Source organism: Polymorphospora sp. NPDC050346 (genome assembly GCF_040655695.1).
GTDB classification, from domain to species: domain Bacteria; phylum Actinomycetota; class Actinomycetes; order Mycobacteriales; family Micromonosporaceae; genus Polymorphospora; species Polymorphospora lycopeni.
In genome coordinates this window covers 1-57,671 of sequence record NZ_JBFAKM010000034.1, presented here as the reverse complement: position 1 = coordinate 57,671, position 57,671 = coordinate 1, and the positions used below count along the sequence as shown (strand labels likewise).

At 72.3% G+C, this 57,671-nt stretch carries 41 protein-coding genes, 2 tRNA genes and 1 pseudogene (1 of these 44 running past the window's edge); 27 read left to right on the top strand and 17 right to left on the bottom strand.

All coding sequences use genetic code 11. The features are described 5' to 3' along the window. Positions 1-8, bottom strand: a pseudogene (locus AB0I42_RS28265) (peroxidase family protein); its annotated part reaches 855 nt to the left of the window's first position; the annotation flags it as partial. Between the two features lie 62 nt (positions 9-70). On the opposite strand from AB0I42_RS28265, the gene AB0I42_RS28260 reads away from it, so the two are divergent. The 3 genes from AB0I42_RS28260 to AB0I42_RS28250 all read left to right on the top strand — a co-directional run bounded on the left by AB0I42_RS28260 (position 71) and on the right by AB0I42_RS28250 (position 3,933). Continuing rightward, positions 71-607, top strand: coding sequence for an alpha/beta hydrolase (locus tag AB0I42_RS28260; protein WP_357541839.1), 537 nt, complete (start codon positions 71-73; stop codon positions 605-607). A 742-nt stretch (positions 608-1,349) separates the two neighbouring features. Continuing rightward, a complete protein-coding gene (locus AB0I42_RS28255; protein WP_357541887.1) occupies positions 1,350-1,976 on the top strand; it encodes a transposase in 627 nt (208 codons plus the stop codon). Between the two features lie 271 nt (positions 1,977-2,247). Further along, positions 2,248-3,933 carry an IPT/TIG domain-containing protein gene (locus AB0I42_RS28250; RefSeq protein WP_357541837.1) on the top strand — a complete coding sequence of 562 codons (1,686 nt, stop codon included), beginning with the start codon at positions 2,248-2,250 and terminating at the stop codon, positions 3,931-3,933. Positions 3,934-4,259: 326 nt separating this feature from the next. Here AB0I42_RS28250 and AB0I42_RS28245 read toward each other — a convergent pair. Then, positions 4,260-4,343 (bottom strand) — tRNA-Leu (locus tag AB0I42_RS28245). 190 nt (positions 4,344-4,533) lie between these two features. On the opposite strand from AB0I42_RS28245, the gene AB0I42_RS28240 reads away from it, so the two are divergent. From AB0I42_RS28240 to AB0I42_RS28195, 10 genes are all read left to right on the top strand, one after another. Then, positions 4,534-4,938 carry a RidA family protein gene (locus AB0I42_RS28240; RefSeq protein ID WP_357541835.1) on the top strand — a complete coding sequence of 135 codons (405 nt, stop codon included), beginning with the start codon at positions 4,534-4,536 and terminating at the stop codon, positions 4,936-4,938. Positions 4,939-5,172: 234 nt separating this feature from the next. Continuing rightward, entirely contained in the window at positions 5,173-7,263 is a 2,091-nt protein-coding gene (locus AB0I42_RS28235; RefSeq protein ID WP_357541833.1) for a cellulase family glycosylhydrolase, read from the top strand. A 117-nt stretch (positions 7,264-7,380) separates the two neighbouring features. Beyond that, complete coding sequence (locus AB0I42_RS28230; protein ID WP_357541831.1) at positions 7,381-8,592, top strand: tetratricopeptide repeat protein; 1,212 nt, start codon at positions 7,381-7,383, stop codon at positions 8,590-8,592. Positions 8,593-8,762: 170 nt separating this feature from the next. Continuing rightward, a complete protein-coding gene (locus AB0I42_RS28225; RefSeq protein ID WP_357541829.1) occupies positions 8,763-11,432 on the top strand; it encodes a fibronectin type III domain-containing protein in 2,670 nt (889 codons plus the stop codon). Positions 11,433-11,460: 28 nt separating this feature from the next. Beyond that, positions 11,461-12,459 (top strand): MoxR family ATPase, encoded by a 999-nt coding sequence (locus AB0I42_RS28220; RefSeq protein ID WP_357541827.1) that lies wholly within the window; start codon positions 11,461-11,463, stop codon positions 12,457-12,459. 7 nt (positions 12,460-12,466) lie between these two features. After that, positions 12,467-13,756 (top strand): DUF58 domain-containing protein, encoded by a 1,290-nt coding sequence (locus AB0I42_RS28215; RefSeq protein WP_357541825.1) that lies wholly within the window; start codon positions 12,467-12,469, stop codon positions 13,754-13,756. Beyond that, complete coding sequence (locus AB0I42_RS28210; RefSeq protein ID WP_357541823.1) at positions 13,750-16,182, top strand: transglutaminaseTgpA domain-containing protein; 2,433 nt, start codon at positions 13,750-13,752, stop codon at positions 16,180-16,182. Before AB0I42_RS28215 ends, AB0I42_RS28210 begins: the two co-directional genes overlap by 7 nt. Positions 16,183-16,336: 154 nt before the next feature. After that, positions 16,337-17,140 (top strand): CPBP family intramembrane glutamic endopeptidase, encoded by an 804-nt coding sequence (locus AB0I42_RS28205; protein ID WP_357541821.1) that lies wholly within the window; start codon positions 16,337-16,339, stop codon positions 17,138-17,140. A 27-nt stretch (positions 17,141-17,167) separates the two neighbouring features. Continuing rightward, positions 17,168-18,052, top strand: coding sequence for a DUF2268 domain-containing putative Zn-dependent protease (locus AB0I42_RS28200; RefSeq protein ID WP_357541819.1), 885 nt, complete (start codon positions 17,168-17,170; stop codon positions 18,050-18,052). 75 nt (positions 18,053-18,127) lie between these two features. Then, entirely contained in the window at positions 18,128-18,253 is a 126-nt protein-coding gene (locus tag AB0I42_RS28195; protein WP_357541817.1) for a hypothetical protein, read from the top strand. 83 nt (positions 18,254-18,336) lie between these two features. Here the strand turns inward: AB0I42_RS28195 and AB0I42_RS28190 are convergent, their stop codons facing one another. Together AB0I42_RS28190 and AB0I42_RS28185 are read right to left on the bottom strand one after the other, a co-directional pair. Next, complete coding sequence (locus tag AB0I42_RS28190) at positions 18,337-18,861, bottom strand: aminoglycoside nucleotidyltransferase (RefSeq protein WP_357541815.1); 525 nt, start codon at positions 18,859-18,861, stop codon at positions 18,337-18,339. Positions 18,862-18,872: 11 nt separating this feature from the next. After that, entirely contained in the window at positions 18,873-19,781 is a 909-nt protein-coding gene (locus AB0I42_RS28185; RefSeq protein ID WP_357541813.1) for an aminoglycoside phosphotransferase family protein, read from the bottom strand. 3 nt (positions 19,782-19,784) lie between these two features. On the opposite strand from AB0I42_RS28185, the gene AB0I42_RS28180 reads away from it, so the two are divergent. From AB0I42_RS28180 to AB0I42_RS28165, 4 genes are all read left to right on the top strand, one after another. Further along, the gene (locus tag AB0I42_RS28180; RefSeq protein WP_357541811.1) at positions 19,785-21,161 is read left to right on the top strand and encodes a GNAT family N-acetyltransferase; all 1,377 of its coding nucleotides are present in this window, start codon (positions 19,785-19,787) and stop codon (positions 21,159-21,161) included. Next, the gene (locus tag AB0I42_RS28175) at positions 21,161-22,033 is read left to right on the top strand and encodes a sugar phosphate isomerase/epimerase family protein (RefSeq protein ID WP_357541809.1); all 873 of its coding nucleotides are present in this window, start codon (positions 21,161-21,163) and stop codon (positions 22,031-22,033) included. The genes AB0I42_RS28180 and AB0I42_RS28175 overlap by 1 nt, the downstream gene beginning before the upstream one ends. 36 nt (positions 22,034-22,069) lie before the next feature. Continuing rightward, the gene (locus tag AB0I42_RS28170) at positions 22,070-22,741 is read left to right on the top strand and encodes a DUF3159 domain-containing protein (protein WP_357541807.1); all 672 of its coding nucleotides are present in this window, start codon (positions 22,070-22,072) and stop codon (positions 22,739-22,741) included. A gap of 201 nt (positions 22,742-22,942) precedes the next feature. Further along, complete coding sequence (locus AB0I42_RS28165) at positions 22,943-24,595, top strand: hypothetical protein (RefSeq protein WP_357541805.1); 1,653 nt, start codon at positions 22,943-22,945, stop codon at positions 24,593-24,595. Between the two features lie 496 nt (positions 24,596-25,091). Here AB0I42_RS28165 and uppS read toward each other — a convergent pair whose 3' ends face one another. Beyond that, on the bottom strand, positions 25,092-25,865 hold the full coding sequence (gene uppS, locus AB0I42_RS28160) for a polyprenyl diphosphate synthase (protein WP_357541803.1): 774 nt from the start codon (positions 25,863-25,865) through the stop codon (positions 25,092-25,094). A 111-nt stretch (positions 25,866-25,976) separates the two neighbouring features. On the opposite strand from uppS, the gene AB0I42_RS28155 reads away from it, so the two are divergent. Continuing rightward, positions 25,977-27,011 carry a methyltransferase domain-containing protein gene (locus AB0I42_RS28155; RefSeq protein WP_357541801.1) on the top strand — a complete coding sequence of 345 codons (1,035 nt, stop codon included), beginning with the start codon at positions 25,977-25,979 and terminating at the stop codon, positions 27,009-27,011. A gap of 107 nt (positions 27,012-27,118) precedes the next feature. On the opposite strand, the gene AB0I42_RS28150 is transcribed toward AB0I42_RS28155, so the two are convergent. Further along, entirely contained in the window at positions 27,119-30,034 is a 2,916-nt protein-coding gene (locus AB0I42_RS28150) for a glycoside hydrolase family 48 protein (RefSeq protein ID WP_357541799.1), read from the bottom strand. 670 nt (positions 30,035-30,704) lie between these two features. On the opposite strand from AB0I42_RS28150, the gene AB0I42_RS28145 reads away from it, so the two are divergent. Then, the gene (locus tag AB0I42_RS28145) at positions 30,705-32,090 is read left to right on the top strand and encodes a GH1 family beta-glucosidase (RefSeq protein ID WP_357541797.1); all 1,386 of its coding nucleotides are present in this window, start codon (positions 30,705-30,707) and stop codon (positions 32,088-32,090) included. Positions 32,091-32,219: 129 nt separating this feature from the next. Here AB0I42_RS28145 and AB0I42_RS28140 read toward each other — a convergent pair whose 3' ends face one another. The 3 genes from AB0I42_RS28140 to AB0I42_RS28130 form a co-directional block, all read right to left on the bottom strand. After that, complete coding sequence (locus AB0I42_RS28140; RefSeq protein WP_357541885.1) at positions 32,220-32,633, bottom strand: roadblock/LC7 domain-containing protein; 414 nt, start codon at positions 32,631-32,633, stop codon at positions 32,220-32,222. 5 nt (positions 32,634-32,638) lie between these two features. Further along, positions 32,639-35,434, bottom strand: a complete 2,796-nt coding sequence (locus AB0I42_RS28135) for a nitrate- and nitrite sensing domain-containing protein (RefSeq protein ID WP_357541795.1) — start codon at positions 35,432-35,434, stop codon at positions 32,639-32,641. A 98-nt stretch (positions 35,435-35,532) separates the two neighbouring features. Then, positions 35,533-36,945 (bottom strand): FGGY family carbohydrate kinase, encoded by a 1,413-nt coding sequence (locus AB0I42_RS28130; protein WP_357541793.1) that lies wholly within the window; start codon positions 36,943-36,945, stop codon positions 35,533-35,535. A 278-nt stretch (positions 36,946-37,223) separates the two neighbouring features. Between AB0I42_RS28130 and AB0I42_RS28125 the strand changes: the two genes are divergently transcribed. Beyond that, on the top strand, positions 37,224-39,143 hold the full coding sequence (locus AB0I42_RS28125) for an anthranilate synthase family protein (protein WP_357541791.1): 1,920 nt from the start codon (positions 37,224-37,226) through the stop codon (positions 39,141-39,143). A gap of 245 nt (positions 39,144-39,388) precedes the next feature. Here AB0I42_RS28125 and wrbA read toward each other — a convergent pair whose 3' ends face one another. From wrbA to AB0I42_RS28100, 5 genes are all read right to left on the bottom strand, one after another. Beyond that, complete coding sequence (gene wrbA, locus AB0I42_RS28120) at positions 39,389-40,003, bottom strand: NAD(P)H:quinone oxidoreductase (RefSeq protein WP_357541789.1); 615 nt, start codon at positions 40,001-40,003, stop codon at positions 39,389-39,391. A 149-nt stretch (positions 40,004-40,152) separates the two neighbouring features. Continuing rightward, on the bottom strand, positions 40,153-41,364 hold the full coding sequence (gene ugpC / locus AB0I42_RS28115) for a sn-glycerol-3-phosphate ABC transporter ATP-binding protein UgpC (RefSeq protein WP_357541786.1): 1,212 nt from the start codon (positions 41,362-41,364) through the stop codon (positions 40,153-40,155). Positions 41,365-41,370: 6 nt separating this feature from the next. After that, positions 41,371-42,210, bottom strand: coding sequence for a carbohydrate ABC transporter permease (locus AB0I42_RS28110; RefSeq protein WP_357541784.1), 840 nt, complete (start codon positions 42,208-42,210; stop codon positions 41,371-41,373). Then, complete coding sequence (locus tag AB0I42_RS28105) at positions 42,210-43,166, bottom strand: sugar ABC transporter permease (protein WP_357541782.1); 957 nt, start codon at positions 43,164-43,166, stop codon at positions 42,210-42,212. The genes AB0I42_RS28110 and AB0I42_RS28105 overlap by 1 nt, the downstream gene beginning before the upstream one ends. Then, positions 43,163-44,401, bottom strand: coding sequence for an ABC transporter substrate-binding protein (locus AB0I42_RS28100; protein ID WP_357541883.1), 1,239 nt, complete (start codon positions 44,399-44,401; stop codon positions 43,163-43,165). Before AB0I42_RS28100 ends, AB0I42_RS28105 begins: the two co-directional genes overlap by 4 nt. Before the next feature lie 312 nt (positions 44,402-44,713). Here AB0I42_RS28100 and AB0I42_RS28095 point away from each other — a divergent pair, with 312 nt between their 5' ends. The 3 genes from AB0I42_RS28095 to AB0I42_RS28085 all read left to right on the top strand — a co-directional run bounded on the left by AB0I42_RS28095 (position 44,714) and on the right by AB0I42_RS28085 (position 48,315). Then, positions 44,714-45,292 (top strand): DsbA family protein, encoded by a 579-nt coding sequence (locus AB0I42_RS28095; protein WP_357541780.1) that lies wholly within the window; start codon positions 44,714-44,716, stop codon positions 45,290-45,292. 182 nt (positions 45,293-45,474) lie between these two features. Further along, positions 45,475-47,484 (top strand): EAL domain-containing protein, encoded by a 2,010-nt coding sequence (locus tag AB0I42_RS28090; RefSeq protein ID WP_357541778.1) that lies wholly within the window; start codon positions 45,475-45,477, stop codon positions 47,482-47,484. 123 nt (positions 47,485-47,607) lie between these two features. Continuing rightward, positions 47,608-48,315, top strand: coding sequence for a VOC family protein (locus AB0I42_RS28085; RefSeq protein ID WP_357541776.1), 708 nt, complete (start codon positions 47,608-47,610; stop codon positions 48,313-48,315). Here the strand turns inward: AB0I42_RS28085 and AB0I42_RS28080 are convergent. After that, positions 48,290-49,264, bottom strand: a complete 975-nt coding sequence (locus AB0I42_RS28080) for an FAD-dependent oxidoreductase (RefSeq protein WP_357541774.1) — start codon at positions 49,262-49,264, stop codon at positions 48,290-48,292. The two genes, AB0I42_RS28085 and AB0I42_RS28080, sit on opposite strands and share 26 nt — an antisense overlap. Before the next feature lie 82 nt (positions 49,265-49,346). On the opposite strand from AB0I42_RS28080, the gene AB0I42_RS28075 reads away from it, so the two are divergent. Further along, positions 49,347-50,228, top strand: a complete 882-nt coding sequence (locus AB0I42_RS28075) for a LysR family transcriptional regulator (RefSeq protein ID WP_357541773.1) — start codon at positions 49,347-49,349, stop codon at positions 50,226-50,228. Here the strand turns inward: AB0I42_RS28075 and AB0I42_RS28070 are convergent. Together AB0I42_RS28070 and AB0I42_RS28065 are read right to left on the bottom strand one after the other, a co-directional pair. Beyond that, on the bottom strand, positions 50,218-50,724 hold the full coding sequence (locus AB0I42_RS28070; protein WP_357541771.1) for a DinB family protein: 507 nt from the start codon (positions 50,722-50,724) through the stop codon (positions 50,218-50,220). The genes AB0I42_RS28075 and AB0I42_RS28070 overlap by 11 nt on opposite strands. Next, the gene (locus AB0I42_RS28065) at positions 50,721-53,552 is read right to left on the bottom strand and encodes a glucosidase (protein ID WP_357541881.1); all 2,832 of its coding nucleotides are present in this window, start codon (positions 53,550-53,552) and stop codon (positions 50,721-50,723) included. Before AB0I42_RS28065 ends, AB0I42_RS28070 begins: the two co-directional genes overlap by 4 nt. Positions 53,553-53,615: 63 nt before the next feature. Between AB0I42_RS28065 and AB0I42_RS28060 the strand changes: the two genes are divergently transcribed. The 3 genes from AB0I42_RS28060 (at position 53,616) to AB0I42_RS28050 (ending at position 57,056) form a co-directional block, all read left to right on the top strand. After that, positions 53,616-55,550 carry an amylo-alpha-1,6-glucosidase gene (locus tag AB0I42_RS28060; protein WP_357541768.1) on the top strand — a complete coding sequence of 645 codons (1,935 nt, stop codon included), beginning with the start codon at positions 53,616-53,618 and terminating at the stop codon, positions 55,548-55,550. A gap of 147 nt (positions 55,551-55,697) precedes the next feature. Next, positions 55,698-57,014, top strand: a complete 1,317-nt coding sequence (locus tag AB0I42_RS28055) for a glycosyltransferase family 4 protein (RefSeq protein WP_357541766.1) — start codon at positions 55,698-55,700, stop codon at positions 57,012-57,014. Continuing rightward, positions 56,977-57,056 (top strand) — tRNA-Arg (locus tag AB0I42_RS28050). Before AB0I42_RS28055 ends, AB0I42_RS28050 begins: the two co-directional genes overlap by 38 nt. Positions 57,057-57,671: the final 615 nt, after the last annotated feature.

Sequence of the window (57,671 nt, the reverse complement as noted above, 5' to 3'; positions counted from 1 at the left end):
AGGGCGGCGTGCGTCGGTACGCCGTGACACATGGTTTGATCGGGACGTCGACCGATCCAGAGGGGGCCCGGTGGAGCGCAGAGCAATCATCTTCCACGGGACCGGCGCGAATCCGGGCGTATGCTGGTACCCCTGGCTGGCAGGGCGGCTCGCGGCCCGGGGATACGACGTCGAGGTGCCGCATCACCCGGGTATCAACGTCGAGCCGATCGCTACGTTCCTGCCGAAGGTGCTGAACGGGCACCGTTTCACCGAGGACACGGTTCTCGTGGGTCATTCCGGCGGCGCGGCTCTCCTGCTCGCGCTTCTGGAGCATGTGGACGTAACCGTCGCCCAGGCAATCCTGGTCGCCGGCTACTGCACCCGACCCAACACGGAGGAGGAGCCGGTCCTCCAGCAGGACTACGACTGGGCTGCGATCCGATCGCACGTCCGGGACATCTACTTCATCAACTCTCGCAAGGATCCGTACGGCTGCGATGACCGACAGGGACGCGCCATGTTCGAGCGGCTCGGCGGCACCCAGATCGTGCGCGACGACGGACACTTCGGCGACTACAACCAGCCGTACCCTCGGTTCGAACTGCTCGACCGGCTTATCCGCTGACGCCAGCAAGCCACCGGACCTTGATCGGTTACACGGAACTCGGCAGATCCGCACGTCGAGGGATCGGCTGGGCTCACCCCCGCCCGCGTCCGCCGAGGCTTCCGGAACATCCGCGCCAAAAGCGCTCTACCAACCAGTGCACCCAACCCGCACGACCGGGCCCTGGACGCCCGCCGGGCACCCCGAACCGCCGACACGCACTCCACCACAACGTCGGGAAAAGCCGGGGCCCGAACTCGACCGGATCGCCGTCGAGTTGCGCACGACCTGGGGCGGTCTCGACGGGTTGGCCGCCGGGGAACCCCGGGCCGACCTCCGAGCCGTCTTCTCCTGGTCGTACCAGGCGTTGGGTCCGGGCGCGGCGCGGCTGTTCCGGCTCCTCGGATTACATCCGGGGCCGGACATCTCGGTCCCGGCCACGGCGGGACTGGCCGGCGTCGCGGTGCCGCAGGTCCGACCGGCCCTGGAAGAAGCTCGTCCGGGCGAATCTGGTCGCCGGGCCGGCACCCGGTCGGTACGCGCTGCACGACCTGCTCCGTGTCTTCGCCGCCGAACTTGCCGAGTCCCACGACAGCCCGTCGGAGCAATACGCGACACGGCTGCGGATGTTCGACCACTACCTGCGGCACGCCGTGCTGGCCAGTACCTGGTTCGACGGGTTCCGGGAACCCATGCCGCTGCCGCTGTCACCGCACGAGGCCGAGGCCGGGGTGCCGGAGATTGACACCGACGAGTCGGCAGCCTGGCTCAGTGCCGAGCGGCCGGTGTTGCGCAGGATGATCGCGTTGGCCGCCGAGTCCGGGGCCTACCGGCTGACGACCGGGCGGTCCTGGCCGCGATCGTCTACCTGGTCCAAGCCGGCTGCTCCTGGCCCAAACTCCCCGCGGTGCTGTTCGGCGTCAGCCGGTCGACCGTGCACCGTCGCTTCACCGCATGGACCAAAGACGGGCTGTGGATACGGCTGCACCAGCAGTTCCTGCACCGTCTCGGCATCGTCAGCGAGATCCACTGGTCCCGGGCGGTCATGGACTCGATCAGCGTCCAGGCGCCAAAAGGGGCGACGAAACAGGACGGCGCTGACCCGAACCGCCTCGGGTACTACCAGGCCGCCCCGCGTACGCGCGGCCCGGCCTCCAGTGGAGACAAGCACTCGCGTAGAACGGGTGCATCCCGCGCAAGATTGCGCGGTTTCCCCGTTCGCCAGTGCCCGAACCTGCGCAGCGGACATCGACGGCGGCTGGGCGCGTTTCGCTATCCGTCTGTTCGGACTCACTTCACGTCAAGGTCTCCAGGCAGCACCGGGTTCCGGCCACCCGCACCAGGGCTGGGCAGGGCAACCGGGGCTGGTGGCGCCGGATCGGCGTGGTGAGGACCGGCAAGCCCCTGGGAATCCAACGCCTCGAAACGTGACACAACGGCGGCCGACGCTCACTGATTGATGCAAGTGGATGTGCGGAGCGTGTTGGGGGTGCCAGAATGCACCCGGAGGGCCCTCCACGTCGATGTAGGAGTTTCTGCCTGCCCACCGCGTCCGACGCGTCAGGGATCCGCCGGACCGGTACGGCCGTGCCGGCGCGGATACGAGGGGGCGTCCGGCCCCCGCCACACCGGAGGCGGAACCGTCAAGAAGGGGAAACGCGATGGAATCGCTCACCCGTTCAGCCTCCGACCGTTCCCGGTGGCGGCAGCGGCTGACCGCTCTCGCCGCGGCCAGCACACTGGTCGCGGCCGGCCTGGTGACCTTGGCGGCTGCTCCGGCCGCCGCCGTCCCGCCCGGCGCGACGACGGCGTATGTGACCAACTTCGCCGGTAGCGCCGTCTCTGTAGTCGACACCACCACCGGCACCGTGACGGCCTCCGTCCCTGCCGGCGGCTTCGTCCAGGACGTGGCGGTCAACGCGGCGGGCACCACCGTGTACGCCACTACCGCCCTCTCGAACGCCGTCGCGGTCATCGACACCGCCACCGCGACGGTCACCGCGACAATCCCGCTCAGCGGCATCCCCACCGGCATCACGCTGAACGCCGCCGGAACTGCCGCCTACGTCGCCAACCAGTCCGGCCACAACGTCACATTCATCGACACCACCACCAACACGGTGACCGCCACCGTCCCGGTGGCCGGCAACCTCCAGGCCATCGCCCTGAACCCGGCAGGGACCACCGCCTACGTCACCGCGTTCAACCCCCACGCCCTCACCGTGGTCGACATCGCCACCGCCACCGTCACCGCCACCGTGCCGATGCCCAGCGCCCCGTTCGGCGTGGTCACCGACCCCGCGGGCAGCGCGGTCTACGTAGCGACCGGAGGCGGCGGAACCATAGCCAAGATCGACAGCGCCACCAACACGGTCACCGCCTCCATCACCGTGCCAACCAGCATCAGCCTGGCGATCACCCCCAACGGCGCCACGCTGTACGCGACCTCCGCCGTCGCGGGCGGCGTGTCCGTCATCGACACCGCCACCGGCACCGTCACCACGTTCGTCGGCTCCCTCGGCAGCCCCTCCGACGTCCAGGTCAACTCCACGGGAACCACCGCCTACGTCGTCAACCAGGTCAACCCGAGCGGTTCCGCGCCCGGCATCATCTACGCCATCGACACCGCCACCAACGCCGTCACCACCGCCGCAACCGGCGTGACCGGCGCCCGCAATCTCACCCTGCACACCATCCCCGCCCCCGCCGTCACGGCCGTGGCCCCCACCAGCGGCCCGACAAGCGGCGGGACCGTGGTCACGATCACCGGCACGGACCTGACCGGCGCCACCGCGGTCACCTTCGGCGGCACCCCCGCGACCGCCGTGTCCTGCACCGCGACAACCTGCACCGCCACCGCCCCCGCCCACGCCGCAGGAACCGTGGACGTCCAGGTCACCACCCCCGGCGGCACCAGCGCCACCAGCAGCGCGGCCCAGTACACCTACGTCATCCCACCCGCCGACATCGACGTAAACCTCACCGCACGGCCACACCTCGGCATCCTGCTTCCCTACCTCACCTACACCCTCACCGCCCACAACAACGGCCCCGGCACGGTCACTTCCGCCACCCTCACCGCCACCCTGCCGACCGGCGCTACCGCCACCAACCTGTCCGCCGGATGCACCACCACAACGAACACGGTGACCTGCGCCTACGGACCCATCGCCAACGGCGCCAGCACCGACAAGACATTCCGCGTCCCGCTGAGCCTCTTCTCCCTGGGCAACGTCACGGTCACCGCCGTACGCACCACGTCCACCCCCGCTGACCCCAACCCCGGCAACGACAGCGCGAGCGCGACCTGCACCGTCATCTCCACCATCCTGGTCACCTGCCCCTAACCAGGTCGCCGGAAGTTATGTCCGCAACTCGCCCGAGTTGACGTGGCTCCACATAGGAGGACCCCGTCGGGGTTTTGATCGAGTTACCACACAAGATCAGCCCCGACGAGGTCCCCGCCAGTACGCGCCCTACGCACGTGTACGTCGACCTGTCCGACGAGCAGTACCACCACCTCGTCGAGACCCTGCACGCTGCGCGACGCCCACAGCGAGGACAAAAGCACCGTCTACCGCGAGCTACGGCTCGCCCTCACCTATAACCCCGGGCAAAACAAGATCAGCGTCGAGGCTACGCCTGACGCTGATTACTGTGGGATAACTGTACGTGTCCGAGGGGGGACTTGAACCCCCACGCCCTATACGGGCACTAGCACCTCAAGCTAGCGCGTCTGCCATTCCGCCACCCGGACTTACACGTTCCACCCTACCGGAGATCGACCAGACGATCTCTCGTCCGGCTTCGGCCTCCTTCAGGGGCACGGGGCATTACTGTACACGGGCCGTACGGGCATCGCACAACGCCCCGCCCACCACCCGCCGCATCAGGGCTGAGCAGCAAATTCGAGGGCGACGGCGACCGCCGGCCGGCAGACTGCCCGGATGACGATCACCCGAATCAACCCCGAAGCCCTGCACGCCACTCCCGGCTACCACCACGTGACGGTCGTGGAGGCGGGCCGTACCGCGTACCTCGCCGGGCAGTGCCCGCTCGGCCCGGACGGCACGCTGGTCGGGGCCGGCGACGTCGACGCGCAGGTCGACCAGGTGGTGTCGAACGCTCTGGCGGCACTGGCCGCGGTCGGGGCCGGCCCGGACCGGGTCGTCCGCACCGTGATCTACGTGGTCAGCGACGACGGCGCGGTGCTGGCCGGGGTGTGGCGGCGGTTGCTGGCGTCGCCGCTGGCGCCGGCGTTCACCACGGCGAGCACGCTGGTCGGGGTGGCCCAGCTCGGGTTCCCCGGTCAACTGGTGGAGCTGGACGTGACGGCGTCGCTGCCCGGCTGACGGCGCCGGGGCACCCCGGGGTGGACATGGCCGCGCAGGGCGAGCACGACCTGCGCGGCCACCTCTATGTTCGCACCTCACCGGACCTGCCCATATAGAGTTCAAGCGATTGACAAAGTTTAGATTCCATACTTATTCTCCTGGTCAGTCCGGGCGCCCTCCGCGGTCAGCACGGCGCCCCGCCGTAACCCGTCCCCCCGAAACGGCACGCACTTTCCCCTGGCGAGGAGCACCATGACCGGTTTGCGCAGCACGACAAGACGGACCCGATGGCGGAACGGCCTGCTCGCGAGCGGCCTGTCGGTCCTGCTGGTGGCCCTCGGCCTGACGTTCGCCGTCAGCGCCCAGGCCGCCGCCGGCTGCCGCGTCGTCTACACCGCCCCGAACCAGTGGCCGGGCGGCTTCACCGCCAACGTCGCCATCACCAACCTCGGCGACCCGCTCAACGGCTGGAGCCTGACCTGGACGTTCCCGTCCGGGCAGCAGGTCACCCAGGCCTGGAACGCCAACGTCACCTCGTCGGGCGCCAACGTCACCGCCACCAACGTCAGCTACAACGGCGCCCTGGCCACCAACGTGACCGTGTCGTTCGGCTTCAACGGCTCCTCGACCGGCGCCAACACCGCCCCGTCGTCGTTCGCGCTCAACGGCGTCACCTGCACCGGCAGCGTCGGCCCCACCACCCCACCGACCACCCAGCCGCCGACCTCGCCGCCGCCGACCGGCAACCCGACCGACCCGGCCGCCGCCGTCGCCGCGATGCAGCCCGGCTGGAACCTCGGCAACTCGTTCGACGCCACCGGCGACGGCGAAACCTCCTGGGGCAACCCGCGGGTGACCGCGCAACTGCTCGACAACATCAAGGCCCAGGGCTTCAAGAGCATCCGGATCCCGGTCACCTGGGGCCAGCACCACGGGGCGGCGCCCAACTACACGATCAACTCGACCTACCTCAACCGGGTGAAGGAGGTCGTGGACTGGGCCCTCGCCGACGACTTCTACGTGATGATCAACATCCATCACGACTCGTGGCAGTGGATCGCGAACATGCCCAGCAACCGCACCACGGTGCTGGCCCGCTACAACGCGATCTGGACCCAGGTGGCGAGCACCTTCCGCAACTCCTCACCGAAGCTCGTCTTCGAGAGCGTCAACGAACCCCAGTTCACCGGCAGCTCCGGTGACGCCCAGAACGCCACCCTGTTGCACGAGCTGAACACGTCGTTCCACCGGATCGTGCGGCAGTCCGGCGGCAACAACGCCTCCCGCCTGCTGGTCCTGCCGACCCTGCACACCTCGTCCGACCAGCCCCGGATCGACGAACTCGTCGCCACGTTCGACGCCCTCGACGACCCCAACCTGATCGCGACCTACCACTTCTACGGCTACTGGCCGTTCAGCGTGAACGTCGCCGGCGGCACCCGCTTCGACGCCACCGTGCAGAAGGACCTGACCGACGCCTTCGACCGCATCCACACCGCGTTCACCGCCCGCGGCATCCCGGTCATCCTCGGCGAGTACGGCCTGCTCGGCTTCGACCGGCACACCGGCACCATCCAGCAGGGCGAGAAGCTGAAGTTCTTCGAGTTCCTCGGCCACTACGCCCGGGCCAGGCAGATCACCACGATGTGGTGGGACAACGGCCAGCACTTCAACCGCAACACCCACCAGTGGAACGACGCCGAACTGTTCGCCCAGATCAAGTCGAGCTGGACAACCCGGTCCGGCACCGCCTCCAGCGACCAGGTCTTCAGCGCCCGCGCCAGCGCCGTCACCGCCAAGTCCCTCACCCTGAACCTCAACGGCACGTCGTTCGTCGGGCTGCGGCACGGCAGCACCGACCTGGTACGCGGCACCGACTACACCGTCAGCGGCGACCAGCTGACGCTGACCGCCGCCGCCCTGACCCGACTGAGCGGCAACCGGGCGTACGGAACCAACGCGGTGCTGTCGGCCCGCTTCTCCCAGGGCGTCCCGTGGCGGATCAACCTCGTCACCTACGACCGGCCGGTGCTCCAGAACGCCACCGGGACGACCGGCGCGTTCACGATCCCGACCACGTTCCGCGGCGACCAGCTGGCCACCATGGAGGCGACGTACGCCGACGGCAGCAACGCCGGCCCGCACAACTGGACGCCGTTCAAGGAGTTCGACCACACCTTCGCGCCGAACTACACCGCGAACAACATCGTGCTCAAGCCGGAGTTCTTCGCCGAGGTCAACGACAACTCCCGGGTCACCCTGCGGTTCCACTTCTGGAGCGGCGAGATCGTCACCTACTACGTCACCAGGTCCGGAGGCAACGTCACCGGCACCACCAACTGACCACCGCGGCGGCCCCGTTCACCGGACGACCCGGGAACGGGGCCGCCGCCTGTCCACCCGCCGGATGCGGGGACCCCCGTTGACACCACGGCCGGGTGACGGGGGAGCATGACGGGCGTGTCATCGCCCTCGCCCTTCGACGCCGTCCGGCGTGACGTGCAGGCGTTCCGCGCCGCCGGCGACCTGGACTCGGCGCGCGGGCTGCTGGCCGAGGCCCTGGTCGCGGCCCGGCCGGCGTACGGCGAGGACCACCCCGAGATCCTCGGTCTGGCCCACCAGCTCGGCCGCCTGCACCGCGAGGCCGGTGACCCGGCCGGCGCCCGGCGGGTGCTCGAGGAGGCCATCGCCGCCGGCGAGCGCCGCCACGGCCACACCGACGCGCTGATGCTCGGCCTGTCGTTCGACCTCGGCACGGTCGCCGAGGAACTCGGCAACCGGCACGAGGCCAGCCGCAACTTCGGCCGGGTCGCCCGGTTCGGGCCGGCCACGCTGGGCGCCGACCACTGGGCGGTGAGCGCCGCCCGCGCTTACCTGGGCGACGACGCACCGCCACCACAGGGCGAGCCGCCGGCCACGCCGGCCGCACCCACTCCGGCGCCCCCGGCGCACCCACCGGCACCCACGCCACCCCCACCACCGGCACCCACGCCACCCAATCTCCCGCCCCAAGCCGCGGCACGCCCCGCCGGTCGTGCGCAGGTGCCACCGGCCGCCCCGACCCGGCCCGCGACGCCCCCCGGACAGCCCGGCACGCCACCACCGGTGCCGGCCGTACCACCCGGGGTCGAGTCGCTGGACACCCCGTACCCGGACCCGACGGCGGGCCGGCTGCCGCCGCCGTACCCGCCGCTCGAACCGCAACCGGCGACCCCGGCGCCGGCCGCACGGCCGGCGGGCGGCCGCGGCCGGGCACCGGTCGTCGTCGCGGCGGCCGCCGCGGTCGTCGCCGCGGTGTCCGCGACCGTGACCGCCGTCATGGTGCTGCGCGACGACCCGACGCCTCCCCCGCCGCCGACCGCACCGACCGCGGGGCCGGTCGTCGACGGCGAACCACCGACCGGGGTACGGGTCCGCGACGACGGCACCGCCATCACCGTGACCTGGGAGGACCCGAGCCCCGGTACGGTCCCGTTCATCGTCGCCGGCGGCCGGGCCGGACAGCAGCTACGTGCCATGGCCACCATCAACCCCGGCGAGACCAGCCACACCGTCAACGGGCTCAACCCACGCCTGAACTACTGCTTCACGGTGCTCGCGGTCTATTCGACCGAGCGGTACGCCACCTCCGGTCAGGTGTGCACCGACCGGTCCGGCTCCACGCCGGACTGACCCGACCCGCACACCGGCGGTTGTCCACAGCCACGTGCGGGTGGTTGTCCACAGCCTGGCAAAGCGGCATTCCGTCTCCGCCGGAGCACCCCATAGGATGACCCCCGGTCCGGGGAGGAACACACACTGCAAAGTGCGGAGACATCGACCGCACACGGGGAGGCAGGAACGTGGTCACCACAGCCAGCGGCGACACCGGGAGCACGACGGCGCCGCCGCCCGACGGCCGGAAACGGTTCAGCCGGCTCCTCCCCCGCTGGTCCCGCCCCCGGGGCGGCCTCGTCACCGTCGGCACCGTCCTGGCCCTCGTCGCCGCGATGGGCCTGACGGTGCTCGGTCTCGGCTCCGCCGACAACGCGGTGGCCAGCTACGACGCCAGTTCCTGGCTGTGGAGCGTCGCCCGCGGCGAGGCCGCCCGGGTCAACGGCGTCACCGGCCGGGTCGACACCCGCGTCGCGGTGCCGCAGACCCGCAGCCACCCGATGCAGGTCGTCCAGACCGACCGGTTCCTGCTGCTGCGTGACCTCGACACCGGCCAGGTCAGCTCCCTCGACCTGGCCACCCTGCAGATCACCGCGACGACGCCGACGACCGCCGGATTCGGCGTCAGCGTCGCCCTGCACGGCGACGCCGCGTTCGTCGTCGACGCCGTCCAGGGCCTGGTCCGGCAACTCGACCCGCGCACCCTGGTCCCCATCGGCGAACCCGTCCGCTACCCGCCGGGCATCACCGGCGGGGCGTTCGACGGCGACGGCCGGCTGTGGATCGCCATACCCAGCGAGGGCACCGTCTCCGCGGTGACCGCGGCGCCGCTGCCGTCGGCCGCGCCGACCGCGGCGAGCGCCGCCGGCGAAGGGGTCAGCCCCAAGCAGGTCCGCACCGTCGCGGTCGCCGAACCCAGCCACGACCTGACCATCTCCACCCTCGACGACGGGGTCGCCGTCCTCAACCGGACGGCGAACACGCTGACCACCGTGCGCGGCGAGGACCAGAAGGTCGTCACCCTGACCACCGGCGGACCGGGTGCGCTGCCCACCCACACCAGCGGCGACCGGGTGCCGGTCACCGTCGCCGAGGAACGGCAGATCTACGTCGTGGACGACAGCGGCGTACGCCAGTTCGCGGTCCCCGGCAGCGGTATGCGGCTGCGGCCGGCGGTGTCGTTCGCCGACCGGTTCTACTGCGCCGACGAGGACACCGGCACCGTCTACTCCTTCGACCTCGCCGGCCAACTCGTCGACCGGATCGAGGTCAAGGGGGCCGGCGGCCCGCTCGAACTGGAGGTGCGCGAGGGCCGGCTGTTCATCAACGCACCGAACTCCTCGACCGCCCGGGTCGTGGACGACAAGCACGAGGTGCGGGTCGTCGACAAGTACGCCAACGACATCCTGGGCGGCGACCCGCCACCGGACCCGCCGGCCCCTCCGCCGCCGCCGAAGCCGGTGGTCGACAAGCCGAGCGCGCCGCGCACCGTCACCGCGACGGCCGGCGACGCCCGCGCCCGGATCACCTGGCGGGCGGCGGCCGCCAACGGCTCCACCATCACCCGCTACGTCGTCGAGGGCGACGGCCGCACCTTCGAGGTCGGCGCCAACCAGCGCTCGTTCGAGGTCACCGGGCTGACCAACGGCGAGACATACCGGTTCTCGGTCCACGCCGTCAACGCCAAGGGTCCCGGCCCGGCCCGCACCAGCAACCCGGTCGTGCCGACCTCCGAGGTGCCGGTCGCGCCGACGGAGGTCACCGCCGAGGAACGCGCCGACGGGACCGTGCTGGTGCGCTGGCCGGCGTCGGACGGCCAGGGCCACCGGATCGCCCGCTACACCGTGACCGCCGTGTCCGCCGGCGCGACCGCGCCCGCCGGCGACTCCCGCAACACCGAACTCGTCATCCCGGCCGGCGAACTCGAATACGGCACCCAGTACGCGTTCACCGTCTCGGCCGTCAGCGCCAACGGTGCCGCCTCGGCGGCATCGCCGGTCAGCAACACCGTGGTGCCGTACACGGCGCCGGGGCGGCCGGGGGCGCTGGCCGCCTCCACCGTCGCCGACCGGCCCGGAACCGTGCAGGTCGTCTGGGCGGCCCCGGCCGCCAACGGCCGCCCGATCAGCCATTACGTCGTCGAGGCCGGCGGCCGGCGCACCGAGGTCACCGACACCCGGGCCCGCGTCGAGGGGCTCGGCGACGGCCAGAACGTCACGGTCCGGGTCCGGGCGGTCAACGCCGCCGGCGAGGGCCCCGAGGCCACCGACACCGCCCGCACCGTCGCGCCGCCGCGGGTCACCGTCACCGGCAGCTCGGCGACCGCGACCAGCGTGACCGTCACGTTCACCACCGACGCCGGTGGCGGCCAGGCGACCTGCTCGCTGGCGATCGCCGGGGCGACCACCGCGACCGGCGGCTGCACGTCGCTGACCGTACGCGGGGTGCGGCCGGGGACGACCCACCGGTTCACCGTCACCGCCGAGAACGCCGCCGGCGAGGGCACCGCCACCGGCAGCCGGGCCACCGAGATCCTGTACGGGACGGCGACCTGCCGCAACGGCGACTCCGGCGAGGAAGCGACCTACTGCGACCGCGACCATGCCGGCCGCAACGGCAACGAGGTCTTCGAGGTGCCGAGGCAGGACAACGACCGGCAGGCCGGCTGGGCCCGGCCCGGCACCCGGCTCGCCACCTACTGCAAGGTGCGCGGCGAGGAGGTCTACGCCTACATCTACAACGACAACAAGCGCAGCACCTGGTGGATCCAGGTCGACTACCAGGGCCGCAACTACATCCCCTGGGTCTGGATCAACCTCGACGGCGGCGACGACGTCAACGTCCTCCCCAACTGCTGAACCGCCCGCAACCATTAGGAGCACCACCGTGCCGCCCACCCCGCAGCCGCTCGCACCGCACGAGGTGCAGGGCTTCGCCGCCCTCGCCACCCGGCTCGCCGGCAACGTCGGCTCGGTGGTGCTCGGCAAGCCCGACGTCGTACGGCTGGCGCTGACCGCGCTGTTCGCCCAGGGGCACGTGCTGCTGGAGGACGTACCCGGGGTCGGCAAGACCACCCTGGCCCGCGCGGTCGCCGCCAGCGTGCACGGGCAGTGGCGGCGGATCCAGTTCACCCCCGACCTGCTGCCGTCCGACGTCACCGGCGTCACGATCTTCAACCAGGGCACCCGGGGCTTCGAGTTCCACCCCGGCCCGGTCTTCGCCAACATCGTCATCGCCGACGAGATCAACCGGGCGTCGCCGAAGACCCAGTCGGCGCTGCTGGAGGTGATGGAGGAACGGACCGTCACCGTCGACGGCGTACGACACCCGGTACCGCGCCCGTTCCTGGTCGTCGCGACCCAGAACCCGGTCGAGATGGACGGCACCTACCGGCTGCCGGAGGCCCAGCTCGACCGGTTCCTGGTCAAGCTGTCCGTCGGCTACCCCGATGAGGCCGTCGAGATCGAGGTCCTGCGCGGTGCCACGACCCGCTCCCCCGAGGCGCTGGAACCGGTCACCGACACGACCGCCGTCGGCGAGATGATCCGGATGGCGCAGCGGGTCCACATCGCCGACCCGCTCTACGCCTACGCCGTACGGCTGGCCGCCGCGACCCGTGACCACCCGCGCGTACGGGTCGGGGTCAGCCCCCGAGGCGTCATCGCGCTGACCCGCGCCGCGTGCGCGTACGCGCTCGTCGACGGGCGCGGCTACGTGCTGCCCGAAGACCTCAAGGCGCTGCTCGGCCCGGTCTTCGCCCATCGCATCCTGCTGTCGGCCGACGCCCAACTCCACGGCGGCACCGCCACCGAGATCCTCGACGACGTGGTCCGGTCGGTACCGGTACCCCTGCCGGCCGGGCAACTCGCCGCCAGCGGCGCCTGACCCGCCGATGAGGTTGACGTCGCGGGGGGTGGCGCTGCTGTGCGCCGCCGCCGTCCTGCTGGCCGCCGGCTTCCGGTTCGGATACCCCGAACTGGCCCTGCTCGGCACCTGCGCCGCCGTCGCCGTGGTGTGCGCGCTCGGCTACGCCGCCGGACGCCCCCGGCTCGGGGTCACCCGGGTCGCCGAACCGGACCGCGTCGCCCGCGGCGAGCCGGCGACGATGACGCTCACCGTCCGCAACGCCGGCCGGCTGCGGCGGGCCAGCCTGGTCGCCGAGGACCGGTGCGGAAACCAGCCGGTCGCCGTGCCGCTGCTGCGGCTACGTCCCGGCCACGACACCACGGTCAGCTATCCGGTGCCGACGCACCGCCGCGGCGTGGTCCCGGTCGGTCCGCTGCGGGTCACCGGCCGGGACGTGCTCGGCCTGGTCCGGTTCTCCCGCCGGCACGGCCCGGTCACCGACGTCTGGGTGCACCCGCGCGTCCACCCGCTGTCGGCGGTCCCGGCCGGTGTCGCCCGCAGTCTCGACGGCCAGATCGACCGGGTACCGCACGGCTCGATCACCTTCGACTCGCTGCGCGAGTACGTCGTCGGCGACGAGCTGCGCCGTGTGCACTGGCGCACCAGCGCCCGCGTCGGTGAGCTGATGGTCCGCGAACACGTCGACACCAGCCTGCCGACGATCGTCGTCCTGCTCGACAACCGGGCGGTCGCCCATCCGGTCGCCGACGGGTTCGCCGCCACGTTCGAGTCGGCGTGCGAGGCGGCCGCGTCCGTCGTCGCCGCCGCGACCCGGGAGGGCCTCACCGTCAGCCTGCTGCTGGTCGTCCCGGACAGCGGGCAGGGCGGTTATCTCGACCGGCTCACCGAAGCCGACCTGCGCCACGGCAACGCGGGCAACGGCGCCGCACGCGGCGGCGGCACGCGCGGCGGCCGCTCACCCGGCGGCGGCTCACGCGGCGGCCGGAGCGGCGACGACCTGCTGCGTACCGCGACCGACCGGCTGCGGCAGCAGCGGCTCGGCGACACCCTGGTCTTCCTGACCGGGCCGGGCGGCCGTGCCGACCTGGGCCGGCTCGGCGCGCTGCACGGGGCGTACCCCTCGGTGGTCGTCGCCGTCTTCGACCCGGTCGGGCAGCCGGCCCCCGCCGGCGACGTCGAGCCGGCCGGCCCGGCCGGACCGGGTGGCCGCCCGACCGGCGGCGGCACCGGCGGCGGCCCCGCCGGTGTGGTCGTCATCGACGCCGCGGACGGCGCCCGGTTCGCCGCCGCCTGGAACGGGGTGGACCGATGGTGAGGTGGTCCCGTGACCTGCCGGTCGCCGTCACCCTGATCGCGATGATCGGCTTCGCCGGCGAGGCCCTCGGCCGTATCTACGCCGGCCCCCTGTTGGCCCAGCTGATCTGGGGCGCCGCCGCCGGCTCGGTCGCGGTCGGTGTCGCCGCCCGGCGGCTGCCGTCCTGGCTCGTCGCCCCGCTGTCGGTGGCGGCGATGACCGGCTACACCCTGCTCGCCCTTCGCCTGGCCGCCGGCCGCGCCGACCTGCCCGACCCGCTCGGCGTCCTCGTCGCCGACGCGGTCCGCAACGGGATACCGCGCCTGCTCACCTCGATGATCCCGGTCGAGGCGATCCCCGACACGGTCATCGTGCCGCTGGTCGCGGCGTGGCTGACCGGGCTGGCCGGCACCGAGGTAGCGCTACGGGCGGCCCGGCCCCTGCTCGGCTACCTGGCGCCGACGCTGCTCTACGCCGGCGCCGTCTACGTCGTCGGCCCGAACGCCGACCAGGCCCGCTGGCTCACCCTGGCCTTCGCCGCCGCCGCCGTCGTCGGGCTGACGGTCACCGGGCGCCCGACCGTCTCCGCCCCCGGCCGGACCGGGCCACCCGCCGCCTCGGCTCCGGACGGCCCGGCACAGCCCGTCGCGGCCACCGACGACACCCCGACGCGCACCCGGGCCGCGACCAGGGCCCGGGCCGTCGCCGGCAGCGCGGCCGGTGCCGCCGTCGTCGTCGCGCTCGCCGCCGCGGTCGCACCGGTCGTCGCCACCCGGGTCGGCGGCACCCCGGTCGACCCACGCCGCTACGTACAACCGCCACAGGTCGACAGCCTCGACGAGAATCCCCTGATCCGGATCTCCGGCTGGGCACTCGAACCAGAACAACTGCTGTTCGACGTGACCACCCTCGACGACGGCGGCGCCGGACCGGCCACGGACGGCGCCGCGGCCGACCCCGACCAGCCGGCCCCCGACGAGGGCACCGACGACGCCGGGGCTGGGGCGCCGACCCGGATCCGGCTCGCCGTACTGTCCGACTACGACGGTGTCACCTGGCGCGTCGGCGCCACCTACCGCAACGCCGGCCGCATCCTGCCACCACCGACCCCCAACCCGGACACGACCGTCGACACCGTCCGCCAGGAGATCACCGTCGCCGACCTGACCGGCCGGCTGCTGCCCGCCGTACCGACCCCGCGGCAGGTCGACGGCGCCCGCATCGCCTACGACCAGGACACCGGCACCCTGATCCACCCGGACGGCCTCACCCCCGGCCTGCGGTACACCGTCACCTCGGCCCGGGAACGCCCCGACGCCAACCTGCTGTCGACCGCCGACGTACCGGCCGGGCCGGCCGTGGCCCGCGTGCTACGGGTCGGCGACGGCACACCCGACCGGATGCGGCGCCTCGCCGACCAGCTCGCGACCGACAACGGCGCCCCCTACGACCGGGCGCTGGCCATCGAGGAGTTCCTCTCCACCCACTACCGGCTCGACGCCGACGCCCCCAGCGGCCACGCCTACCCCAACCTGGAGTTCTTCCTCTTCGGTCCACGCAACGCCGGCGGGCAGCGCGGCACCTCCGAGCAGTTCGCGGCGTCGTTCGCCGTACTGGGCCGGCTGACCGGCCTGCCCACCCGGGTCGTCGTCGGGTTCCGCAGCGCCACCGGCACCGGTCCGGTCCGCGGCGGCGACGCCTACGCCTGGCCCGAGGTCTACTTCACCGGGCCGGGCTGGGTCGCCTTCGACCCGCTCCCCCGCCCCGACACCCAGCCCCGCCCGGTCGAGCAGGACTTCCGGCCCCCGCCGCAGGAGCCGACCCCGCCGCCGACCGAGGAACCGGAACCGACCGACACACCCGGCGCCGAACCGAGCACCGAGGCGGCGGCCGACCGGCCCCGGCCGGGCGGCCTGTCCGGCCCGCTGCTCGCGTCCGGCGGCGCCGGCCTGCTCGTCGTGCTGGCGGCCGGGCTGGCGGCACTGGTCGTCCTGCTGCGCCGGGCCCAGCGGCAACGCCGGCTCGCCGACGGCCCGCCCCCGCAACGGATCGCCGGCGCCTGGCGGGAGGTGACCGACGCGTTGCGCCTCGCCGGCCGGCCCGCCCCGCCGCACCTGGCCGCCACCGAGGTCGCGGCCCATGCCGCCGCGGCGGCCACCCCGCCGCCCGTACCGGGCCCGCCCGTACCCGACCCGCCGGACACGGCCGCGGACCCGGTTGCGGCACCGGCCGCCGCGGGGAGGATACGGCCCCCGCTGCCGCCGCTGGACGACCTCGCGAACCTGGTGAACCGGGCCGCGTTCGCACCCGAGGCGGCCAGCGACGACGACGCCCGCCAGGCCGCCGACCGGGCGACCGCGTACGCGGACACGCTCCGCGCGCGACAGTCCTGGTGGCGGCGACTGCGGTGGTCGCTGCACCCCGGCCCGCTGCGCTGGCGCCGGTAGGCCACGTCCGCCGTACGGGCGTCACGGACCGCGTCCACCCTGCGGACCAGCCGTTGAGCTGGAAGGGTGGGCGTGACGTCATCGACAGTGCGGCCGCGCGACAGGCGGGCGGATGGCCGACGGCTCACCGGTCCGTCGACGACAGGAGACCGCCATGGCTCGCGCCGCCGCCACGCCACCTCCGCCTGAACGCTTCGGACGACGCATCGAGCGCCCCGACGGCCTCGACTTCCCGTTCTACAACGGCCTGCCCACCCTGATCCCCGGCCGGCGCTGGGCCGCGGTGGTCGCCGCGGTCGTCGTCGGCTTCGCCGCGCTCGTCCTGACCGGCCCGCTGTTTCCCGGCCCGATCCTGGGCTTCGTCCCGGCGATCCTGTTCGTCGCGATCCCCCTGGCCGCGTACGTCTGGGCGGCGGGCGGGCACTGGAAGGCGATCTTCCACCGGGTGACCGGCCGCGACATCGGCGCCATGTTCGGCTTCGCCGCCCTGAACGTGGTCGTCACCGTCGTCGTCGGCGGGCTCGTGGCGATCTTCTCCAAGACGTCGGCCAACCCGCTGTCCAACGAACTCGAGCACGCGTCGGCCTTCGAACTGGCGATGTTCTACCCGCGCACCGCCGTCCAGCTCTTCGGCGAGGAACTGCTGACCATCCTGCCGTTCCTGGCGCTGCTGTATCTGTTCGTCCAGCGCGGCGGCATGTCCCGCCGGCGGGCGGTCGTCCTGTCCTGGGTGATCACCGCCGTGTTCTTCGGCCTGCTGCACCTGCCGACGTACGACTGGAATCTCGCCCAGAGCATCCTGGTCATCGGCACCGCCCGGATCATCCTGACCCTGGCCTACATCCGTACGAAGAACATCTGGGTCTCCACCGGAGCCCACATCATCAACGACTGGTTCCTGTTCACGCTCCCCCTGGTCCTGGGCGCGGCGGCGGGGCTAGAAGCGACTGGACCCTGACGCGACGTGAGGCTCTAGCGTGGCGGCATGACGATCACGGTTCTGGACACGGCCACCGCAATCGACGCCGTGCTGCGTGCCGAGGAGGCCCACCGGCCGGAGATTCTGCGTGCCGCGCTCGCGCCGGTGAAGGGCATGTTCCGGTACTTCCCGGGCGAGGTCGACCTGGTGGCGATGCACGCGATGGGTTCCGGGTTCCCGCTCGATCGACGCCTGGACGAGACACGGGACGCCCTTGCCCGGTTGCGGGCCGCCGACGCGTGGGGCCGGATCGAGCGGGCGCTGGCCGATGCCGTCGATGTCCAGTCCGGCGCCACCCCAGGTATCTGCCTGCCGGACATCACCTTCCTGCTCATGCTCGGGAACCCGGACGACGAGTACTTCATGGGAGCGGCCCGCGGGCTCGTCGGAAGCGGCTCCGCGACGGGTTACATCTCGCTGACCCTCCGGCCGACCGACGAGAACCTGAGCCGGTTGGAGGCATCGGCGGTTCACGAACTGAACCACAACCTGCGGTACGCGCCGGGCGGCGTCGTCTGGGACCCGACATCGGTCGTGGTCGGTGAGCACATCGTTTCGGAAGGACTCGCGGACGCGTTCGCACGCCAGCTTCACGGCACGGCCGGGTACACGCCGATCGGTGTCCCGCACCTTGCCGATGACGCCGTGTTCGACAAGGTGGTCTCGGGGCTGGATGTCGGCGGAATGCAGAACTTCACCGCGTGGGTGCACGGCGACGAGGCCGCGAGACGGTTCGGTGCCGAGCCGGTCGGTGTCCCGACGGGAGCCGGGTACGCGGTCGGGAACCGTCTCGTCGACGCCTACCTCGCCGCGACGGGTAAGAGCGCGGCGGAAGCGCTGCACACGCCCAGCGCCGAGATCATCGACGTCGCGCTCGGCCCGCGCCGGTGAGGCGGGGCACCCGTGCCGACGAAGGATTGCTACCCTTCCCGACAACGAATTCACACTGCTCGATCAGAGGCCGCCATGCGTCTGCGTAGCATGGTCATACCTTTCGTCGTCCTCCTGGCCGCCGCCGGGGTGCTCGCCGTCTTCGGCCCGGATCAGGCCCGGGAGGCATCGCACCTGGCGGGATACATCTGGTCCAACTAGCCACGAACCGGCCCGGTCGACACCAGGCGGCCCGGCCGGCGACCTCGACCGGACGTCACCGGCGGGTCGCGGCACCACGGGAACTACCGGAACGCCTCCGGCAGATCGAGTCCGAACCGCGTGCACAGCAACGGCACGTCGTGCCGATCCACCTCCCGCGGCGGATAACCCGTGTGCCAGCGCACCGCCCACTCGGCGGCCTCACACCGCACCGGTACACCCGCGATCAGCCCCCGGCCGGCGAGGGCCGCGGCAGGGAACAGCACACCGTCGGCCACGGAGCCGTAGTGCAGCGCCCCGTCCGCAAGCGGTTCGTAGAGGTGCAGGTCGACCCGCAGCCGACCACCGTCGTGCAGGACGAAGTTCCACGGCCGGTCGCCCGGCCACGGGAAGATCCGATCGAGACCGGCCCCGGCGAAGGCGACGAAGAGTCGCTCGAGGTGGGCGGCCGGCAACCAGACGTCGAGGTCGGAGTGCTCCCGGGTCTGCTCTCCCAGCAGCGCGTCCACGCCCCAACCACCACCGACGCACACCTCGACCCCGTGGTCCGCGAGGCGGCCCAGCAACACGACGACGTCCGCCGCGTCCATGAGATGCCGGCCGGTCATGCCGGTCCGCGCTAGCCGAGGCGGTCGTGGTCGGCGAGGACCTCGTCGATCACCCGCTCGTTGGCGGCGGCCCGTTCCGGGTCGGTGTCGAGCGACATGGCCATGACCAGCAACGCCTTCCACAGTGCCCAGCCACGGGCCCGCGCCCAGGTGCCGTCGTCCAGGTCGACCGCCGCCCGGAACGCGTCGCGGCTGGCGCCGGAGAACAACGTCCAGGCGATCACCAGATCGCAGGCCGGATCGCCGATCCCCGAGGTGCCGAAGTCGATCACCGCCGCCAGGTCGCCGTCCACGACCAGCAGGTTGCCCACGGCGATGTCGCCGTGGAACCACACCGGCGTGCCGTCGAACCGGCTCGCCAGGGCGGCCTCCCAGACGGCGGCGGCCCGGGCGGTGTCGACGTGCCCGGCCAGCGCGGTGAGGAAGCGTCGGGTGTCCTCGTCGTAATGGGCCGGCGAGGCTCCCCGCCAGAAACTGTGCTCGCCGCCGACCGGGCCGCCCGTGGTGTCACAGTCGTGCAGGGCCCGGACGAACCCGGCGACCGAGGCCGCGAACCGCGGCATGTCGTCGACCCGGGCCCGGTCGGCCGTCTCCCCCGGCAGCCAGCCACGCACCGACCACGGAAACGGGTAGCCCTCGCCCGGCTCGCCCGTCGCCAGCACCGGTGGCACGGCGACCGGCAGCGCGGGCGCCAGCCGGGGCAGCCACTCGTCCTCTTTGGCCACCGCGGGCACGTAGCCGGCAGCGGTCGGCAGCCGTACGGTCATGTCGTCGCCGAGCCGGTAGGTCCGGTTGTCCCAGCCGTCGACCTCCACCGGTGCGACCGGCAGGTCGCTCCACTGTGGGAACTGCGCGGCGATCAGGCGCCGGACGAGTGCGGCGTCGATTCCGGCGCGGCCGTCCGGACCAGGTTGACCCATTCCGTGATCCTCACCCGGCGACCGCGTCCCGGCCAACGCGTTTTCCGCCGCCGGCGGGCGTACGCCCGCCCCGGCCCGACCGTACGCCCCGGCCTGGCCGTACGCACCACCCCGGCGGCCCGCCCCGCCGACGGCGATCCGGGCCGGGTAGCCTCGCGGCGTGACTGTGCCGATCATGACCGGCCCGGCCTGATGCACATCCGCCGGGTAGACGCCGAGGAACGGCTGACCACCGCCTTTCCCTTGGCCGCGTATGCCTTCGAGTCCTCGCCGCCCGCCGCCGACCGGCTCGACCGGGCCCGCCGGTACGCGCCGTACAACGAGGACAGCGTCAACCTGATCGCCGAGGTCGACGGGCGTACGGTCGCCGCGGTCGCCGGCATCCCGATGCGGCAGAACGTGCGTGGGGTCGTACACCGCATGGCCGGGGTGGCGGCGGTCGTCACCGATCCGCTGGCCCGCCGGCAGGGTCACGCCCGCACCCTGCTGACCCGGCTGCTCGGCGACATGCGCGACGACGGGCACACGGTCAGCGCCCTGTATCCGTTCCGGCCGTCCTTCTACGAACGTTTCGGCTACGCCGGGATGCCGCGCGCCCGGCGGGCGACGTTCGCGCCGGCCGACCTGGCCGGGCTGCAGCGCGCCGACCTGCCCGGCGACGTCGACTGGGGCCCGGTCGCCGACCGCTACGACGACTTCCGCGACCTGACGCTGCGGCTGCTCGGCCAGCGGCACGGGTTCGCGGTGTTTCCGGAGCGGCGCGGGCACGTGCTGCGCGACCTGGAACCGCGCTGGCTGGCCACCGCCCGCGTCGACGGCGAGGTCGTCGGGGCACTGACGTACCGGATCGAGGGCTACGGCGGTGAACTGGTCGGCGACGACCTGCTGGTGACCGGGCCGCTGGGCCGGGCCCTGCTGCTGCGGTTCCTGGCCCGGCACGCCGACCAGGTGTCGCGGGCCAGCGTGCTCGTCGGCGCCGACGACGTACCCGAACTGTGGGTGACCGACCTCGCGGCCCGCACCGAGGCGGACGTCAGCTTCCCGCGCCGGGGCGGGCCGATGGCCCGCGTGCTGTCGCTGGAGGCGCTCGCCGGGGCGGCCGCCGGACCGGGCCGGGTCGCGGTCGAGGTCGTCGACGACCCGTTCGTCGCCGGCCGGTACGTGCTCGACGGCGGCTCGGGGCAACTCGAGGTGACCCGCGGCGACGGGCCCGTCCCGGCGGCGACGCTGACCGTCGCCGGCCTGTCCGGACTGTTCTACGGCGTCCTCGACCCGGTCGAGGCCCGGCTGCGCGGCCTGGGCACCGTGCCCGACGACGCGGCCGCGCAGCTACGGCTGCTGTTCCCCCGCCAGATCCCCTACCTCTTCGCGGACTTCTGATGACTGTGCACCCGATCGGCGTCAACACCTGGGTGTGGGTGTCGCCGTTGACCGACGACGCGCTCACCCGGCTGGTGCCACGGATCAGCGACTGGGGGTTCGACGTCGTCGAGTTGCCGATAATGTCGACCAGCGACTGGGATCCGGCGTACGCCGCCGACCTGCTCGCCGCCCACGGGCTGGGCGCGACCATCTGTGCCGGGCTGCTGCCCGACCACGACCTGCTGACCGACGACGCCGAGGTGCTGGGGCGTACCGGTGACTTCGTCCGTGGCTGCGTGCGGGCGGCGGCGACGGTCGGCGCCGCCGTGGTCGCCGGGCCGCTGTACTCCCCGGCGGGCCGACGGTGGCCGCTGTCCGCCGACGGCCGCCGCGACGCGCTGGCCCGGCTGGTCGCGCGGCTGCGACCGCTGGCCGGCTACGCCGCCGAGCACGGGGTGACGCTCGGCCTCGAACCGCTCAACCGGTTCGACAGCAGTCTGCTGAACACCGTCGAGCAGACCCTGGAGGTCGTCGACGGCGTCGACGGGTTGGGCATCGCCCTGGACACCTTCCACGTCAACATCGAGGAACGCGACGTCGCCGCCGCGTTCCGGGCCGCCGGCGACCGCCTGGTCCACGTCCAGGTCTGCGCCAACGACCGGGGTACGCCCGGCGCCGACCATTTCGACTGGCCGGCGATCCTCGGCGCGCTGCAGGACGTCGGGTACGCCGGTCCGCTGTGCATCGAGTCGTTCACGGCGGCGGGCCTGGAGGTGCCGATGTCGGTGTGGCGGCCGCTGGCGGCGAGCCGGGACGCGGTGGCGGTCGACGGGTTGTCGTTCCTGCGGGCACTGATGACCAAGGACACCTCGACCGCGGCAGTACCCTAGGTTAGGCTCGCCTAACGCAATGCCGTGGGAGGTGTGATGACGGCGCCGGGAGCGGACGACCGCGAATCCCTCGCCGACCTGCTCGGCGGTCGCCGGGGCGCGATCGACGCCACCCTGCCGCCGGTCGCGTTCGGTGTCGGCTGGCTGCTGACCGGCCAGTCGATCATCGGCGGTGTCGTCGCCGCGCTGGTCGTCGCACTGGTGGTGGCCGGCTGGCGACTGCGCCGGGGCGACCGGCCCCGCTCGGTGCTCGTCGGCCTGCTCGCCGTCTGCGTCGCCGCGCTGATCGCCCTGCGCACCGGCCGGGCCACCGATTTCTTCCTGCTGCAACTGGTGTCCAACGCGGCCAGCGCCCTCGCCTGGATCGTCAGCATCGTGGTGCGCTGGCCGCTGCTCGGTGTCGTGGTCGGCACCGTCCTCGGTCAGCGGACCCGGTGGCGGCGCGATCCGGCCCTGCTGCGGGCGTACAGCCGGGGCAGTTGGGTGTGGGTCGGCCAGTACGTGATCCGGCTGCTCGTCTTCCTGCCGCTCTACTTCGCCGACCAGGTCGTCGCGCTGACCGCCGCCCGGGCGGCGCTGACCTGGCCGCTGGTCGCCGCCTGCCTGGCGGTCAGCTGGTGGGTGATCCGCCGCTCGCTGCCGGCCGACCACCCGGGCCTGCGGCATCCGCTCGAACCAGGCAAGACAACCGCCAATTCATCGCAATAGCGGAAATACAATTCCGTACCGGCTTTTAGCCGGATAACGGGATATGCCCAGCCAGCGGAGCCGGTCCTGTCGAAGGACCTTCGGCGGCCGGCCGGACGCGTATGGTAAATGCTTCCCAATACGGCGAAAGATCGATTGCAGAGGATCTGTCGCGCTGCAACGGGAAACATGAAATAGGTCTCCGCCGCTAGGATCTGCAACATGGCGACTAGCCACACGGCCTCCGTCGACCTTGCACCGCCGGAGCCCCCGAGCCACCGCCGCGGCGGCCAGCCCTCGCTCGCCGACCGGGTCGCCTGGCTGCTGCGCAGCAACCGCCTGCTCGACCCCCACCAGCGGTGGACCCGCGCCAAGACGTTCGCCGCCGCCTTCCACGGCGGCTCGTGGTCGAGCCACACCACCGAGAGCCGCATCTCCCGCTGGGAAACCGCCGCCGTACGCCCCACCCACCGGGCCGTGGCGCGCTACGAGGAACTGCTCGACCTGCCGGCCGGCACCCTGACCGCCGTCATCGACACCCTGCACCGCTACGCCACCCCGCCCGGGCACGGGGCGCCGGCGCTGGCCCGGCACCTGCCCGCCGCCGACGAGGCCGCCGGCCGCATCGACGACCTGCTCGACCGGGCCCTGTCCACGGCGATCATGACCGGCCAGCAGTGGGACGAACTGTCCGCGCTGGTCTCGGCCGCACCCAACCTGATCATCAGCCCGCGCAGCGCCCGCGCCGCGCTCACCGAGCGGCTGCTCACCGAGATGATCGTCGCCCACGGCCTGTCGTGGCAGCAGCGCTTCGAGGCGTTCAACCGCCTCATCGCCCACCCCTCGTGCCAGCGGGCGGCCGTCGCGGCCTGCGCCGGACTCGGCGCCGACCGGGAGAACCAGGTCTTCATCGAGACGATCGGTGCCCTCGACGGCAGCGCGCACCCCGACGCCAGCCGGCACGTGCTCGCCCAACTCCACCAGCCCACCAACGACCGGGCGTTCCTCGGCGCCCTGCTGGCCTGCGTACGCAAGATCCGCTTCGGGCACTTCACCGCCGACCAGCTCACCGACCTGACCGCGCTGATCGTCGAACTCGTCCGCGAACCCGCGCACCGCGCCGAGGCCCAGCCGCTGGCCGCCGCGCTGCTGCGGCACGCCCCGCAGCTGCACCGGCCCGGGATGCAGGCCGCGCTGCGCCGCGCCGCGACCGCCGACCGCACCGTCGGCGAGGCGGTCGCCACCGGCCAGCTCGCCGCGCCGCAGACCGCCCGCGTCGTGGTGACCCGCGTCGTCAACACGACCACCGCCACCCTGCCGCACGACCCGGCCAACGACATGTTCCCCACCCTGGTCCGGGAACTGCTGTTCCACCCGCTGTCCGACATCCGCCTCTACACCGCGATGCTGATCGCCGCGACCCCCTACCGGGAGCCGCCGGCCCGGGCGCTGGCCGACGAACTCGCCGGCATCCGCGCACCCGAACGCCTGGAACTCAACGGCTGCATCATCGCGGCGCTGCGTGCCCTCGGTGGCGCCGAGCAGCGTCCGCTGGTCGAACGGATCACCGTCGGCAGCGGGATTCCCGGGCCGCTGGTCGTCCTGGCCACCCACGCGATCGGGCACCTCGGCGGGCACAGCGACGACCGCTACTGGGCCGCCGCGGTCGACCACCACAACCGCCTGTGGCGACGGCACCGCGACCCGCTGCACGAGTCGGCGCTGCGCGGCCTGGTCTACGGACTCGGCATCGCCCGCCGGCAGGCCCTGCTCAGCCGGCTGCGGGACGACCCCGCCGCACCGCAGCCGGCCCGCGGCGCCGCCGCCTGGTGGCTCCGGCTACCGCAACACGTGACGGCCAGCGCCGTCCACTAGACCTCGATCCGTCTCCTCTGGGGGGATTGAGACGGATCGCCGACCATGCCGTTACGGCAGACGGCATGGTCACCGGAGGCGGGTGGGTGCCCGCTCTACGCACCGGACGGGCACCCATCCGCCCCACAACCGGCGGGCGCACAAAAAGGACCGGCCAATCAACCACGGGGGGAGTTGATCGGCCGGTCAGCCGGAGTCTAGCGCTCCGGCACTGATCGTGCTGCCCGCACGACGCGCCAATGTCCACAGTGTTCCACATCGGACTCCCCGACTTGCGAAATCGTCAGATCTGTTGCAGGACTGATGATCACCAATATCGGGCGGCGTACGCCGGCTCGGGTATCCGCACCGGCGCCGACCATCGGGGTCCGCAGGAAGCCGGCACGCCGCGGCGTGCCCGGGCAGGATCGGCAGGTGAGCGTGAGTCAGCGCCCCGACGGACACTGGCGGGCGGCAAGGCCACCGACCTATACGACGCGACCGCCCGCGGCGGGTCCTAGGCGCCATAGCGACGCAGCCGGCCGGCGTAGCTGCGTAACGCGCGGAGAAAGTCGACCTCCCGGAACGCCGGCCAGTACGGCTCGCAGAAGTAGAGCTCGGAGTAGGCGCTCTGCCAGAGCAGGAAGTTGGACATCCGCTGCTCGCCGCTGGTGCGGATGACCAGATCCGGCTCTGGCTGGCCGGCGGTGTACAGGTGCCGCGTGATGTCGTCCGCCGTCAAGCCGGCGGCTATGTCCTCGACGGAATGTCCCGCGCCAGCTCTCTCGTACAGCAGCTCACGGATGGCGTCGACCACCTCCTGGCGTCCGCCGTAACCGACAGCCAACGTCACGTGCGCCCCTGTGCGGTCCCGGGTCGCCGCCACGGCCTGCGTGAGCGCGTGGGCGGTTCTCGCGGGAAGGATGTCGAGCGCGCCGGCGACGTGTACCCGCCACTCCGCCGCCGGCCGGGTGAGGTGGGTGGCCACCACCCGCTCGATGGTGTGCATCAGGAAGGCAACCTCGGCGGCGTCGCGTCGTCGGAGGTTTTCCGTCGAGCAGACAAAAACGGTGACGTGCCTGATCGCGAGGGTGTCGCACCAGGCAAGCAGGTCCTCGACGTGCTCGGCGCCGTACTGGTGGCCGACGCTCGGGTTGCTCATACCCTTCCGGCGGGCCCAGCGACGATTGCCGTCCATGACCAGACCGACGTGTTCCGGTAGCCGTCCGGCCGCGACCTGTCGACGCAGCCGGCGGACGTACAGGGTGTGGAGGGGATCGGAGATTCGCATCTGCGGGGAGCCCTTCGAGTTCTAGCCCAGACGAACGGCACGGCGCGTAGTACGCGCCGCGTACTACGCGCCGCGTACTATACTGCTCGTCGGCAACCTCGGAGGAGAGCCATGCGAACCCAGGACGCTCAGGTGCTCGTGCTTCGCGCGCTCGCGGACGGGCCACTGCACGGCTACGCCATCAACGCCGTCATCGAGAAACTCACCGGAAACCGGCTCGGCGCCGGAAGCCTCTACGGCGCACTCACCCGGCTCGAGACAAAACAACTCGTCGAACACGTCGCCGGCTCCGGCCGGCAGCGCCCGGTCCGGCTGACGGCCACGGGCCGCGAGATGCTCGATCGGGAACTACGGTCGATGGCCCGGATGAGTGGCAGCATCTTCGAAACCGCGGTACCGGGTCCGGTCGGCTACCTCGACCGGGTCGCCGCCACCGACGCCGCCCGGGCGTACAAAAAGGTCATGGCCGACGCCCTCGCCGCCCGACCCGGACAGACGGTGCTGGACGTGGGCTGCGGTCCCGGCACCGACCTGCGCGCGGTCGCCGAGGCGGTGTCCCCCACCGGGACGGTGATCGGTCTCGACGCCGATCCGGAAATGATCGAAACGGCCCGGGAACGCACCGCCGACCTGCCCCGGGTCAAGGTTCGGCAGGGCGACGTCCACGCCCTCGACCTCGACGACGACACCGTCGACGGCGCCCGGACTGACCGTGTACTGCAGAACGTCACCGATCCGGTGAAGGCACTGGCCGAGTTGCTGCGGGTGCTCCGTCCGGGTGGAAGGCTCGTGACGGGCGAGCCGGACTGGGACTCGCTGGCGATCGACTACCCCGACCTGGAGGTGTCACGCTCCTACACCCGCCACCTCACCGACCGGATCGTCCGCAACGGCGTGATCGGCAGACAACTCGCCCGGCTCGCCACCGCGACCGGGTTCGTGGTCTCACAGGTGGTTCCGGTCACCACCGTCTTCCGGGACGTCGAATCGGCCGACCAGATCCTCGGTCTCCAGCGCAACACCGAACGCGCGGTCGCGGCCGGCTACCTGACCACGCGGGACGCGCAGCGGTGGCTCGCCCACCTGGCCGACGAACCCTTCCTCGCCGCGGTCACGCTCTACGTGGTCGTTGCGGAGGCGACCTGACGGTCGTACCCGGCGAAAGACGCCCGCCCCGGGTACGTACCCGGGGCGGGCGGTGTGCCGGTGCGGTGCGGGCCGGATGATCCCACCCGGCCCGCACCGCCGGTGGTTCAGCCGTTCGGGAACAGATGCCCGAAGTCGGCGTAGGCCATGGCGATGTCCGCCTGGGCCCAGAACCGGTGGTAGTTGAAGACCGGGGCCGGTCCGCCGTCCAGGTAGGCCTGAACCTTCGGCCAGTCCGGGTCGTCCTTGTAGAACGAGCGGATGTCGAGGAAGCTCTTGCCCGGCGCGATGACGTCACCGTTGGGCATGGTGCCCGTCCAGCCCTGCGGGATGTAGAGCCCCTGGCCGGTCGACGGGTTGTAGACGTCGTCGAAGCGGTTGAAGTGCTCCTGCCGCTCGGGCACCGAGACACCCTGCGCGTCGGCGTTGGCGTTCAGGCCGTCGAGCAGGCCCTTGGCCGTGTTCTTCGCGCCGACGTGGCCGGACTTGGCCGCGTACCACATCAGGGTGCGGGCGTACGCGGCGGTGACGCCGACGTCCTTGCTGTGCGAGACGACCTCGACGTGCAGGTTGCTGTTCGGCTGCGGGTTGACCGGGTTCCAGACCGCGGGGGCGCCGGTCCACTCCATCGTCGCCGGAATGGCGTAGTCGCCGCCGGTGCCGATCGTGGTCTCCGACAGGGCCCACGGCACCCACTTGTCCAGCACCGTCTTGGCCCGCGCGTTGCCGGTCAGGTAGTACAGCTCGGCGACCCGCTGCAGCGACCAGACCTGCATGCCGAACCAGTTGTTGCTCGGCGGGTCGTGGTAGACCGGCTTGGGGTCGTAGAACATGCCGTAGAAGGTCGGGGTGCCCGCCGGCGGCTGGCTGTAGCTGCCCTGCCAGCTGTTGGTGGCACCGCCGGCGATGCCGCCCTCGGCGGACTGGAGCCACTGGTACAGCTCCATCTGCCGCTCCAGGCTCTTCGTCCAGTCGGCGTTGGCGGTCCCCGACCTCGGCCGCAGCTCCGGCATGGCGGTCAGCGCGTACGCGGCCATCGGGTTCTGGTAGCCCATGTGGTTGTGGCTGGAACCGATCCGCCACGACCAGGCGGCGTTCGGGTCGGTGGCGCCACCCCACGCGTAGTACCAGGACATCAGGTAGTGCGCCGAGTCGCGGCCGGTGCCGGCCGGGCACTGGGTCGCCCCGACACAGTTGCCGATCCGCTTGAAGTACTTGTCGAACATCGCGTACCGCAGGTAGTCGCCCATCTTGGCGGCCTTGGCCACGGTCTCGGCGATCTCGCCCTGGCGGTTCTGCTGCTTCGCCCAGGTCTGGGCCCAGTACGCGGCCTGGATGGCGCGCGCGTCGGCGTCCGGGGCGTTGGTGTACTTCCACTGCCGCGCCGGCGGGTTGCTCTCCCGGGTGAACAGGTCGAGGTAGCCGCGCGGCCCACCGTGGGCGAAGGTGTCGCAGGACGGCTGCGGCACCGTCTCCCACACCGACTCCTGCGGCCCGCGCTGGAAGGTGTTGATGTACGCCGGGCGGGTGGTGCCGTCGCCGCAGCGGCCGAAGCCGTACACGTTGTCGACGTCGAGCAGCCAGTGCATGCCGTAGATGCTGCCGGTGCCGTACGTGGTCTGCAGTTCGGACCGCAGCGGGTCCTGGCCGACGGACACGTTCGGCTGCAGCTGGGACGGGTACTGGCTGGGCAGGTCGTACTCGGCGGCGTACTGCGGGGTGCCGGCGACGCCGGCGGTCGGCTGGTCGGCGTTCGACGGGATGATGTACTTCTCCGTCACCGTCCAGGCGTTGTTGAACGGCGCCCAGTTCTGGGTGACCCGGCCGTACTGCGCCTCCAGCCAGATCCAGAAGCTGAACGCCTCGGACGTGGTCTCGTGGCCGTGGTCCGGCGCCTCGACGATGATCGTCTCGATCGAGTGGTACGGCACGCCCTCGGGGCTGAAGTAGCCCGAGTTCTTGATCTTGCCGTACTGCTCCAGGAACCGCTGGATGTAGACGTTGTTGCCGCCGGGGGTGTCGTTGTCGATCTCGGTGGCGACGATCGCCAGCGGCGCGAGGCCGGTGGCCGACGCGGTGATGGTCGCGGTGCCGCTGACCGTGTCGGCGTCCTCGGCGGCGGCCACGGTCACGTTGACCCCGTTGTTCCAGTTGCTCGGGGTGAGGGTGACCGAGGTCGGCGAGACGGTGATGTCCTGGTCACCGGTACGCGTCAGCGTCACCACCCGGTTGCTCGTCGGCGCCGCCGACAGCTTCAGGTTCACCGTGGAGGTGCCGCCCTCGTTGACGCTCACCGACGACGGGGTCGCGATCAGCACCGGACCGGAGCTGGGGGTGACGGTGAACGCCCGCTCCGCGGTCGCGGTCGCGGTCGCGTTGTCGTACGCCTTGGCCTGCACGGTGTAGCTGCCGGCCGGCAGGTCCTCCATCGTGTAGCCGTACGGGGCGGTGGTGTCGGTGTTGACCAGCAGGCCGTTGCGGTAGAACTCGACCTTGCTGATGGTGCCGTCGGGGTCGCTGGCGGTGGCGGTCAGCGGCACGTCGGCGGGGGCGACGAACGGGCCGGCCGGCACACTGAGCGAGACCGTCGGCGCCTGGTTGGGTACGGACCCGTTGCAGACGGTGCCGTTGAGGGTGAACGACGTCGGCTTCGGGTTGTTGCCGGTGTGGGTGCCGTTGAAGCCGAAGTCGACCGTGCCACCGGTGGGGATGCTGGCGTTCCAGGCCGCATTGACCGCGGTCACCTGGCTGCCGGTCTGGGTGACGGTGGACGACCAGCTCTGGGTCACCCGCTGGCCGGAGTTGGGGAACGTCCAGCCGAGGGTCCAGCCGTTGTTGATCGGGTCGCCGAGGTTCTTGATGGTGACGTTGGCGGTGAATCCGCTGTTCCAGTCGTTGGTCGCGTAGACCACGTCGCAGGAGGTGGCGGCGTGGGCGGCGCCCACCGGCAGGGTCACCCCGGCCGCCACGAGCACGCCGGCGGCGACCATCGCCACCCGACGGCGTCTTGCGGTGACTTTCATGAATGTCTCCTCGCGGAACCGGGCCGGGGCGCGACGGCCACCGGCCGGGCGCCTCCGGCACGACGGTCGTCGCGCGGGACGGAAGGCGCGGGGGAACGTTGCGAGCGACCCGGCCCGGACCGGGGGTTGACCGGCGGTCCCGGTCGGTGGGGCGGCCGTTCGGAAGCCCGATGCCCTCGGCGGCCCACGGTCGCGCGTGGTGGCTCACCCACCCGCGACAGTTCGAGAGTGTTCCATGGGAGCGCTCCCGAATCAACCGCAGGAAGGGGCTTTCCGGACTTTGTTTCGATTCCATTTTGGGGCTTTCACAAAGCCGTAACGCGGACTACAGTCCTGAACCATCGCCGATGGGAGCGCTTCCATCGATGAACATGCAAGTCGTGTCGTGTGCCCTCGTACATGACCCGACCCCTGCGCACGCAAGGGCCGACGGCGGGCCAGCCCGGACTCCGCCGCCGGCCGCCCCACGAAACATCGGAAGGGAGGTGGGATCACCAGCCACTCGCGTGGCCCGGCTCCCGCGCGGCACGCACGACTTGGACGCCAACCCGCTCGTGCGTGTGTGTAACCGATGGTGGGGGCGGGGATTGCCCTCCCCGCCCCCACGCTAACCCCCGATTGTTACGACGAGCATCGGGGATCCCCGAAGACTCCAGAGGAGACCCGAAACATGTCCGTTCCCAGCCGGCGGCAGCCGCTGCACCACGCCACGCCGCCCGCGGACGCCGAAGCACCGCTCGGCCTGCGCTTCCCCGACGACTTCGTCTGGGGGGCCGCCACGTCGGCCTACCAGATCGAAGGCGCCACCAAGGAGGACGGCCGCGGCGAGTCGGTCTGGGACACCTTCAGCCACACCCCCGGCCGAATCAAGGGCGGGGACACCGGCGACGTGGCCGCCGACCACTACCACCGGTACGCCGACGACCTCGACCTGATGCGCGACCTCGGCCTGCACAGCTACCGCTTCTCCATCGCCTGGCCCCGCGTCCAGGCCGACGGCGCCGGCGCCCCCAACCAGCGCGGCCTGGACTTCTACCGCCGCCTGGTCGCCGGGCTCCACGACCGCGGCATCGCCCCGATGGCGACCCTCTTCCACTGGGACCTGCCGCAGGCGCTCCAGGACGCCGGCGGCTGGGAGTCCCGCGACACCGCCCTCCGCTTCGCCGAGTACGCCGACGCCGTCTTCGCCGCCCTCGGCGACGACGTACCGGTCTGGCTGACCATCAACGAGCCGAAGACCGTGGTGCAGAACGGCTACCTCGAAGGCCACCACGCACCCGGCCGGCAGGACCCCGACGCCGCCCACCTCGTCGCCCACCACCTGCAGCTCGCGCACGGCCTGGCCGTACAGGCACTACGCGCCCGCGGCGGCCCGGGCCGCATCGGCCCCGCGTTCAACCTGCACCCCTGCTATCCCGCCGACGCCAGCGCGGCCGCCGCCGCGGCCACCACCCTGTACGACGGCTACGAGAACCGGTTCTACCTCGACTCGGTCTTCACCGGCCGCTACCCCGCCGACGTCCTCGACGACCTCGGCCCGGACAGCCGGCTGGTCAGGGGCATCCGCGACGGCGACCTCGACATCATCTCCACCCCGGTCGACCTGCTCGCCGTGCAGTACTACACGCCGATCTACGTCACCGCCGACGGCGGCACCGTGACCAGGTGGCCAACCTCGCAGGCGGACTGGCAGCAGATCTACCCCGACGGCCTGTACGACATCCTCACCCGGGTCACCCGCGACTACGGCCCGATGCCGATCTCCATCACCGAGAACGGGCTGCCCACCCCCGACCCGCTCGGCGCCGACGACACCGTCGACGACGCCGGCCGCGTCGCCTTCCTGCGCGACCACATCGCCGCCGCCCACCGGGCGATCGCCGACGGCGTGCCGCTGAAGAGCTTCCACGTCTGGTCCCTGATGGACAACTTCGAGTGGGCCGAGGGCTACGACCAACGCTGGGGACTCATCCACGTCGACTACCCGACCCAGCGCCGGATCCTCAAGCGCAGCGCCCACTGGTACCGCCGGGTCATCGCCGACAACGCGGTGTAGGTAATCGCGCGGAGCCTCCGGACGGCCGCTCCGTGACACCTGGACAGCCAGCTAGCCCGGCCTGGTCAACCGGGCTAGCTGGCTTTTATCCAGCCTGCTGCGACTCAGCGCGGTAGCGCCGGCCGCAATTCAGCGTGGGAGCGCCTGCTGCAGTTCCGCGCGCAGCGCCGGGGTGAGCTTCTCGCCGGCCTGCTTGGCCAGCCGGGCCATCTCGTAGCCGATCACCCCGACGTCGGCGTCACCGGACGCGAGCGTCGCCAGGATCGAACCGTCCCGGATGTTCATCACCAGGAAGTAGCCCCGCCCCATCTCCACGACGGTCTGCTTGACGATGTCGCCGTCGAACATCTGCGCCGCGCCCGTGGTGATGCTCATCAACCCCGAGGTCACCGCGGCGAGCTTGTCGGCGTGGTCGCGGGGCAGGTGGTCGGAGACCGCCACCAGCAGCCCGTCGGAGGAGACCACCACCGCGTGCAGGACCCCGGGTACCTTCTCGGCGAACCCGCTGACCAGCCAACTCAGGTCGCGTGCATCTTGGCTCAGCGTGTTCACTGGCCCTCCTCGTCCTTAGTGATCAACTTTGACATTTCGGTGGTCTCCTCCGCCTCGGCCCGCCGTACGCCGCCGTAGAACCGGGAGAGCGTCGAGCCGGCCGCGTCCGGGTCCGGGTCGGTGTACGGCCGCGGCGCGGCGGGCGCGGGCGACTCGGTCTCCGAGGGCAGGTGCGCCATCGGCACCCGTACCGGCAGCCCGTTGGCGTTGCGGACCACGGTCGGCCGGAACGGTTCCGGTGCCGGCCGCTGGTCGGCCCCGGCCACCGGTGCGGCAGCCGCGTCGCCAGGTCCCGGGCCGGCCGGGCCGGCGGGCCGCAGCGGGGCCTGTCCCACCGCCCGGGCCACCCCGACCGCGCCACCGGAGCGTGCGGCCGGGGCCGGTACGGCCGACCGGCCGGCCGCCGGCCCGGCGGGCTGACCGGCGCCGGGCCGACCGGCGGCGGACCGAACGGCAGCGGGCTGACCGGTGCCGGGCTGGCCGGCACCGGACCGGGCGGCGGCCGCCGTACCCGGCCGGGCCTGCCGCGACCACCAGGTGCTGCCCTCCGGCGCGTCTGGCGCCCCGCTGGCATCGGCCAGCACATCCTCGGACCGGGTCGGTACCGCCCGCCGCGAGCGCGGCAGCGTCTTGCGGCGCCCCGCCGGCGCCGGCGCCGGCGGGGCGCCCCGATCGTTGCCGGGTCCGGCCGCGCGCAGCGCCGGCAATCCCGCCGTGGCCCCGATCGCGTACGGCCGCAACCCGCCGACCCCCCGCCCGGGATCGTTGGCCGCGTCCCGCGCCGTCGGCGCCGGCGACAGCACCGAACCGGGCAGCCAGATCGTCGCCACCACGCCCCGCTCGGCGGCCCGCAACTGCACCCGCACCCCCTGCCGGGCGGCCAGGTGGCTGACCACGAACAACCCCATCCGCTCCGACGCGGCGAGGTCGGCAGCCGGCGGCGCGGCGAGCAGCTTGTTGGCGTCGGCGACACCGGTCGGGCTCATCCCCAGGCCCTCGTCGACGATCTCGATCAGGGCCGTCTCCGGGCCGTATCCGGTGCCGGTCACCCGCACCACCGTGTCCGGCGGCGAGAACGCGGTGGCGTTCTCCAGCAACTCGGACAGCAGGTGCACCAGGTCGGCGACCGCGTGCCCGACGACGTGCAGGTCGTCGGCGACGTCATGCCGCACCCGCGGATACTGCTCGATCTCGGCCACGGCGGCGAGCACGACGGCCGACAACGCCACCGGGCGGTTCCACCGGCGGGTCGACTCGGTGCCGGCGAGCACCAGCAGGCTCTCGTCGTTACGCCGCATCCGGGCCGCGAGGTGGTCGAGCTTGAACAGGTTCTCGAGCTGGTCCGGGTCGCTCTCCTCGCGCTCCAACTCGTCGAGCAGTTCGAGCTGCCGCTCGACCAGGACCTGGCTGCGCCGGGCCAGGTTGACGAACATCGCGTTGAACGTACGCCGCATCGTGGCCTGGTCGACCGCGACGGTGACCGCGCTGCGGTGCACCGCCACGAACGCCTCGGCGACGTCACCGATCTCGTCCATCGACCGAACCGTCGCCGGCGGCACCTCGATCTCCGGAATGCCGGCGTTGACCTCCCGCAGCTGGCGCAGCGTCTCCGGCAGGTCGAGCTGCGCCACCTGCAACGCCTGCGCCCGCAGCATCCGCAGCGACCGGGCGATCGAGCGGCCGATGACGACCGAGGTCAGCAACGCCACCAGCAGCACCGCGAGCACCCCGGCGGCGACCATCACCGTACGGCGCACCTGCGCGGCGCTGCGCGAGTCGGCCTGCTGCACGGCGTCGTCGAGCACGGTCGTCTCGATCTCACGTAACAGGTCGTGCCGGTCCTGGCTCGCCGACCACCAGCTCGCCGGCGGGATCACCCGCGGCCCGGCGCCCGCCGACGGCAGCGAGGTCTCCTCCAACTGCCCGGCGTGGACGAACCGCGGATCACGGGTCGCCTCCTCGTAGCGTGCCAGCTGCTCGGTGGTCGCCACGACCCGGAACTCCGCCATCGCGGTCAACTGCTGCACCCGCAGGTCGCTGAGGGTCACCAGCTCCTCGGCGCCGTAGCCGTCGAGGCGGCCGGCGCTGTAGAGCCGGGCCCGGATCCGCGACCCGACCTCCTTGACCCGCGCCAACTGCACGTAGCGCAGCACCGCGTCGGTAAGTTCCGGTCGTTCGACGCCGGGCGACGGCTCGGCCAGCAACGCCAGCAGGGAGTCGATGGTTCGGGTGTAGTTGCCCTCGATGGTCGGGGCGGTCACGATGCCGCCGACGGCCGCCGACCGCAGGGCCGGCAACTGGTCGAGCAGCCCGACCGTCCGGGTGTAGGAGACCCGCCAGGCGGCGTCGCCGCGCGACATCGGGTCACCGGCGGCCCGGAACGCGCCGACCGCCGCGTCCACCCGCTCGTGGAACGGGGCCAGGGCCACTCGGGCCTGGGTCGGGTCGTACCGGCCGTCGGAGCTGGTCGCCGGGGCCACCTGTTCGCCGAAGGTACGGTCGCGCTCCTGTTGCAGTTCGTGGATCAGGGCGGTCGTCTCCCGCCCGACCCGGACCTGCTCGGCGAACTCGTTCAGCACGGTCGCCTGGCTGACCAGGGAACCGGTCTGCACGCTGGCGAGCACGATGAACGCGACCGAGGGGACGATCAGCACCGCGCCGAGCTTGGTACGCATCCGCCAGTCGCGCAGCCGCAGCCGGGACCGGCGACGGTGCGGCAGAACCCGTTCGTCGAAGAGGCTTCGTCGTTGGTGCGGGGCCGTGACGTCCGACGGCCCGTTGGTGACGCCCACCAACGCCTCCCTACTGTCCCCGGCGCCGGGCCGGCCGAGGGGCGGCCTCCATCCAACCAGGCCAGCCAAAGCTGTCAACGACGCGACATCCGGGTCGTTCACGAAGGATAATGTGGCCGATCACGTCCTGCCGACACCGCCGAGCCGCCCTCATCCGTCCGGCCGATGCCGCTATGCGCGTCGATGTCGCCGAACCGGCCCAGCGCCAGGATCCCCGCCCCGGTGCCACCCACCTCCGGGTTGGTGACGTGCCGCACCGGGCGGGGGGCCAGCGCCGCCGCGAACGCCCGCCGCCACCAGGCGGAGGCCGCCACGGCACCGCCGCCGAGCACCACCTCCACCCGTCGGTCCACCGTGGACTCCAGGTCGACGAGGTCGTCCGCGACCTGCCGGCACAACGCGTCCATCAGGCCGGCCAGGATGTCCACCGCGGTGCTGCCAAACCCCAGCCCACCCAGCGCCCCGGAGCCGGCCCCGGCCATTCCCGGCGGCCGGTCACCACCGAACCGCATGTCGGCCGGTATCGACCGGCCCGGCGTCACCCGCTCCAGCGCCTCGTCCAGGGCCGGCCCCGCCGGCAGCCGCAGCTCACGCTCGGCCCAGTCGAACAGGTTGCCGCCCGACGAGTACGCGGTGCCGGTGATGATCCGCTCGTGGTCGACCCGGTAACGCCACAGGGTCGCCGGCAGCGGCGGCAACTCCGCCCCGGCCGGCGCCGGCTGCATCAGCCGTACGGCGGCCGAGGTGCCCACCGTCACCGCCGCCCGGTTCTCGTCGACGCAGCCCGAGCCGATGTTGGACGCCGCGCCGTCGCCGATCGGCGCCTTCCATCGCGCCGCCGCCAGGGCCGGCCAGCGGGCGGCGTACGCCGGTCGCAGCCGGCCGCGCCACCCGGTCGGGGCCAGGTCCGGCAGTTCGCCCGGCCGTACCCCGGCCAGCTCGCACGCCTCGAAGTCCCAGGTCATGGCCCGCAGGTCGAGCAGCCCGGTGCCCGACGCCTGCGACACCGACATCGGCGCCCCGTCGAGCAGCACCCCGAAGACGTATTCGACCAGGCCGACGAACCGGGCCGGCGGCGCCGACGTGTGCCGGCGCAGCCACGGCACCCGTACGGTCCAGTAGAAGCGGTGCCACCAGGCGCCGGTACGCGCGTGGAACGCCGCCTCGTCGGCCGGGCCGGTCACCGACCCCGGCGGGGTCGCCCGGGTGTCCAGCCAGGTCAGCACCGGCCCGAGCGGGTCACCGGCGGCGTCCAGCGGCACGATCGAGTGCCACTGGGCGGCGGTCGCCACCAGCTCGATCCCGTCGAGGTGGCCGGCGGCGTGCAACTCGTCGAGGCACTCCACCAGGCAGGCGAGGTAGCCGGCGCCGTCCAGGGTGCCGGCACCGGTGCGGTCGATCGACACCCGCACCTTGCGACGGGCCAGCGCGCCGGGCAACTGCACCGCGTCGGCGTCCAGCACCATGCCACGCACCGACGAGGTGCCCATGTCGAGGGCGAGAACCTTCATCGCCGGTCACGGTACCCGGCCGGGCACGGCCGTACCCGCCAGCTTCGCGCGGACCGCTTCCGCCGGGGTCGTACGACGCATAGGGTTACCGCATGCCCGCGCACGCCAGTTCCTGGCAGCCCGCCGATCCGGCGGGCAAGTTCTGGCAGCCCGCCGACCCGGCGGCCCGCACCCGCGCGTAGTTCATCCACGCGGCCGCCCCACCGAGGCGGCCGCCGGCAACCCTTCCCCCAGCGGACGCCTCGCCCGGGACGGCCCCCGGCCAGCCGAGGAACGACATGCCGCTGCTGCACCAACTGCTCGCCACCATCGCCGGTGGCGCCGACCCCGGACCGTTCGCCCTGATCCGCCGCGAGGGCCGCGACGAACTGGAGATCTTCACCGGGCCGGCGCACGCCGTCGACCGGCTCGCCGACATCCCGCTGCCGGCCGGCGCACCCGGGCCGCGCACCCTGGCCCTCGTGCCGTACCGGCAGATCGCCGAGCGCGGGTTCGCCTGCGTCGACGACGGCACCCCGCTCACCTGCCTGACCGTCACCGGGTACGCCACCAGTCCGCTGGAGGCGGCACTGGCCGCGCTGCCCGACACGCCGGTGCGCACCGGGCCGGGCGGCTTCGACGTCGACGACGAGACGTACGCGCGCACCGTCGACCGGGTGCTGCGCGACGAGATCGGCCGTGGCGAGGGCGCCAACTTCGTCGTCCACCGCGCCTTCCACGCCGACCTGCTCGACCCGCCGCTGACCGCCGCCCTGGCCGCGTTGCGCCGGCTGCTGACCGGCGAACGCGGCGCGTACTGGACGTTCCTGGTGCACACCGGCGACCGCACCCTGGTCGGCGCCACCCCGGAACGGCACGTCAGCGTCGAGGACGGGCTGGCGATGATGAACCCGATCAGCGGCACCTTCCGGCATCCGGACGGGCCGGCCGACCACGCCGCGCTGCTGCGTTTCCTCGCCGACCCCAAGGAGATCGACGAGCTGTACATGGTTCTCGACGAGGAGTTGAAGATGATGGCGACCGTCGCCGAGCACGGCGGGCAGGTCGTCGGGCCGTACCTGAAGGAGATGTCGCACCTCACCCACACCGAATACCTGCTGGCCGGACGGGGCTCGCTCGACGTACGCGAGGTGCTGCGCGAGACGATGTTCGCCCCGACGGTCACCGGCAGCCCGATGGAGAACGCGTGCCGGGTCATCGCCCGGCACGAGCGGCGCGGTCGCGGCTACTACGCCGGGGTGCTGGCCCTGCTCGGCCACGACGACGCCGGCCGGCAGACGCTGGACGCGCCGATCCTGATCCGTACCGCCGAGATCTCCCCCACCGGGCGGCTGAGGGTGCCGGTCGGCGCCACCCTGGTCCGGCACTCGACGGCGGCCGGCGAGGTCGCCGAGACGTACGCGAAGGCGGCCGGGGTGCTGGCGGCGCTCGGCCTGCGGCCCGCCGCGGCCGGGCCCGCCGCCGGCACCGGCACCGCCCGCCTGGCCGACCACCCCGAGGTACGCGCCGCGCTCGCCGCCCGCAACGACCGGCTGGCCCGGTTCTGGCTGGAGCAACGCGACGGTATGTCGGTGGTGCCCGCGCTGGCCGGCCGGCGGGTGCTCGTCGTCGACGCCGAGGACACGTTCACCGGCATGCTGTCCCACCAGTTGCGGGCCCTCGGGATGTCCGTCGAGGTACGGCCGTGGCGGCAGGCCGTCGGCACCGACCCGGCGGAGGGCTTCGACCTGGTGGTGGCCGGGCCGGGTCCCGGCGACCCGACGGACGCCGCCGACCCGAAGATGGCCGCGATGCGGCAGCTGGTCGCCGGCCTGCTGGACCGGCGCCGGCCGCTGCTCGCCGTCTGCCTCGGCCACCAGGTGCTGTGCGGGCTGCTCGGGCTGCGCCTGCACCGCCGCGACGCCCCCTACCAGGGCCTGCAGCGTCGGGTCGAACTCTTCGGTGCCACCCGTACCGTCGGCTTCTACTCGACGTTCACCGCCGTGGCCGACTCGGATGCCCTCGCCTCGGCGTACGGGCCGGTCGACGTCGCCCGCGACCCGGCCGACGGCTGCGTGCACGCCGTACGTGGTCCGGCCTTCGCCGGGGTGCAGTTCCATCCCGAGTCGGTGCTCAGCCCGGACGGCCTGCCGGTCCTCACCGACCTGGTCGGCCACCTGCTCGCCCCTGCCGGGGCGCTGCCGCCGGCAACGGTCTGATCACGGAGGAATACTCCGTCGCATGACGGGTAGCGGAACATCAGGCCGGTGGTCCGGGTGGGTACGAGAGCCCCCGCCCGGGCCACCGGTTCCGCCCACCACCCAAGACCCGCGTGATCAGGGAGTAAGTCGCGCGGGTCGCCGGCGAGGCGCCGGCCCCCGCCCCTGATCACGAGGATCTTGGAGTCGCCGTCAGGCACGGCCTCGCCTGAGCGTCCGTCAGGCGAGGCCGCGCTTGAGCGGCGTCAGGCGAGGCCGCGCTTGAACGCCGTGGCGACCTCGACCGCCCGTCGCGCGGTCAGCGCCGTGGCGCCCAGCGCCTGCTCGTCCGGCGGGACCTCGCCGTTGTTGCTGGTGTGCGAGCCGCCGTACGGGTTGCCGGAGACGAACTGGCTCGGTTCGACGTAGCCGGGGGTGACCACGATCCCGCCCCAGTGGTAGATCACCGTGAACAGTGACAACAGGGTGGCCTCCTGCCCGCCGTGCGCGGTCGCGGTCGAGCAGAAGCCGGCGAAGACCTTGTTCACCAACGCGCCGCGCGACCACAGCGGACCGCTGCCGTCGATGAACTGCTTGAGCTGGGCCGCCATCACCCCGTACCGGGTCGGGGTGCCGAAGATGACCACGTCGGCCCACTCCAGGTCGTCGAGTTCGGCGACGTCGACGTCCTGGGTCTCCAGGTGGTGGGCGTGCCACCCGGCGTTGGACCGGATCGCCTCCTCGGGTGCCAGCTCGCGCACCTTGCGCAGCCGGGCCTCGGCACCGGCCTTCTCGGCCGCGGCGACCGCCGCCCGGGCCATCTGGAACGTGGTCCCCGTGGCGCTGTAGTAGATAACCGCGACCTTGACCTGGCCGTCCATCCCGAAACCACTCCCTCAACCGTCCGGCACCGTGTCTGGTGTCGCTACCCGTCCGGTCGGCAACCAAACCCCCGGCACGTACACGTAAGCCCCGGCACGTACACGTACGGGGCCACCGCGGGATCCCGCGGTGGCCCCGTACGAACCGCTCAGGCGGCGGTCACCCCGCCGGACCGGCCCTCGTGCAGCGTCAGGTTGCGCCCGTCGGACGGGTCGAACAGGTGGATCTTCTCCAGGTTGAGCCAGATCCGCCGGTTCTCGCCCTCGCGTACGTCGGACTCGGCCGACAGCCGGGTCACCAGGTTGGAGCCGCCGCCCCCGGGCAGGTCCGAGGCGCCGATGTCGGCGGCCAGCTCCTCCAGTTCGGCGGAACTGGCCCGCTCGCCCTCGACCGAGAGGTAGACGTACTTGTCGGACCCCATCGACTCGACGAGGTCGACCGGTGCCTCGAACTCCATCCCCCGGTCCCGGTGCGCGGCGTCGACCAGGGCCGCGTCCTCGAAGTGCTCGGGCCGGATGCCGACGATCAGTTCCCGGCCGGCGTCGCCGCCCTCGAGCTGGCGGCGTACCCGGTCGCCGATCGGCAGGTCGCCGAGCGAGGTCCGCAGCTTGCCGTCCTCGGCGGTCGCGATGAGGAAGTTCATCGACGGCGAGCCGATGAACCCGGCGACGAACAGGTTGGCCGGGTGGTCGTAGAGGTTCTGCGGTTCACCGACCTGCTGCACCGCGCCGGCCCGCATGATCACCACACGGTCGCCGAGCGTCATCGCCTCGGTCTGGTCGTGGGTGACGTACACCGTCGTGGTGCCGAGCCGCTTCTGCAGCCGGGACACCACGGTCCGCATCTGCACCCGCAGTTTCGCGTCGAGGTTGGACAGCGGCTCGTCCATCAGGAACGCCTTCGGGCTGCGGACGATCGCCCGCCCCATCGCCACCCGCTGGCGCTGGCCGCCGGAGAGGTTCGCCGGCTTGCGGTCGAGCAGCGCGGTCAGCTCCAGCACCTTGGCCGCCTCGGTGACCTTCTCGTCGATGGTCGCCTTGTCGAGCTTGGCCAGCTTGAGCGGGAACGCCATGTTCTCCCGCACGGTCATGTTCGGGTACAGCGCGTACGACTGGAACACCATCGCGATGTCCCGGTCGCGGGGCGCCTTGTCGTTGACCCGCTCACCACCGATGCGCAGTTCCCCGGAGCTGATGTCCTCCAGCCCGGCGATCATGTTCAGGGTGGTCGACTTGCCGCACCCGGACGGGCCGACCAGGATGACGAACTCGCCGTCGGCGATCGTCAGGTCGACGTCGCGGACCGCGACCGTCCCGTCCGGATACTTCTTGCTCACCTGGTCCAGCACGATGTCAGCCACGAAAACTCACCCCTTGACCGCGCCGGACGTCAGGCCCGAGACGATGCGACGCTGGAAGAACAGCACGAACAGAATGATCGGTACGGTGATCACCACGGCGGCCGCGGAGATCGCCCCGGTCGGGTCCTCGAACTGCGACTCGCCGGTGAAGAACGACAGCGCGACCGGGACCGTACGGGACCGCTCGGTCGAGGTCAGCGAGATCGCGAACAGGAAGTCGTTCCAGCAGAAGATGAAGACCAGGATCGCGGTGGTGAACACGCCCGGCGCGGCCAGCGGCGCGATCACCCGCCGGAACGCCTGCCCCTGGGTGGCGCCGTCCATCTTCGCCGCCTTCTCCAGGTCCCACGGGATCTGCTTGAAGAACGCCGACAGCGTGTAGATCGCCAGCGGCAGCGCGAACGTGATGTACGGCAGGATCAGGCCCGGCCAGGTGTCGAACAGCCCGAGCCGGCGCTCGATGTCGAACAGCGGCGACACCAGCGACACCTGCGGGAACATCGCGATCAGCAGCGACACCCCGACCAGCAGCCCCTTGCCGGGGAAGTCCAGCCGGGCGATGGCGTACGCGGCCAGCATGCCGAGCACCACCGCGATCACCGTCGAGATCATCGCGATGCCGATCGAGTTGATCAGCGCCCGGATGAACTGGTCGGTCTGGAAGATCGTGCGGTAGTTCTCCAGCGTCCATTCCCGCGGGATGAAGTTGCCGTCGGTCAGGGTGCCCGGCGTCTTGAACGACAGCGACGCGATCCACAGCACCGGCGTCAGCGCGAAGACCACGACGACCGCGTCCAGCAGGCCCCACCGCCACTTCTTGGCCGGGGTGGTGTCCAGCGCGGCCATCAGCGCCTCCCCTCGTCGGAGCTGCCCGGGGCAGCGGTGCCGAACAGCTTCACGAAGATGAAGGCGATGACCGCCACGGTCAGGAAGATCAACACCGACATCGTCGACCCGATGCCGAGGTTGAGCCCCTTCATCAGGTTGTTGTAGGCGAGCATCGACACCGACGAGGTCTGGTTGGCCCCGGCGGTCAGCACGTAGATGTTGTCGAAGACCCGGAACGCGTCCAGGGTCCGGAAGAGCAGCGCGACCAGGATCGCCGGCTTCATCACCGGCAGCATCACCTTGGTGAACCGCTGCCACCCGCTGGCCCCGTCCATCGACGCCGCCTTGAGCAGGTCTTCGGGGACCAGCGCCAGCCCGGCCATCAGCAGCAGGGCCATGAACGGCGTGGTCTTCCAGATCTCGGCCAGCATGATGATGCCCAGCGCGCTGGCCCGCTCGGTCAGCGGCGCCCCGTCACTGAACAGGTTCGCCAGGTAGCCGGTGTCCGGCGTCCACGCGTACCGCCAGGAGAACGCGGCCACGACCGTCACGATCCCGTACGGGATCAGGGCCGAGGTCCGCACCAGGCCGCGGCCGACGATCGTACGGTGCATGATGATCGCCAGCCCCATGCCGAGCACCAGCTCGACCGCGACGGTGACGACCGTGATGAGCATGGTGACCCCGAACGCGGTCCACCAGAACTCGTTGGTCAGCACCGTCACGTAGTTCTCCAGCCCGATGAACTCGCGCTGGTCGGGAAACTTCAGGTCGAACCGCTGCAACGACAGCCAGACCGAGTAGAAGATCGGGTACGCCGTCACGGCGACCATCACCAGCGCGGCCGGGGCGCACAGCAGCCACCCCAGCCGGCGCTCGGCCTTCTTGCCCTCGCTCAGCGGCGCCTTGACCCGCCGGCCCGCCTTACGGTCGGCGAGCCCTCCTTCGGTGGTCGTTTCGGCTCGGTGGCTCATCCCGGCAGCACCCCCTTGGATTCCAGCGCGTCCTGCACCGACCGGCGCAGCTGGTCCGCGGTCTCCTGCGGCCGGATCGCCGACGGCGGGGACAGCGTCACGGACAGCACCGTCGACACGTTCTGGTACGCCGGCGTCAGCGGCCGGGTGGCGCCGTCCCGCAACTCGGCGAGAATCTCGTCCTTCATCGGGTACGCCTCGGTCATCTCCGGGTCGGCGTAGATGCTCTCGATCGTCGGCGGCACGCCGTCGTTGATCGCGGAGAACTTCTGGTTCTCGGCGTTGCGGATGCACAGCGCGGCCTCGAACGCCTCGTCGGGGTGATCGGAGTAGCGGCTGACCGCCAGGTTGACGCCACCGATCGTGACCCGGCTCGGCTGGCCGGCGTCGACGCCCGGGTAGCGGGCCCAGCCGACCTTGTCCGCCAGTTCCGGCGCCCCCTCCTGCAACGCCGGGTAGACGAACGGCCAGTTGAGCTGGAAGGCGCCGTTGCCGGACTGGAACGCCAGCCGTACGTCGTCCTCCAGCGCGTTGGTGAACGACGCGCTGGTCACCCCGGCGGTCGCGAACCGCTGGAGCACCTCCAGGGCGCGCACCGCGCCCTCGTCGAAGACCGCCTCGGTGCCGTCCTCGTTGAGGATCTGCCCACCGGCGCTGGCGACCAGCGTGTTGTAGAAGGCGACCAGCCCCTCGTACTGGGCGCCCATGGTGAGCACCTGGTACGGCTGCCCCTGCTCCTTGAGCCGCTGCGCCTGCGCGATCATGTCGTCCCAGGTCTCCGGCGGCTGCTCGACCAGGTCGGTGCGGTACCACAGCAGCTGCACGTTGGTGTTCTTCGGCGCCGCGAACAACTCGTCCTCGTAGCGGGCCGACTCCAGCGGCCCGGCGAGCGTGCCCCGCTCGACCTCGGCCCGCGCGTCGCCGGTCCACGGCAGGATCCAGTCGGCGCTGGCGAACTCCTGGGTCCAGGTCACGTCCAGCCCCAGCACGTCCATCCCCCGGTCCCCGGCGGCGAGCCGGCGCACCATCTGGACCCGCTGGTCGTCGGCGCCACGGGGCAGCACCCGGTACTCGATCCGGTAGCGTCCCTGCGCCTGCTCGTTGCAGTTGTCGATCACCGTCTGCAGGTTCTGCTCCGGTGGGTAGTACAGGTTTATGGTCGGCACACCGCCGTCGCCGCCGCCGCACGCGGCCAGCGGCAGCAGCACCCCCAGCGCCGCCGCGACGGCCACCATCCGGCGGCCACGTCGTCGGGGGCCGGCACGTCCCCCGGTGTTCCGCTCTGCGCGTCTGCCCATTCCGCCCCTCCCTCGGCGACTGACCCGCCGAATGCGGTCCCGGCAGGCCAGCTGATCAGGCCCGTCGCGTGGACCGCGGCGCGTCGAGGCGCGTCGGCGGTGACGCGATGGGCGTGACCGCTCACTGCCCTACCCGGCCCGCCGGCAAACCTGCGGCCAGCAGGCGAACCCGACCGGGGACCGTTATCCTGTCGCCCGACCGACGGCTACACCCCTCCCCGGCGCCGTTCCGGATCTAGACTTTCGGGCATGGATGTGACGTTCCACTTCGACCCGGCCTGCCCCTGGACGTGGCGCACCTCGCGCTGGCTTCTCAGCGTCGCCCCCGAGCGTGATCTGGCCATCCGCTGGCGGCCGTTCAGCCTCGCCCTGCTCAACGACGAACCGCCGCCGGACGAGTTCCGCGAGATGATGGCGGCCTCCACCAAGGCGCTGCGGCTGGTCGAGGCGTTGCAGGCCGCCGGCCGCAACGACGACGCCGGCCGCTTCTACACCGCACTCGGCACCCACACCTTCGAGTCGATGAACCCGCTCACCGACGCCTCGGTGCGCGCCGCCGCCGAGGCCGCCGGTGTCGCCGACGCCGCCGACGCGCTCGACGACGCGTCGTGGGACGAGGCCGTACGGCGCTCGCACACCACGGCGTGGGAGGCCGCCGGCCCCGACATCGGCTCCCCCGTGCTGACCGTCGACGGGGTCACGCGCGGTGTGCACGGCCCGATCGTGGGCGAGGTGACCGACAAGGCCGAGGCGCTGGCGATCTGGGACGCCGTCGAGCCGCTGCTGCGTACGCCGACGTTCTTCGAGGTCAAGCGGGGCCGCCCGTAACCCACCCGGCGCCGCCGGCCGGTGTGGCCGGTGGCGCCGGCCCGGTACGGCGGGGACCGGCCGGCGGGGGCGGTTCGCCCGCCGGCCGGTTGCCGAGCCGGTTGTACACTCGGTCACTCCGTGGCCCCCGACCGTGCCCCCGGTCGCCGGCCCCGCCCCGTCACCGATCCAGGGGAGGCACCGTGCCAGCAGCACTGCCGCCGGGTGTTCCGGACGCGGTGCTCCAGGTGATGGGCAGCGCCCTCCTGACGACCACCGACGGCGCGGTCGACTGGTGCAACGAGGCGGCCGTCCGGCTCGGCCAGGCGATCGGCACCGACCTGCGTACCCTGCCGCTGGCCACGGTGACCCCCGACGGCCCGTCCCGGGAGCTGCCCTGCCCGGTCCCCGACGGCAAGCCCCACTACCTGCGGGTGACCTGCCGACAACTGCCGCGACGCGACGACGTCGGCCCCGAACTGCTCTACGAGGTCGCCGACGTCACCGCGGCCCGCGCCGACCGGGCCCGGGCCGACAACTACGAGTGGCGGCTGAAGCACATCGAGGAGCTGTCGAAGGTCGGCACGTGGGAGTGGGACCTGGCGACCAACGACGTCATCTGGTCACCGACCCTGCTGTCGATGTTCGGCCTGCCGGCCGGCTCCACCCTCGACTACCCGGCCTACCGGGCGATGCTCTACCCCGACGACGTCACGATGATCGAGTCGACCCTGGCGGCGGCGCTGGAGCGCCCGGCACCGTTCAGCTACACGCACCGCATGTACCTGGCCGACGGGCGGACGCTGCGCGTGTTCGAGTGCTACGGCGAGGTCTTCACCGACGCCGGCGGGGCGCCGGCCCGGGTCCTCGGCACCGCGCACGACGTCACCGAGGTCCAGCGGGTGCAGGACGAGCTGACCTATCTCGCCGACCACGACCCGCTGACCGGGCTGCCGAACCGGCGGGCGCTGACCGCGGCGATCAGCGGCGCGGCCGCCCAGGGCCGGGCCGGCGGCACCCTGCTGCTCATCGACGTCGACAACTTCAAGGACATCAACGACCTACGTGGGCACGGCGTCGGCGACGAGGTCATGCGGCTGCTGGCCCGGCTGCTGACCAGCCACCTACCGGCCGGTGCCGTCGTCGGCCGGCTCGGCGGCGACGAGTTCGCCGTCCTGCTCGACGGCTACGACCCGGCCGCGGCGATGGCGGTGGCGGGCCGGCTGTGCGACCTGGTCGCCCGGACCCCGTTCGCCGTACGCGGCGAGCCGCTGCGGGTGACCCTGTCGATAGGTGCCGCCCCGTTCGAGCCCGGCGACGACCACGACCTGCTCCTCGCCCACGCCGACCTGGCGCTCTACCAGGCCAAGGACGAGGGCCGCAACCGCGCCCGGCTGTTCGCCCCGGAGCAGCACCGGCAGGCCGCCCAGCGGGTCGGTGTGGTCTCCCGGGTCCGCCGGGCCCTGGACACCGGCCGGCTCGAACTCGACGCCCAGCCGATCATCGACCTGTCCGACCTCGGGGTGCACAGCTACGAACTGCTGGTCCGGGTCCGCGACGGCCACCTGCCCGAACTCGAACCCGCCGACTTCCTGCCCGCCCTCGAACGCGGCGACATGGTCTGCGAGCTGGACCGCTGGGTGGTCGAGACGGCGATCCGGGCCCTGGCCCGGGCCACCGCCGCCGGCGTGGCCCTGCGCTTCGACGTCAACATCTCCAGCCGTTCGCTGGAGGACCCGTCGTTCGGCGACTGGGTGGTCCACGCCCTGCGGTCGGCCGGGGTGCCGGCGACCCGGCTCGGCCTGGAGATCACCGAGACGACCGCGATCGCCAACCTGCACGACGCCCGCCGGCTCGCCTCGACGATCACGTCCGCCGGCTGCGGGTTCAGCCTCGACGACTTCGGTGCCGGATACGGTTCCTTCGTCTACCTCAAGCACCTGCCGTTCACCACCGTGAAGATCGCCGGTGAGTTCGTCCGGCATGCCGACCACGGCGGCCCCGACCCGATCCTCGTCGACGCCGTCGTACGGGCCGCCCACGGGCTGGGCATGTACACCGTCGCCGAGCACATCGACCGGCCGGAACTGGTCGGTGTGCTCAAGATGCTCGGCGTCGACCGGGGGCAGGGCTTCCACCTCGGCCGGCCGCAGCGCCTCGACGACCTGATGCGGCGCACCATACCCCTCGACGCGGCAACCGGGGTCCCATAAGGTTTTCTGGCGCCGATCCCGGCGTCCTTCGACCTGTGTGGAGGATCGCGTGAGCGAGCTTCGCGAGCGAACCATCCGGCTCAGTCTCAGACACGGTGCCGCCGAGCGGAGCGAGGTGGCACCGTGCTCGTGACGTTTCCGGTCGCCGTCGACCTCTCCACCACCGCCGTGTCGTCCGCGGCTGCGTTCTACTCCCGGCTGCTCGGCTGGTCGGTCGACGGCTCCGGTGACGCCGTCGTCGCCACCGTCGACGGGGTCACCGTGGCGACGGTACGCCCCACCCGCACCTTCCACTCCGGATGGTCGACGGTGTTCGGCACCGCCGACCCGACCGCCACCCGGGCCGGCATCGTCGCCGCCGGTGGCCGGGTGTACGGGACGGACCCGGCCGGGATGCTGCGGGCCGCCGACCCGGCCGGCGCCACCTTCGCCGTGACCACCGGGCACACCCCGCCGCCACCCGGCCCCGGCCGGCCCTCCTGGTTCGAATACATGACCACCGCCCCGGCGGCGGCCGACGACTTCTACCGGGCCGCGCTCGGCCTGTCGCCGGTGCGTCCCGACGGGGCACCCGACGACGGCTTCGTGCTGTTCACCGCCGGCGGCCGGCCGGTCGCCGGCCGGCTCACCCTGCCGCCGGAACTCGCCGCCACGGTCCCGGCCGGCTGGATGGTCTACTTCGGCTGTGTCGACGTCGACGACACCGTCACCGTCGCCGCCGATCTCGGCGCCGTCGTCGTCGTACCGCCCCGGGACACCCCGACCGGGCGGCTGAGCACGCTGGTCGACCCGACCGGCGCGGTCTTCACGCTGCTGCGCCCGGCCCGCTGACCAGCGACACCACCTCGTCGGCGCAGCCCCAGGCCAGCGTCATCCCGGCCCCACCGTGCCCGTAGTTGTGCACCAGCCGGACCCCGCCGGGCAGCCCCACCGGGTCGGCTTCCACCCGCGGCCCGCCGTGCCGGGCCGGCCGTAGCCCGGCGAGCCGGGCGAGCACCGGGGCCCCGGCGAGTTCGGGTACCAGGGCGGTGCACCGGGCCACGATCGCGGCACTGGCCGCCTCGTCGGGGCCGGTGTCGTACACGTCCGGCTCGAACGTGCCGCCGAGCACGACGTCCCGGCTGCGCGGGTGGACGTACGTGATCCCGGCCGGGTCGTCCTCGTCGCGTACCGACACGTGCAGCCCGGGGTTGGCGACCACCACGATCCGGCCGCGCGCCGGGTGCACCGCCGGGTCGGCGGCGAGGGTGCGGGCCCCGAGCCCGGACGCGTTGACCACGACCGGGGCGAGGTCGGCGACGTCGGCGAGCCGGGCGAGCCGGGCGAGCCGGCGTCGCACCAGCCGCCCGCCGCCGGCGACCAGCCGTTCGGCGAGCCATTCCAGGTACGGCCCCATCTCGACGCCCGGCACGGTGAACCGCCACCGCCCCGTGTACGGCGCCGGCACGTCCCGGTCGACGGTGAAGTCGCGGGTGGCCGGCGACCACCACGGGTCGGCCGGCGCGGGTGCCCGCAGCAGCATCCGGGTGGGGCGCATGACCACCCCGGGTACGCCCCGCGCCGCCTGGTCGGCGTACTCGTCGAAGGTCCGGTGGGCCCGTTCGAGCATGCGGGCGCTGCCGTCGGTGTGGGTCGGGTACCAGACTGCGGCCGCCACCCGCGACACCGTGTCCGCCGGCTCGTCCGCGGTCAGCACGAGCACCCGCGCGCCGGCCTGTTGCAGTCGCAGCGCGCTGGTCAGCCCGACCACACCCGCTCCGACGATCACCACGTCAGTCATGCGTCAAGGCAACCGCGCCGCACCCCGTGCTGTCCAAGACGACCCGGCTACCAGCCGATAAGCACAGCTTATGATGACGGACATGGATCTGCGCCGGCTGCGCTACTTCGCGGTGCTCGCCGAGGAACTGCACTTCACCCGCGCCGCGAAACGGCTGCGGATCGCCCAGCCGGCGCTGAGCCAGCAGATCCGCGCCCTCGAACGCGAGGTCGGGGCCGTGCTGATCGAACGCACCGGCACCACCGGCCTCACCCCGGTCGGCCGCGTCGTCGCCGCCGAGGCGGCCACCCTGCTCGCCGCCGCCGACGCCGCGCAGGCCCGCATCCGGGCCGCCGTACGCGGCACCGAGCGCCTCCGGCTGGCCTACACCCGGTCGGCGCGCGGCGGCCGGGTCGACGCCCTGATGGCCCGCTTCCGCGCCGAGAACCCGCACGTGGAGGTCGTCGCCGAGACCGGCTGGACCGCGCCGAACGTCGAGGGGCTGCTCGGCGGCCGGTTCGACGTCGCCTTCGTCCGCCCGCCGGTCGATGAGCCCGGCCTGCGCTGCGTGCACGTCGACACCGAGGAACTGCTGCTCGCCGTACCCGCCGGCCATCCGCTGGCGGCCCGGCGCCGCATCCCCCGCGAGCCGCTGGTCGGCGAGCCCGCCGTGATGTGGCCCCGGGAGAACGGCCCCGGCATGTTCGACCGCACCATCGCCCAGGTCTGGCCGCGTGGCGGCTTCAACCTGGTCCGCCATGAGCCCGACGACGAGCAGCTGCTGCGCGCCGTCGCCGGCGGCTCGGTCGTCGCCGCGGTGCCCGCCGGCCGGGCCCGTGCCCTACGGGTGCCCGGCGTACGGCTGCGCCGCTTCACCGCACCCGTGCCGACCGTCGACATCGCGCTGGCCCACCCGGCCCGCGCCGTGCCACCGGTGGTCCGCCGGCTGCTGGACCTGGTCGCCGTCGACCCCGTCACGGGGTGAGCGACCGCCGCGTGTCGACCAGGTGGTGCACCCCCTCGTGGATCGCGTCGCGGACCACCCAGTCGATGTTGCGGACACTGCGGTACGGGAAGTGCAGCACCGCCGTGTACGACCACTCCTCGTCGCGCAGGTCCTCGATCGCGTCGGCCAGCGCCGACGACGCCTCGGTCAGCCCGTCGAGCGCCGTTTCCAGGTCGAAGTTCTGGTAGGCGGCGTTGACCAGCGAATCGTCGCGGGGCACCGGCACCACCTCGGGCTCGTCGTGGACCAGCATCAGCCAGATCCGGTTGTGCTGCTGGCGCATGACGTCGGCGACGTGCAGGACGTTCTCGATCGCCGAGTATTCGTCCGGCGACGGCCGCCGGTGCACGATCCGCGGGTCGACGCCGACCAGCACGCCGCGGAACAGCGGCCCGAAGGCGCGGATCCGGTTGGCCAGCTCGGGGCTCTTCACCTCGTGGTAGCCGTACCCGCACTTGCCGCACTTGGTGGTCACCCGGCGGAGTTCCCCGCCGGGCGGCTCCCATCCCTGTGCCCGGGCCCGGCACGCGGCGCCGGCGGCCGGGGACCCGCCGGCGGCCGGTCACCGGCCCGTACGGTCAGGATCAGGTCGGCGACCAGCGCCGTCCAGCCGGTCTGGTGCCAGGCGCCCAGTCCCGCGCCGTTGTCGCCGTGGAAGTACTCCGGGAAGGCGATCAGATCCCGCCATCCGGGGTGGGTCTGGAACAGTTCGGTCGCCCCGTACATCGGGCGCCGGCCGGCTTCGTCGGGGACGAACATCGCGATCAGCCGCTCGGAGAGGTCGTCGGCGACCTCGGTCAGCGTCCGTTTGCGCCCCGACCGGGTCGGATGCTCCACCAGCAGGTCGTCGCCGAAGAAATCCGCGTAGTCGCGCAGCGCGCAGATCAGCAGGAAGTTCGTCGGCATCCAGATCGGGCCCCGCCAGTTGGAGTTGCCGCCGAACAGGCCGCTGGTCGACTCCGCCGGCTCGTAGCCGACGGTGAAGTCCTGCCCGCCCAGCGACACCGTGAACGGCTCGGCGAGATGCTGCCGGGACAGCGTCCGCAGCCCGTACGGCGACAGGAACTCGTCCTCGTCGAGCATCCGGGCCAGCAGCTTGCCGAGCCGGTCCGGGCCGACCATCGACAGCAGGCGCTGCTGCCGGCCACCGCCGGCCAGCCGGCGGGCACCGATCACGTCGGCGTACTCCGGCTTGTTGGTCAGGAACCAGCGCAGCCGGGCGGCGAGTTCCGGCATCCGGGCCAGCGTCGCCGAGGTCAGCGTCGTGGCGGCGGCCAGCGGCAGCAGCCCGACGACCGAGCGGACCTTCAACGGCACCCGGTCGCCGTCCGACAGCCGCAGCACGTCGTAGAAGAAGCCGTCCTCCTCGTCCCACAGCCCCTGCTCGGCGGCGGCCTCGGCGATGTACGCGAAGTGCTCGAAGAACTTCGTCGCGATGTCGGTGTACGCCGGGTCGTGCCGGGCCAGAATCGACGCGATGTCGAGCAGGTTGAGCGCGTACATGCCCATCCAGCCGGTGGCGTCGGACTGCTCCAGGACCCCGGCGACCGGCAGCGCCGCCGACCGGTCGAACGGGCCGACGTTGTCCAGGCCGAGGAAGCCGCCCTCGAACAGGTTGCGGCCGTCGGCGTCCTTGCGGTTGACCCACCAGGTGAAGTTGATCAGAAGCTTGTGCATCACCCGGGCCAGGAAGTCGTGGTCCCACCCGCCGTCGATCTCGAAGACCTTCAGCGCCGCCCAGGCGTGCACCGGCGGGTTGACGTCACCGAACGCCCACTCGTACGCCGGGACCTGCCCGTTGGGGTGCATGTACCACTCGCGTAACAGCAGCAGCAACTGCTGCTTGGCGAAGCCCGGGTCGACGCGGGCGATGGTGACGCAGTGGAACGCCAGGTCCCAGGCGGCGTACCACGGATACTCCCAGGTGTCCGGCATCGAGATGACGTCGAAGCTGTTCATGTGCCACCAGGCGTGGTTGCGGCCGTGGCGGCGGCCCTCCGGTGCCGTCGACCCGGGATCGCCGACCAGCCAGCGGTGCACGTCGAAATGGTAGAACTGCTTGCCCCACAGCACCCCGGCGAGCGCCTGCCGGGCCACCACCGCCTCGGCCCGCGAGGCGCGGGCCGGGATGACCCGGGCGTAGAAGGCGTCGGCCTCCGCCGACCGGGCGATCATCGTACGGTCGAAGCCGGCACCGAGGTCCAGTCGCGGCGCCGCTCCCCCGGCCGGCGGCGGCGCGGTCAGCCGCAGCCGCAACCGGATCCGGGCCTGTCCCCCGCCGGGTACGTCGAGCACGTAGTGCAGCGCCCCCTTGGTGCCCGTACGCTCCGGGTTGACCGTCGCCGCCCCGGACACCACGTGGTCGTTGATCCCGTCCTTGGGATACCGGGTCTGGCTCGGCAGCCCCCACAGCCGGTCGGCGTTGCTCTCGTTGTCGCACAGCAGCGACACCGGCTCGCCGTCGCCCTCCAGCACGATCTGGCCGAGCACCCAGTGCTCGCCGACCAGCCGGTTGTCCTCGCCGACCAGGCGCGGCACCCGGTCGCTGCCGGGCAGCCGCCACGACCACGTGTTGCGGAACCACAGCGTGGGCAGCACGTGCAGCCGGGCCGCCTCGGCACCGTGGTTGGCGACGGTGACCAGCAGGCACATGTCGGTCGGCGACTCCTTGGCGTACTCGACGGTCACCGCCCAGTACCGGTCGTCGTTGAAGACGCCGGTGTCGACCAGCTCGTACTCCGACTCGTCGCGACCGCGCCGGGCGTTGACCGCGACCAGGTCGTCGTACGGGAACGCGGCCTGCGGGTAGTGGTAGCGCCACCGCATCCACGAGTGGGTGGGCGTGGAGTCCTCGTACCACCAGTAGTCCTTGGCGTCCTCGCCGTGGTTGCCGCCGTCGCCGCCGAGGCCGAACATCCGCTCCTTCAGGATCGGGTCGCGGCCGTTCCACAGCGCCAGCGCGAAACAGAACGTCTGCCGGTCGTCGCAGACCCCGGCCATGCCGTCCTCGTTCCACCGGTACGCCCGTGACCGCGCATGATCATGCGGGAAGTAGTCCCAGGCCGTACCGTGCTCGCTGTAGTCCTCGCGCACCGTTCCCCACGCCCGCTCCGACAGGTACGGCCCCCACGACCGCCAGGCCCGTTCGCCGGAATCCGCCTCCCGCAGGCGCCGGCGCTCGGCCGATCCGATCCGCCTGAGTTCCTCCTCCTCGTCGCGTACGTTCTGGTCCCCGGGGGCCGGCACGTCGTCGATCACCGCCATATCCTCGATCTTGCCCGCAGACTTGACCACACTGGTGATTGTCACCGCGGCGTGTTACAGCCTCACCGTCGGTGCTCCCCGTAGCCCTCCCCAGGAGAAGCATTGATACCGATCAGTTTCGGTCCGCAGGTGTGCGGTCACCCGGAGGCCGGCACCGCCCGCGAGTGGCTGGTTCCCGACGGCCGCGGCGGCTACGCCATGGGCACCGTCAGCGGGCTACGCACCCGCCGCTACCACGGGCTGCTGGTCGTCGCCGACGACACCGGCGCCAACCGCCGGGTCGGCCTGGTCGGCCTCGACCCGGCCGTGGTGTTCCCGTCGGGCGCCCACGTACGCCTCGGCGCCCACGAGTGGGCCTCCGGCGACATCGACCCGCGCGGCTACGAACTGCTCGAACGCTTCGACCTGGTCGACGGGCTGCCCCGCTGGCGCTGGCGGATCGGCGACGTGGTCATCGAACGCGAGATCGCGATGACGTACGGCCGATCCTGCGTCGCCGTCGTGCACCGGCTGGTCACCGGCGGCCCGGTCCACCTCAGCCTCGCCGCGGTCTGCACCTGGCGCGACGCGCACGGCGAACGCCGCGCCGACGGACCCGCCCCGCACGTCGAGCCGGTCGCCGGCGGCGCCATCGTGGAGAGCGCGTTCCGGCTCGCCGGCCCGGACTGGGAGCCCGAGGGCCAGTGGTGGCACGGCGCCCACCACCGCGCCGAGGCGGCGCGCGGCCTCAACCCGAACGAGGACCTCTGGTACGCCGGCCGCTTCGCCGCCACCCTCGAGCGCCCCGGCGACACGGTGCAGGTGCTGGCCTGGGCCGACGACCTCGCCGACGAGCCGCCGCCGGCGGTCGAGGTGGTCGCCGCCGCCCGCCGGCGCAACCGGTCGGTCGTCGCCGCCGCGAAACCCGCCGACAACGTCGACGCGACCCTCGCGCTGGCCGCCGACGCGTTCGTGGTCACCACCGCCGCCGGCCCGGACGTCGTCGCCGGCTACCCCTGGTTCGGCGCCTGGTCCCGCGACACCATGACCGCGTACGAGGGGCTCTTCCTCACCACCGGACGCGCCGACGAGGGACGCGAGCTGCTGCGGGCGTACGCCGACCGGCTCTCCGAGGGGATGCTCGCCAACACCGCCGACACCGGCCGGATCGAGTACAACACCGCCGACGCCACACTGTGGTTCCTGCACGCCGTCGGCCGGCACGTCGAGGTGGCCCGCGACCCCGACCTGGCCGCCGAACTACTGCCGGCGCTACGCACCGTCGTCGACACCCACCTGACCGGCACCCGCTACGGCATCCGCGTCGACCCGACCGACGGCCTGCTCACCCAGGGCGCCCCCGGTGAGGCGCTGACCTGGATGGACGCCCGCGTGTACGGCGTACCCGTGACGCCACGCGCCGGCAAGCCGGTCGAGGTCAACGCGCTGTGGATCAACGGGCTGGCGACGGTGGCCGCCCTCGCCGAACTGGCCGGCACCGACGCCGGACCGGTACCGGTCGCCCACGCCCGGGCCGTCGAGTCGTTCCGCCGGCGCTTCCCGTCGTCGTCCGGCTGGCTGCACGACGTCGTCGACGGCCCCGCGCCGACCTACCCGCTCGGCGGGGCGCCGCACCACGACGACGACCACCTGCGCCCCAACCAGCTACTGGCCTGGTCGCTGCCGCACGCGCCGCTGGCACCGGACCGGCGGATGCTCCAGGCCGTCGGCGCGGCCCTGCTCACCCCGCTCGGCCTGCGCAGCCTGGCCCCGGGCTCGCCCGACTACGCCGGACAGCACCGCGGCGGCCCGGCCGACCGGGACGGCGCCTACCACCAGGGCACCGTCTGGCCGTGGCTGATCGGCCCGTACGCCGAGGCGCTGCACCGGGCCAGGCTGGAAATCGGCGAGTCGTTGATCGGAATCGAGTCTCATTTGCCCGAATTTGGCCTAGGGTCTGTCAGTGAGACCGCGGACGGGCAAGCCCCGCACGCCGCCACCGGCTGCCCCTTCCAGGCCTGGTCGGTTGCGGAGTTCAGGCGCGCCCGACGGTTTTGACCGTTTGCCGTTACACACCTGCAACGGCCGTGTCTTCGCTGGTTATCTGGTTCCCGGCACGATGGGCCACAACCCAGACGATGCGCTGACACCCGCACAGGTGTCTGGTCGCGCATGCGCCGGGACGATGCCGAGGGGGCGGGGCCAATGTCAACAAACGCCGAAGTGTTCGACATCAGAAGTCCGCGGCGGCAGCGGGTGCTGATGCTGTCCTGGGAATACCCGCCGGTGGTGGTCGGCGGCCTCGGCCGGCACGTACACGCGCTGTCGGTCGCCCTGGCCGCCGCCGGCCACGAGGTCACCGTCGTCACCCGGCACGCCGCCGGCGCCCCGCTCGAGGAGTACGCCGACGGCGTACGCATCGTCCGCGCCCCCGAGGACCCGCCGCTGTTCCCGCTCGCCACCCCGTCCCTGCTGGCCTGGACCATGGCGTTCAACCACACCCTGACCCGGGCCGCGCTGCGCGCCGCCGAGTCCGGCGAATACGACGTCATCCACGCCCACGACTGGCTCGTCACCCACACCGCCGTCACCCTCAAGGAACACCTCGACCTGCCGCTGGTCGCCACCATCCACGCCACCGAGGCCGGCCGCCACCAGGGCTGGCTGCCCGACGAGATGAACAGGTGCATCCACTCCGTCGAGTGGTGGCTCGGCCACGAGGCCGGCCGGGTCCTGGTCTGCTCCGAATACATGAAGTGGGAGGTGACCCGCCTGCTGGAGATGCCCGCCAGCCGGGTCGAGGTCATCCCCAACGGCGTCGACGACCGCGCCTGGCGGCCCCGGCCCCGCGCCGTCGCCGCCGCCCGCGCCCGGTTCGCCGGCGACGGCCCGCTGCTCGGCTTCGCCGGCCGCCTCGTCTACGAGAAGGGCGTCCAGCACCTGGTCAGCGCCGTACCCGAACTCGCCGACCGGCACCCCGGCCTGCGCGTCGTGATCGCCGGCGACGGGCCGTACCGGCCCGAACTGCAGGACGAGACCCGCCGTCTCGGCCTCGACGACACCATCAGCTTCGCCGGCTTCATGAACGAGACCCAACTGCCGGCCGTCCTCGCCGCCACCGACGCCACCGTGATCCCGAGCCTCTACGAGCCCTTCGGCATGATCGCCCTGGAGGCCGCCGCGGCCGGCGCCCCGCTCGCCGTCGCCGCCACCGGCGGACTCGCCGAGATCGTCGAACCCGGCGTCACCGGCGTCACCTTCCCGCACAGCGACCCCGGCGCCCTGGCCGGCGCCGTCGACAGCCTGCTCGGCGACGCCGCGTTTGCCCGAAGGGTCGCGCGCCAGGCCCGGTCGATGGTCAGCGAACGGTACGGCTGGGCGACCATCGCCGCCCGCACCGCTGCGGCGTACGCGTCGGCCGAACGCGACAACGCCTCGTTCGCCGCCCGCCAGGCGGCCGCCCAACTCGCCGGGGGCCGCCCCCGCGTGGTCGTCCCGGAAGGCAACCTCTTGACCCTCTGACTACGGATCAGAAGGTTAGGGGTTCGAGTCCCTTCGGGCGCACAAGATCGAAAGGCGTCTGACCTGCGGAAACGTGGGTCGGGCGCCTTCGTTGTTTCGTCCCTTGTGGATCTGTGGCGCTCCGGTGGTGCTCGGCTGATTCGTGCGTCCGGATAGTGACGCGGTGCCGGTTATGTTCGCGGATGGCTGCCCCGTGTTTCTGGGGTGTGGTTTGCCGAGGCGGTGGTCCGCCCAGGTACGTGCGGCGTCGGCGAGTGGCTGGCGGTGTGGGGCGGGGGCCTGGCGGGCGAGTTCGTCGTTGCGGTCGGCGACGGCTTGGGCGAACGCGGTGACGGCGTGGGGTGGGGCGGCAGTCCAGGCGGGATCTGTTGGGCCCATGCTTCGGCCTGGGTGGGGGTGTGGCCGGCGCGGATGAGGCGGACGGTCATCAGGACGGTGTCGATCCAGGCGGCGCCGCGGCAGGGCATGGACCAGTCGACGACGTGGGTGTGCCGGTCGATGAGGAAGTTGTACGGGGTGACGTCGGTGTGTACGAGGGTGTCGCCGTCGAGGGTTTGCGGGGGGGTGTCCCTATGGGGTTCGTCAAGCGGCGGGGCGGGGTTGGTAGAGGGCTTTGTCGCGGAGCATGGCGAACAGGACGTCGCAGCGGCGTCGGGC

Excerpts from the sequence above, each read along its gene's own strand:
- AB0I42_RS28210 (WP_357541823.1), top strand. The coding sequence starts at position 13,750 with ATGGTGAGGTGGTCCCGTGACCTGCCGGTCGCCGTCACCCTGATCGCG.
- AB0I42_RS28125 (WP_357541791.1), top strand. The coding sequence starts at position 37,224 with ATGCCGCTGCTGCACCAACTGCTCGCCACCATCGCCGGTGGCGCCGAC.
- AB0I42_RS28080 (WP_357541774.1), bottom strand. The coding sequence starts at position 49,264 with ATGACTGACGTGGTGATCGTCGGAGCGGGTGTGGTCGGGCTGACCAGC.
- AB0I42_RS28185 (WP_357541813.1), bottom strand. The coding sequence starts at position 19,781 with ATGGGTCAACCTGGTCCGGACGGCCGCGCCGGAATCGACGCCGCACTC.
- wrbA (WP_357541789.1), bottom strand. The coding sequence starts at position 40,003 with ATGGACGGCCAGGTCAAGGTCGCGGTTATCTACTACAGCGCCACGGGG.
- AB0I42_RS28200 (WP_357541819.1), top strand. The coding sequence starts at position 17,168 with ATGACGATCACGGTTCTGGACACGGCCACCGCAATCGACGCCGTGCTG.
- AB0I42_RS28165 (WP_357541805.1), top strand. The coding sequence starts at position 22,943 with ATGGCGACTAGCCACACGGCCTCCGTCGACCTTGCACCGCCGGAGCCC.
- AB0I42_RS28130 (WP_357541793.1), bottom strand. The coding sequence starts at position 36,945 with ATGAAGGTTCTCGCCCTCGACATGGGCACCTCGTCGGTGCGTGGCATG.
- AB0I42_RS28195 (WP_357541817.1), top strand. The coding sequence starts at position 18,128 with ATGCGTCTGCGTAGCATGGTCATACCTTTCGTCGTCCTCCTGGCCGCC.
- uppS (WP_357541803.1), bottom strand. The coding sequence starts at position 25,865 with ATGCGAATCTCCGATCCCCTCCACACCCTGTACGTCCGCCGGCTGCGT.
- AB0I42_RS28215 (WP_357541825.1), top strand. The coding sequence starts at position 12,467 with ATGAGGTTGACGTCGCGGGGGGTGGCGCTGCTGTGCGCCGCCGCCGTC.
- AB0I42_RS28240 (WP_357541835.1), top strand. The coding sequence starts at position 4,534 with ATGACGATCACCCGAATCAACCCCGAAGCCCTGCACGCCACTCCCGGC.
- AB0I42_RS28190 (WP_357541815.1), bottom strand. The coding sequence starts at position 18,861 with ATGACCGGCCGGCATCTCATGGACGCGGCGGACGTCGTCGTGTTGCTG.
- AB0I42_RS28145 (WP_357541797.1), top strand. The coding sequence starts at position 30,705 with ATGTCCGTTCCCAGCCGGCGGCAGCCGCTGCACCACGCCACGCCGCCC.
- AB0I42_RS28170 (WP_357541807.1), top strand. The coding sequence starts at position 22,070 with ATGACGGCGCCGGGAGCGGACGACCGCGAATCCCTCGCCGACCTGCTC.
- AB0I42_RS28105 (WP_357541782.1), bottom strand. The coding sequence starts at position 43,166 with ATGAGCCACCGAGCCGAAACGACCACCGAAGGAGGGCTCGCCGACCGT.
- AB0I42_RS28250 (WP_357541837.1), top strand. The coding sequence starts at position 2,248 with ATGGAATCGCTCACCCGTTCAGCCTCCGACCGTTCCCGGTGGCGGCAG.
- AB0I42_RS28095 (WP_357541780.1), top strand. The coding sequence starts at position 44,714 with ATGGATGTGACGTTCCACTTCGACCCGGCCTGCCCCTGGACGTGGCGC.
- AB0I42_RS28055 (WP_357541766.1), top strand. The coding sequence starts at position 55,698 with ATGTCAACAAACGCCGAAGTGTTCGACATCAGAAGTCCGCGGCGGCAG.
- AB0I42_RS28155 (WP_357541801.1), top strand. The coding sequence starts at position 25,977 with ATGCGAACCCAGGACGCTCAGGTGCTCGTGCTTCGCGCGCTCGCGGAC.
- AB0I42_RS28175 (WP_357541809.1), top strand. The coding sequence starts at position 21,161 with ATGACTGTGCACCCGATCGGCGTCAACACCTGGGTGTGGGTGTCGCCG.
- AB0I42_RS28150 (WP_357541799.1), bottom strand. The coding sequence starts at position 30,034 with ATGAAAGTCACCGCAAGACGCCGTCGGGTGGCGATGGTCGCCGCCGGC.
- AB0I42_RS28235 (WP_357541833.1), top strand. The coding sequence starts at position 5,173 with ATGACCGGTTTGCGCAGCACGACAAGACGGACCCGATGGCGGAACGGC.
- AB0I42_RS28100 (WP_357541883.1), bottom strand. The coding sequence starts at position 44,401 with ATGGTGGCCGTCGCGGCGGCGCTGGGGGTGCTGCTGCCGCTGGCCGCG.
- AB0I42_RS28075 (WP_357541773.1), top strand. The coding sequence starts at position 49,347 with ATGGATCTGCGCCGGCTGCGCTACTTCGCGGTGCTCGCCGAGGAACTG.
- AB0I42_RS28205 (WP_357541821.1), top strand. The coding sequence starts at position 16,337 with ATGGCTCGCGCCGCCGCCACGCCACCTCCGCCTGAACGCTTCGGACGA.
- AB0I42_RS28110 (WP_357541784.1), bottom strand. The coding sequence starts at position 42,210 with ATGGCCGCGCTGGACACCACCCCGGCCAAGAAGTGGCGGTGGGGCCTG.